Raw genomic sequence first — 57101 nt, 5'->3', positions numbered from 1 at the left:
GCGTTGGCGCTGTGGTGGATCGCGATGTCCCGGACCGATGTGGCAGAGGTGGGTGGTTTCGGGCTGCTCGGCACCGTCAGTCCGATCTTCCTGGCCGCGCTGGCGCTCACCGTCGCCGGCTTCGTCGCCGCGCTGGCCGGGCTGCGTCCCACCGCCGACCGAACGGCCGGGCGCGGGCTGGCCGCCGCCGGCTACCTGGTGCTGCTGGTCGTGCTGCTGCACGGCACCACCCCGCTGCTGCTCGACCAACCGCAGTACGCCTGGACGTACAAGCACCTCGGGGTGATCGACCTCATCGCGGCCGGCAACCCGGTCGACGCCGCGACCGACATCTACCAGCAGTGGCCGGCGCTGTTCGCCGGTGCCGCTCAGCTCGGCGCGGCCGGTGGCATCGCCCCGGCGACGCTGGCCGACTGGTCGCCGGTCTTCTTCAACCTGGCCGCCGCCCCGGTGCTGTACGCCATCGCCCGTACCCTCGCCGACGACCGGCGGGTGGCGTACCTGACCGTGTTCGGGTTCTTCGCGGTCAACTGGGTGGAAGAGGACTACCTGTCCCCGCAGGCGTTCGGTTTCCTGCTCAGCCTCGGGGTGCTGCTGATCGTGCTGACCTGGCTGCGCTCGCCGGCCGGTGGCAGCGCATCGGACTGCCGCGATGGACCGGACCGCCGGGTCCGGGGCTGGGCGACAGTGGCGGCGTTGGCGCTGCTGGCCGTGCTCACCGCCGCCCACCAGCTGTCGCCGTACCTGGTGGTGGCGCAGGTGGCCGTGCTGGCCGCGCTGCGGCTGGTCCGGCCCCGCTGGCTGCCGCTGGCGATGGGCGCGGTCGTGCTCGGCTACCTGCTGCCCCGGTTCGGGTTCGTGTCGGAGGCGTTCGGCGTCTTCGACGGGTTCGACATCTTCGCCAATGCCGCCGGCAACGCCGAGAGCTGGGGTTCGACCGGGCAGGCGTTCTCGGCGATCGTGGTCCGTACGCTCGCGCTGACCGTCTGGGCGCTGACCGTGCTGGCGGTGCTGGCGTACCGGCGCCGGCTACGTACCGTGCTGGTGCCGGCGCTGCTGGCCGCCACGCCGTTCGTCCTGCTCGCGGCGCAGAGCTACGGCGGCGAGGCGATCTACCGGGTGTTTCTGTTCTCCGCGCCGTGGTGCGCCTTCCTGATCGCCCGCGCGGTTGTCGACCGGGCCGACCGCCGGCTCGACCGCGCCGACCAGCGTCGGGTTGGCCGGCGTCGGCGGTGGCTGGGGCCGGTCGCGGCGGTGGCGGTCGCGGCGGCACTCGGCGGCTTCGCCCTCGGTACGGTGCAGGGTCGGCACGGGCAGTTGGCCGTGGACCGGCAGACCGCCGACGAGGTGGCCGCCGCCCGCCAGCTGTACGCCGCCGCCGAGCCCGGCGCCACCATCGCGGTCGCCACGTCCAACTTTCCCAGTCGGCTGACGGCGGCGTACCCGCAGTTCAACACCGATGTGCCGGCCGGCGAGCCGGACCTGGTGGTCGGTGCGCAGTTGCGCGGCGCCGCGCTGGACGGCGAGCACCTGCCGGCGATCGAGCAGTTCCTCGGCTCGTTCACCGGCGACCCGGCGTACCTGGTGGTCAGCGACGGGATGCGGCGGCAGTCCGACTACTTCGGCTACTTCGCGCCCGGGTCGTTGGACCGTCTGGAGCGGTTGCTCGACGGCCGGGACGGCTGGTCGGTCTTCCAGCGCAGCGACGACGTCACCGTCTACCGGTACGCCGGGTGACGGTGCCGACGGCGGACGCCCCGCCGGGCGTCAGGCCGGAGCGTAACTGGCGACCCAGTCGATCTGCAGGTTGACCACGTCCGGTGTGGTCTCGTCCGGGCAGGCCTCCCAGGTGTGCCCGCAATACCACGCCTGGCTCTGCAGAGCCAGCGCCATCGGCTCGTCCGGCACCTGGTCGCCGGTGATTGTCGCCCACGGCTCGCCGTCCAGGGTGTAGACCAGCCGGTCCGGTGTCCATTCCAGACCGGCGGTGTGCCAGCGGGTGAAGTCACCGCCGACGTCATGCCCGATCCGGTCGCCGGTCACCGGATGCAGCACCCCGTACATCCGGTCCCGGCCCTTACCGTTGTCCTCGGCGATGTCGATCTCCGGCGGGTAGACGTTGTCGCCCGGCCAGAGCAGCAGCGCGTACGCGATCCCGGTGCCCTGGTCCATCCGGAACCGGATGTCGTACCGGCCGTAGCTGCGGGTCACCGCCCGCCGGTTGGACACCCCGCCGGTGACGTAGATGTTGCCCCGGCTGGCTTCCCGCCAGCCGCCGATGGTGAGCATGCCGGCTCCGACCGACACGTGGCCGGGGTCGAACCAGCCGCCCGGATCACCGTCCGGCTGTCCGGAGTAGGCGAACCAGTCGTCGCTCAGCTCGGTGCCGTCGAAGTCGTCGACGAAGATCTGCCGCCAGCCGGGCAGATCACCGGTGGGCAGGGCGATCCCGGACGGATTCATGGTCCGGTCGCCGCCGGCCGTGGTGGGCGGCGGCCCGGCCGGCGGCGGTCCATCAGCGGAGTCCGGCTGGCCGGTCCCGTCAGGCTGGCCGGGCTGACTGGTCTGGTCGGGCTGGTCCGGCTGGTAGGCGCGGTGCTGCAGCAGCGGGACCAGCACACCGAGGGTCAGTACCAGCGCGGCGAGGCCGGCGGCGACCGCGAGGGGGCCGCCGCGCCGCCGCCAGGGGCGGGCCGTCACGTGAGCTGCCGGCCGGCCCGCCGGGCCACCCGCCGGGTCAGTCGCCAGGCGGGCTGGGCCAGTCGCTTGGCCTGCGGCACCATCCGGGGCCCGCCGGTGCGGACCAGGTCGAGCAGTGCGGCACCGTCGTGGTCACCGGTGGGCAGCAGCCGGGGTACGGCGAGCCGCCGGTCGCCCGGCCGGTACCGCCGTCGGCCCACCTCGCACGCGTTGTCGTGCCCGGCCCGGCGGACCGCCGCCCGGACCCGCCAGTCGTGGTAGCCGTGCGGGTAGCAGAACGACCGGACCGGGGTGCCGAACCGCTGTTCTAGACGGTCCCGGGCGACGACGATCTCTTCCGCCGCCCGCTGCGGCGGCAGGACATCGAGCGGATGGTGCAGCAGACCGTGTGAGCCGATCTCGACCCGGCCCGATCCGGCCACCTCGTCCAACTGGGTCCAGTCCAGCAGCGGGCCGAACTCGTCGGCCCACTGGCCCAGCCAGTCGGCGTACTGCCCGAGGTGCCCGACCGACGGGTAGAGGGTGGCCCGGGCGTTCGCGGCATCCAGCAGCGGCAGCGCCCGGGTGAGGAAGTCGGCGTACCCGTCGTCGAAGGTGAGCGCGACCATCGACGGAGCCGGCCGGTTGCGGTCGATCGCCGCGTCGTCGAGCAGGTCGAGCGCCTCGCTGAGGCCGACCATCCGGTAGCCGGCGTCGGCGAGCGCGGCGAGTTGCTCGGCGAACCGGGTCGGTCCGACGGCGAGTGACCGCAGCGGCCCTCGGGCCGCAGTAGAGATCGAGTGGTACATCAGCACGGGCAGCACCGGTCGCACGGCGCTCGGGCGTGCCGTGGAGCTGTACGCCAGAGGCTCGGACCCGGTCATCCGGGCTGTCTACCCGGCCTACGCGGGGCAAACCTGCTTCTCGCCCCTTGCTCCTTGTCGCCGCCCCTGCTCCTTGTCGCCGGCCGTGCTCGGCTGCGACCGCCGAACCGGCCGTGGCTGAACTGACTGGGGTCGGAGTTCGCCAGGGCAGCCACGGCCGGTGGTCGTTGGTCCGGCACTGGGGAGCATTGGACCAGCTGGAACAGCCGTGAAACTTCCGGGATCTGTCCGGTATTTTCGGCTGTTCTGTCGGTCAGGCTACGGCCGGACGGTACAGCGGTCAATCAATGCCGAGGGTTACCAGGGTGCTGTCCAGTGGACGGTCCCGGGGCGGTCATCGGCGTGTTGGCACCGCGAGGCCGAGAGTCGCCCGGACCGCGTCGTATGCCGGCTTCGGCTGGTACTCCTCGTCCAGGATGTTCGCCGCACCTTCGCCGTCGAACCAGTCCGGTACCCAGGAGTACTTGTCGGTGAAGCCCCAGAAGGTGAACGAGTTGCACCGGTCCGCCAACAGGCAACCCTGCAGCAGGGTGTTGTAGCCCTGTGCCTGCGACTGCAGCTTGATCACGTCGGTCGGCATCGGCATCCGGACGTCCGCCTCGGTCACTGCGGTCTCCAACCCCAGCGCCTCGAACCGGCGCAGGTTCTCGGCGACGGCGGTTGCCGACCAGAAGCCGTACTGGATCCCGAGATGGCCCTGGATCCCCATGCCGTGCACCGGAACCCGTTGCCGGCGCAGCTCCCGCACCAGGTCGTAGTAGGCGGTGCTCTTCGCGCTGATGCCCTCCACGTTGTAGTCGTTGAGGAACAGCTTCGCGGTGGGGTCGGCCCGGTGCGCCCAGCGGAACGCGTCGGCGATGTAGGACGGACCGAGCTCCCGCAGCCAGATCGAGTCCCGCAGCTCGGCGTTGTCATCGAAGATCTCATTGGCCACGTCCCACTGGTGGATCCGGCCCTTGAAGTGGCGGACCGTCTCGGTGACGTGCTCGCGCAGGATCTGCCGCAGCTCGGCGGCGTCGATCTCACCGGACTCGACGCCCTCGGTCAGCCAGGCCGGGTTCTGGTTGTGCCAGACCAGGACGTGCCCACGGACGACCTGCTTGTTGCGGCGGGCGAAGTCGACCAGTTCGTCGGCGGGCCCGTAGTCGCGCTCGCCCCGCACCGGCTCGAGCGTCTCCCACTTCATCACGTTCTCGGCGGTGACGCTGGAGAACTCGGTGGCGATCCGGTCGCGGTAGGTCTCGTCCTCGGCCAACGCAGTCATGTTGACCGCGGTGCCGACCTGCAGCTTGTTCCACTTGGCCAGGCCGCGCAGGGACTGGTCGGTGACGGGTGGGCCGCCGGCGGGCGGACGGCCGGAGTGGGAGGTCGCGGAAGCGCTGGCACCAACCGTAGCCATCATGGCTACGGAGAGTACGCCAGCGGCGAGTATGCGGGTCGCCTTCATGGCATCCTTCCGGGACGGTGCGGCGGAAGCACCCGGGACGACGAGGCCGAAAAGCCCCCGAAACCAGGACGGTGGTTTCCGGAATACTTCCGTAAGTTGATTGGAACCTATGGCCGCCGGAGGCCATAGTCAACCCTGGATGCGAAGGTGGCAGGCCGGGCAGGCCGGAGGGTGGCAGGCCGGGCAGGCCGGAGGACGCCGTCAGGCGGCGGAGTGCGACCAGATGGTCAGTCGACCCAGCCACACTTGCGGGAGAACCGCAGCAGGTGGCCACGCAACTCGACGATCTGCGCACCGGTGAGGTAGGGCGCGTCGGACAGCAGCAGCTCAGTGATCCGCTGCAGGTACTCCGGCTCGGAGAAGATCTCGCAGAGCTCGTCGTCGCCGCCCTCGCCGGAGGTGCCCGCCGCCCGGCTGACCACGCCCCCGGTGGGAGCGGTGGCATCATCGATGATCTCGACGTCGTACGCCTTGGGACCGCGACCGCCGTCGATCACCTTGAACGACACCCGGGTGCCGGTCGCCACCCGGATGCCACGTTGCGTGAGCTCACCGGCGTGCACGAAGACGTCGTCGCCACCGTCGTCCGGGGCGATGAAACCGTAGCCACGCCCCTCGTCGAACCTGACCACCCGGCCGGCACCCATACCGCAGCCTCCTCACCGACCCCGTTCGCGACCGCTACGGCACCCAACCAATGGGCACCCCAGACCACGGCACCCCGGACCACCACTACCACGACCGCAACCGACACGTACCCGGCACCATACCAAGCGCAGGCATGGATGCCGGGTACGTATCGTCACACGGGTGCCGGCCCGGTCAGCTCGCCGTGCAACTCACCGCAGGTGTGCCGTTGGTGCCGTTCCACGAGCCCAGGAAGCCGAAGCTGGTGCTCGCCCCAGGGCCGAGCGCCCCGTTGTAGGCCACGTTCCGGGCGGTGACTGAGGCCCCCTGGCTGGTGACGGTGGCGTTCCACGCCTGGCTGACCGTCTGACCGTCGGTGAAGGTCCAGCTCACCGTCCAGTTGCTGATCGGTGCGGACCCGGCGGTCACCCGCACCTCACCCTGGAAACCGCCCGGCCACTGGCTGGTCACCGAGTACGTCGCCGTACAGGCCGATCCGGGGGGCGCCGTGGTCGGCGGCGGCGCGGTCGTGGGCGGCGGTGGGGTGGTTGGGGGCGGCGTCGTCGGGGGCGGAGTGGTCGGGGGCGGCGTCGTCGGCGGCGGGGTGGTCGGGGGTGCGGTCGTCGGCGGCGGTGTGGTGGTCGGTCCGCCCCAGCCGGCCGTGGAGTCCAACCAGGCCGCCCGCTGCAGCATCCAGTCCCGCATGTAGTCGACCTGGCCGCGCCAGGTCGGCGCGGTCGGGGTGAAGAAGAACCCGATCATCGGTGAGGTCAGGTTCGGCCACCGCTGGAAGTTGCGCTGCGCACCGTTGGTCAGCGGTGCGGCCAGGGCGTCGATCCGGGCCCGCAGCGACGCGTCGGAGAGCAGGCCGCGCCGCAACGACTGCCAGCGCAGCCGGACCTCGTTGACGAACGCCGGGTCGCGCATCAACTGGTTGAACCAGTCGTTCGCCACCGGCTGGCGGGTTTGCTGGTACTGCCAGCCGGCGGTCTGGTCGTTCTGGAAGAAGCCACCGACGCCGAAGGTCAGGTCGTAGTCCCACAGCGGCCCGGCGAAGATCTTCGTGTCGCGGTCCTTGTAGAAGTAGGCGCTGCGGATGTACGCGTCCATCTCCCGGCTGAGCTCGTTGAGGATCATCTGGTCGATGAACGTGCCGACCTCGATGTACGCCCGGTAGCCGGTGTCCGGGTCGGCGAAGTTGGGTGCCCGCAGCACATCGTGGAATTCCTGCAGATAGCCGCGCAACCAGTCGGCCTGCTCGGGCTGCAACGGGTCAGGGTCGGCTACCTCCAGGTAGTTCCAGCAGGTGGCGGCCGGCCCGGTGCAGGGCAGCGTCGGCTCCTCGGCGGCCATCCACTCGAACTTCCAGATGTAGCCACCGGTGATCTTCGGCAGCGTCAGGTCGTCCTCGTCGAGTTGCTTGAGGTCGAGCCGCTCCTTCGAGTTCTTGATCGTCTCGACGATCATGTAGACGCCCATGTAGTCGTCGTCACCGACCGGCGTGGCGTCGGTGTTCCGGTAGAACTCCACGAAGCGGTAGCGCGGGGCGTACAGACCCATCTCCCGGCCCAGGTCGTAGACGAGCGCCTCGCGGATCAGCGACTTGTCCGGGAAGGGGCCGCGCAGCACCCAGTCCGACTGGGCGGGCATGCCGAGCACCGGGTAGTCGGCGTCATCGTCGTCGTTGTCCCAGAACTCGATCCGGTACGGGGTCTTCTCGAACGTCGACGACGACTGGCCACGCAGCCGGAAACCGGCCCGGGTGGCGACCGCCGGGGCGCCGTCCAGCGCCGTCGTACCACTGCCCGGGTCGAAGATCATCAGGGACGAGTCGAAGTACTCTCGGGCGGGGAGGCCGGCACCGTACGTGTCGACGACGACCACCGGCAGGTCGTGATTGGTGGTGACGGCGCGGGCGACGTACATCGCGGTGCCGGGTTCACCGGAAGCCACGCCGCCGACGAACGCCTGAGCCCGCAGCTGGGTGGTGCCGGTGAAGCGCAGCGCGTTCCCGGAGTAGAGCGTGGACTGTGCGGTCGGCAGCTGGCCGTTGGTGGTGTAACGGATCTGCGCGCCGCTGACCGTGGTGCTCAACGACACCGCGACCTCGCCTTGGAAGGTGCCGCTGGGCACCGAGAACTGGATGTCGCCGACCAGGTCCTCGGCCGCGTCGGCTGCCGCGATCTGGTCGACCACGGCGAGCGGTCCGCGGCCGGTCCTGTCGCTGGCTGCACCCGGGTCGCTGCCGGTGCCCCGGTCGCTGCCGGCGACGGGTTCGGCGCCGGCCGGCGGTGAGTGGGAGACGAGCAGCCCGGCGACCAGAGTGGCCGCGACCGCGACTCCCACGGCGCGGACGGCCGCCGTCGCGGCCCGGGTGCTATGGACGGTCAGACGCACGATGCCTCCTGTTCGATGTGGCGTACGACGGTCGGCGTCAGGTGCGTCGCCGAGCCCGGCGGCCGGCCTGACGACGCAGAGATGCCGCAGAAGTGCCGACGCAGGGTGCGCCGCCACGGGCCGTCCGGCAGGTCCGGCCGTAGCGCGGCCAGGCCGGTGGCGTACTTGGAGATGCGCATCGGTCGGATGCCGCCGCGCCACAGCAGCCGGTCGGCGGCCGCAGCCGCCGCGCTCGACTTCGTCTCGACGACGGCGACCTGCGGCAGCGTCAGGCTCGCCGACCCGCACTGCCAGCACAGCTCGGTGTCGATGGTGACCCGGCTGAAGCGCTGGCTGGTGGTGGCCGGCAGCAGCAGCGTGCTGCGCCGGTAGCTGGTGACCAGGGTCGGGGCGAAGTCGCCGTCCGCCGGGATGGCCTCCCGGGAGAGCACCTCGTCGACGAACTCACGGCCGGGACCGACCGTGCCGCGGTCCTGCGACAGGTACGGCAGTCGATGCTTGGTGATGCTGTCCCGGGCACCGTTGATCTTGACTTCGAGCCAGCAGTCGCCGGAGTCGAGGTAGGTACGGGTGCGCACCTTGAACCGCCGACGACGGCGGTAGGCGGCGCAGTGGTAGCTGGCCAGCCAGGGCGTGTCGAAGTAGACCGACTCGTAGCGGAACGACCGCTCCGCGTCGATGTCCAGCACCCGGGTGCCGGCGGGCAGCTGGCTCAGCAACGACGGCAGTGCGGTCAGCGGCACGACGTACTTGCGGTCCACCCGGGTCTGCAACGCGGCACACTCGATCAGCTCGGCCAGGTCGACCGGAGGCATCTCGCCGAGCGCGGCGGCGATCGCGAGCGTCGTCATCGGCCCGCTCCCGCCGCAGCCGGAGCACCCGCCGTGGCCGGAGCGGCCCGCCGCCCGGCCAGCGAGTACCGTACGTCCACGATGGTCGTCTCGTTGACCAGGTCGAGCCGTTGGATGGTGGCGCCGTGCACCCGGGCGCCGAGCAGTTGCTCCAGCTGCGCGATCAGGGCGACCTGGTCGGTGACCGCCGAGTCGAGCACCATGATCTGGTGGCGGTAGTGCCGCAGCAGCCGTGGGTGGTCGCCGAGGAACATCACCGCCAGGATGAGGGCCATCAGTCCGGCGCTGAGCCAGACCGAGGTGGTGCTCAACGCGCCGAGGATGCCCAGCGCCAGGGCGGAGAAGTAGTAGGCGACCTCGTGCTGGTCCAGCTCCGTCGAGCGCAGGCGGATGATCGACAGTACGCCGAACAGCGCGAGCCCGAGGCCGAGCCCGGCGCCGACGTTGCTGGCGCTCAACGCACTCGCCACCGCCAGGACGCCGACGTTGACCCCGAGGTAGGCCACGACGAGGTCCCGACGACGATGGCGCGGGAAGTAGAGCCCGAAGACGAGCAGCGCCACGGCGCCGATGTCGATCGCGAACAGGACGAGCTGCGTCATCTCGTTCGTTCCTCCTGGGGTCGCCGTCGAGGGGGCGGCGGCGGATCGGCGCATGCGGCAGCGCATTGCGCGTACGGCAGCCGAACACCCTCAAAACTTCCGGTAAACTTTCGGGAACTCTTCCGAAACGGTAGCCATGACATTGATGTACGTCAATGCCGTAGGTCAGGTGTGACCCGATCCGCGCCCGTTCGGCCCAGTGGCCCCGCCGCGCTGAGCTGGTCAGGAACCGCTGGTGTGCAGATACGGCGCCCAGCGCAGCGGATCAGCCGGGTAGCCCACCCGTAGCGCCTCGACCGCCCGGTGCAGCGCGACCCCGACCGGCAGCTGCGCCAGCCAGGCCGAGTAGAACGCCCCGGCGACCCACGCCGCTGACCCGTCCTGGACCGTCCACCCGGTCGCCACCACGTCCCGGTACCCAACCAGCGAGACGACACCGGCCAGGCGCAGCGCCTCGTCGGCGAGCAGGTGGTCGCCGCTCGCCGTCTCGCAGGCCGACAGGTGCAACGCCGCTCCGGGCCGGATCCGTGCGGTCCCGAACGGCGTGACAGGCCAAGTGCAGGACCGGGTAGCGGGCCAGCGCGGGCAGCAGGCGCGCACGGGTCACCTGGTCACCGGTCCACCAGTCCGACGCGGGTGGCGGCAGCAACCGGGCCAGATCCGCCAGATCCGTGCGTACCGCCGGCAGGTCGGCCTGCCCCGGAGTGCGGGCCAGCTCGACCTGCCGGCGGCCGCGCCTGAACCGGTCAGCGACGCAGATCGCGCGGCGTCCGCGCAGCTCGCCCGCAATTCACTACCGGCGGTACGGGCCAGCGCCCAGTCCTGGCGCAAGGCCCGCTGACGTTGGCCGACATCCACAACCGGCACGCCTCGGTCGAGGCGTACCAGGTGGCGCTGGCCAACCGGGCAGGCGGCCGGCTGCACCGGGCCAGGATCGCCCTCGGGGTGTCGTTGGCGCTGCTGATCGCCGGCGCCCTGGTCCACCTGGTGGGCCCCGGCCGCCCCGGCGTCGCCGGTGACGCCCGGCCCCCGCCGCCGCAGGACGCGTAGCTGCGTTCTCCACAGCTCAATGTCGGTCCGTACATCGCCCGATCACGTATGGGAAGCTAGGTCCGTGCGCACAGAGCTGGACGTGACGCTGAGCGGCCCTACCGGGGGCATGGACGCTCGGCAAGCTCTGGTACGCCTGGAAGAGGTACTTGACCTGCTCGCGGACCTGGAAGACGCAGACCGGAGACGTCCCGTCGGTCAGCGGCGGGTGCCGAGAAGCACCTGGACCTTTGCCCGGCTGGGGCTGGGAAGCGTACGAGCAGCGCTGGCTCCCCTGGAGCCAGGACCGGGCGCAACCTACGACGAGCTGGACACGCTGAACGTTCGCGCTGTCGATGGCTTCGAGCAGGTCGAAGGTGCGGAGCTGCTGCCCGATGGATGGGGGGTCAATGCGGCGCGCACGGCGCGCCGGCTTGCCGGCCGCCTCGGGGCTACGCCCGACACGGGGATGAAGCTCTCCCTCATCGTTGACGGGCAGGTCAGCAAGACCGTTGCAGTGACCAGGCGCGCTTCGGTCAACCTCGACCGGGCGCTGAGGGTACGCCGCGAGTCAATCGGCTCGGTGTCTGGCTCGATCGACTCGATGAGCGTGCGCACAAAACCATTCCTTGGTCTCTGGTCGCCCCGTGGAGAAGGCCGGATCAAAGTTGACCTACCACCGCAGCTCGTCGAACCCGCGAAGCAGGCACTCGGGCACAACGCTGCGGTCCGTGGTCGGATCAAGCGCAACGCGGCAGGCCAGATCCTGGGGATGATGGCCACTAGCATCGAAATCCTGCCGGCGGTGGCGGATGCTCCCCCCTTACTAGGACTCGTCGGCGCAGACCCAGACCTGACCGGTGGGCTAAGTCCTCTCGCCTACCTGGAGGAAGTGCGTGAGCAGGCCCGATAAGCCAGATAGCGTCTACCTTGATTCCTGCGGCTTGATCTATGTCCTGACTCGGTATCCGGGATACGAGCCGATCGAACGCCTCCTGGCGTTGTCAGACGCTGGCCAGTTGACGATCATGATCTCGCCGCTGAGTCTGGTGGAAGTGCGCGGCCAGGGAAGGGCGTCGTTCGACGCGGCCAAGGACAAGCAGGCACGCTCCCTCGTCGACAACCCCCGCTTCCTCATGATCGAGTTCGATCGCGAGGTCGCTTTGAAGGCGAGAGATATGGTATGGCGCTTCAAGCTGAAACCCGCCGATGCGATCCATCTGGCCTCCGCAGTTGTCGGACAGGCGGAGACTTTGATGACCTATGACAAGGGGTTTCCCCAGGGCCAGAGCGTCGACGGGGTCTGGGTCGACGAGCCGTACACTTACGGCGGACCGGATCTCTTCACAGATCGATGACGCGCGGGCAGCCGACCGATCGGACGCCGGAGCCAGTGGCTGTTGCGATGACCTACCTGCTGACGCGGGTGCGGTCGGCGGCGTACAGCTCGGTCGAGCCGTCGGCACGGCTGATCACGAGGATCGGCACGCCTTCCGACAGGTCCAGGTCACGACGCTCGGTTGGGCTGGGCATGCGGGCAAAGGCGGTGTCGCCCTTACGGAGCGTCACAGTGCCGGTGAACTCTGCCTCTCGGACGAACGTGCCGCGTGGCCGCTGCACGCTGACCAGACCTTCGGACCGCAGGATCGAAACAGCCTGCCGGACACTCGTACGGCTCAACCCATACTCCTGAGCCATCCGAAGCTCACTGGGCAACGACGCACCGGGCCGCAGCTCGCCGGACAGTATCCGGTTTCGTAGCAGGTCCGCGAGCTGGCGAAACACCGCCCGGTCGGCGCTGGGGTCGATCACAACGCCACGCTACGTAGTAGATGAGGCTACGTCTCATTGTATCTACGTACCGACATTGGTACCTTGACTACGAGCGAGCTTCGGCTCGACGCAAGGCACATGACGGTTGACCCACAAGGAGAAGTCGTGGAGCAGCGGAGCAGACGGGGGCGGGTGGCGCCTCGGCAGGGCGTACTCGTCGAGCCGTGGCAGGTCAGGGCGATGCAGTTCGACAGCCGGTGGCGTGGGCTGGACCCGGCGGCGGTGTACGCGTACCTGCGGCAGGTCGCCGACGAGCTGGACCGGCTCACCCGGCAGGCCGCCGTCGACCGGGCCGAGGCCGACCGGCTGCGCGAAGGGCTGCGGCAGTGGCGGCAACGCCACGTCGGCTGCCGGTTCAACGACCCGCCCGCTGGCGTCTACCGCTCGGAGCACCAGCGCCAGACTGGCGGCAACGGAGGTCACTGGTGAGCGACGAACCGCGCTGGACCATCCACCTGCCGACCCGGCTCACCAGCATCGAAGCCGCTGCCCGGTTCGCCGCCGCGCTGCGGGACTCGCTGGCCCACCTCGACGTCGTCGACTTCGCCGACACCACGCTGTCGGCCACCGACCGCCCGTCGTTGCGTACCCGGGTATGGGGTGACCTCGACCCCGACCCGGCCGGCGGCGACCCGGTCAGCGACCGCACCGCGCCGGCCGATGACTGACCCCGTCCCCCGCCAGGTCGAGATCGACCACCTGACGGAGCTGGTCGACCGGCACCCACCGCGCGCCAGCGACTGCGCCTGCGGCGACCCGCTCACCCCCACCGGCCGCTGCTGGCGCACCGAGGTCGCACTCACCCGACTCCGCGACCTCGGCGTCCACGTCGTCGCAGCCGACCCACCGGAGGACGCCGGATGAGCATGCACGTCCCCGTGCGCCCCAGCTGGGCCTGCGCCGGCTGCGGCCACGCCTGGCCGTGCCCGGACAGCCGGCAACAGCTCAAGATAGAGTACGCCGACGCCCGCGTCTCGCTGTCGGTCTACCTCGCCAGCAACATGGTCGAAGCCATGACCGACCTGCCGGCCGGGCAAGGCGGCGACCTCCGCTGGCGTTTCCTCGGCTGGCTGTGATGTCGATGTCGATCCTGCGCCCCGGCGACGAACCGATGCACTACGACGACGGCTCCCACCGCTGGATCCCGCCTGACCCAGATCATGACCAGGCGACCTGGGAAAACCAGGTACGCGAACACCAACGCGAGCATCGCGAGCGCCCCGATCCGCCCCCGCCCCGCTACCGTCTCATCCGGAGAGCCGCCGCCAGGTGAGGCGGCCCGGCCGCACACCAGCGGAAAGAAGGTGGTCGACGTGGCCCAGGCTGCGATCGTGCGACGAGTGTCCGCCGCCCGCGCCGCGAGCTTCGCTGGAACGTGGCCGGCGGCAGCGGCCGCTGTCGGCACCCTGGCCGCTGTGCTGGTGCTGGCCCGCCAGGCCCGTCCCGTCGTCGAGGCCGCCGCCTGGTCGTGGCGCTTCGCCGAGCAGGCCCCGACCACCATCATCGGCCCGATCGGCACCGCCCGGCTGGCCGGCTGGGCGCTGCTGGTCGCGGTACTGGTCGCCGGCTGGCGTACGTCCGCCGCTCTCGGGGCGGGCGCCGCCGTACTGGCCGAGCTGGCGCTGCTGGCCACCGGGGTACGCGACCATGCGGCACCCGGTTGGCACCTCCTGCTCGCCGTGGTCGTCGCCGTCCCGCTGTGCGGGTCGCTGCTGCTTGCCGCCCGTGATGGCCGCGAGCAACGACCGCTTCCGGGTCGGTTCTGGACCGCAGCGGCCGCGATGGGGCTGTGTGCATCGCTCAGCGCCGCTGGCGCGCCGCTGGTGGCGGATCGGTTCGGCGACACCGTGGCGATCAGCACCATTCCAGTGACGCGCATCGGGTTCGGCGCTCTGGCCCTGGTGGTGCTGTTCAGTCTCGTCGCGGTGTCGGCGTTGCCGGTTGCCGTACGCCGCCGGGCGGTGGTGCTGCTGGCGGCCGTGGCGGCGTTGCTGGCGACGACGCAAATCGGCTATGACGAGGCGTTCATGTCAATGCTCGACTACCCGGTTCTGCGTGACCAGCCAGCCATGGCGTTGGTGCTGGCTGCCGTGGCAGCGACCGTGGTGCTGACGCTCGGCACACTCGCGGTGCGTTCACGGGAAGGAGCGAGCAGGTGACACCGAAACCCCTTGGCGATGCTCGGCGGGATCTCGCGGAGATGCCGCCCTGGGCGAAGTACCTGCCGGACTCCGATGTCGAGCAACTGCTTGGGGAGTTGGGCGCCCTGGCTCGGGACGGAGGAACGCTGGCAACGCTCGACTCAACGGCCACTCTGCTCACGCAGTGGCGGCATACGGCGGAGATATACCGCGACCCGGCACTGCTGGAGATCATCAGCAGCGAGCCGGAGGGCGACTTCGGGACGGTCGAGCGCCCGGAGAGCGCCCCAGATCATCATCCATCAACTGTAGTTTCGTGCGACGGGGTCGCGTGAAACTACAGTCTTTCTGTAGTTCCACGCGAGGGTCACCGCTCTCCTCGGCGCCAAACCGCCTGGGCGGGGATCGTCTGGCGCTGTGGCAGCGGCTACGCCAGCTGGCCATCGAGCAGCGTGAGGGGTTCCCATCACGATGTGAGGCTGAGATACGTTATTCCTGCTGGATAAGGTATCTCAGCCTCACATCGTGGCGTGCAGTCGGATCGGTGACGAAACCCGTCGCCGGGACAGCAAAGCGCGAACGCTGATAGCACAGTAGTCCGATGCCCCGTGTCGCCCGGATTCCTCGCGAGTTGCGCCTGCGGCCGTTCTCTGGCAGCGACGCGGTAGCCGCCGGGCTGCTCACCAAACGCAGTCTGACCGGCCCCGCCTGGCGTCGGCTCTTTGCCGACGTGTACGTCCAAGCAGCAGCGTTCGACGATGGCGACCACCGGATGTGGTGCGAGGCGGCGGCGGTGAAGATGCCTGCGGGCGGCGCGGTCAGCGGCCTGAGCGCCGCGTACCTCTGGGGTGTCGACCTGCTGCCGCGCCGCAGCCCGGTGCACGTCACCTTGCCCCGCTCGGCGCGGCCCGGCCCCCACCCGCGGTTGGCCGTCGTCCACCGGTCGCTCGGCCGCGAGGACGTGACACGGCTGTTCGGCGGGATACCGCTGACCACCGAGGTCCGTACGGCGTTCGACCTGGCCAGATCGCTGCCGCGCGCCGACGCGCTGGCCGCCGTAGACGCGCTACTGCACAGCCGGGTGCTGCGCCGCGAAGCACTGGCACGCTACGTCGACTTCCACGCCGGCCTGCCCGGCGTGCGGCGGGTACGGGAACTCCTGCCCCTCGTCGAGGCGCTGAGCGAGTCGCCGATGGAGTCACGGCTGCGCCTGCTGCTGCACGATGCCGGCCTGCCCCGCCCGACGCCGCAGTACGAGATCCGACTCCCCGCCTCTGATCTGACGCCGGACGCCAGAACTGGCGCAGCGGCAACTGACGCGAGGCGGCGCGGGCGTCTCCTGGCCCGGGTCGATCTGGCCTATCCGCAGTGGCGGATCGCCATCGAGTACGAAGGTGATCACCATCGGGAGCGGGCGACGTTCCGCCGCGACGTGGGTCGCTTGAACGCGCTGCGGGCAGCCGGCTGGCTGGTGCTGCGGTTCACGGCAGACGACGTACTCCGACAAAAGGACCAACTAGTCCGAACTGTCCGGCAGGCCATTGCCGAACGAAGCTGACCGCCGCTGCCCTCCCCCCACGGTGTGAGGCTGGGATACCTAACCCGAGCCGGGTTAGGTATCCCAGCCTCACATCGTGACACCGACTCGACCGCCTCCGGTGGCCCGAACGTCAGCGGTCCGCGACGTGGCGGATCACCCTGGCCTGTAGCTGGGCACGGATGCTCAGCTCCGCCGCCTTGAACGCGTGAGCCTGGGTCATGGCGTTCTCGGTCCGGTGCAGGCAGTCGAGGATCAGCTGGCCGAAGTACGGATAGCCGACCTGACCGGCGGCGACCAGGTGATGCTCGCCCGTGCCGTCGACGAGGAAGACGTGACCGGGGCCGGAGTCGGAGTCGGTCGCCACGTTGACGTACTTGCGCAGCTCAATATAGCCGTCGGTGCCGAGGATGAAGGTCCGCCCGTCACCCCAGGTGCGCAGCCCGTCGGGGGTGAACCAGTCGACCCGGCAGTAGCCGGTCGCGGTGCTGTTCAGCACCAGGCTCAGCTCGCCGAAGTCGTCGAGCTCCGGGTACTGCGGGTGGTTGAAGTTGCCGACGGTGGAGTGGCTGATCTCGGCGTCGGTCGAGCCGGTGAAGTACAGCATCTGTTCGACGTTGTGGCTGCCGATGTCGCAGAGGATGCCGCCGTACTTCTCCTTGACGAAGAACCAGTCCGGGCGGCTGGCGGCGGACAGGCGGTGCGGCCCCAGGCCCATGACCTGCACCACCCGGCCGATGGCACCCCGGCGGACGAGCTGACCCGCCAGCACCGCCGCCTCCACGTGGATCCGCTCCGAGTAGTAGACCGCGTACTTGCGTCCGGTGCGCGCGGTCGCCTCGCGCGCGTCGGCCAGCTGTTCCAGGGTGGTGAGCGGGGCCTTGTCGGTGAAGTAGTCCTTGCCGGCCGCGATGACCCGCAGGCCGAGGGCGCACCGTTGCGAGGTGACGGCGGCACCGGCCACCAGGTGGACCGTGTCGTCGTCGAGGATCTCCGCCTCGTCACGCGCCACCCGCGCCTGCGGAAACCGCTGGCGGTACGCGTCGACCTTGGCCGGGTCGGGGTCGTACACCCATTTGAGGGTGGCGCCGGCACCGAGCAGGCCGGTACTCATGCCGTAGATGTGCCCGTGGTTGAGGCCGACCGCGGCGAAGACGAACTCCCCCGGTGCCACCACCGGGGTCGGCACGGGATCCGGAGCGTACGTCGCCCCACTGACCGTCGTCACGTGTCGGTCTCCTTTAGTTGTCGTGGGCGGCAGTGCCGCCGACGGTGATGGCACCGGGCAGGTCCCGCACCGTGGCGGTCTTTTCGAAGAACCGCGGCGCACGCCGTACCAGGGTGCCGCGCTGATAGTAGGGATCGTCCGGAGACAGCGGGAGGGTCACCGGCCGGCGTTCGATCCCCGACTCGTAGATCGCGGTGACCAGCTCGACCGCGTTGCGTCCGTCGGTGCCGCTCACCGCAGGTGCCACCCCGTCGCGGACCGCACGCAGGACGTCGCCGATCTGGCCAGTATGCCCGACATGTGCCAGCGGCCGGTGCGCCTGCGCGAGAGCATCGAGGTCGGCGAGCAGGTCCGGGTTGCCACCCGGGGTGGGGAATCCGTTCGCGGCACTGGTCTCGGCCACCGCCCGCCACGGCTGGGAAACCCGGGCGTACGCGCCCTGAACGACGATTTCCTGTTCTTCGCCGTGGTGCACCACCGAGCTGGTGAGCTGGGCCAGCGCCCGGTCGTACTGCAGGATCGCGACGGACAGGTCCTCGACCTCGGCGTTGTCGTGCTGCGAGTTGACCAGCATCGCGGTGACCGCCGACGGGCGGCCCATCATCCACATGGTCAGGTCGATGTGGTGGATGGCGTGGTTGAGGGTGCAGCCACCGCCCTCGGACGTCCAGGTCCCCCGCCACCACAGGTCGTAGTACGGCCGGCCCCGCCACCAGGACGAGTTGACTTGCACGTGTGACACGGGCCCGATCAGACCAGAGTCCAGCACCGCCTTCAAGGTGGCCATGTCGTCGCGGAACCGATTCTGCGCGACGACCGACAGCAGCTTGCCCGACTCCGCCGCGGCCGAGATCATCGCGTCGCACTCCTGCAACGACGGAGCCATCGGCTTCTCCACCAGGACGTTGACGCCCGCACGTAGGGCCGCGATCGTGAGGTCGGCGTGCGTCGACGGCGGTGTCGCGATGCTGACCAGGTCCAACTCCTCGGCGGTGAGCAGGGCCCCGGCATCGTCGTAGACGCGGGCGTCGGTGAGATCGAAGGTCGTTCTGCGGTCCTGCGCCTTCGCCGGGGTCACGTCGCAGACGGCGGTGATCCGGCAGTCCTCCCCGAACTCCTGGTACCCGGCGATGTGCGTACCGGCGATGCCGCCCGCACCGATGATTCCCACCTTGAGCATGCCGTCCTCCATCGCGTACGGGTGGTGGGGCGTCCGCCCGGTCGGACGCCCCACCACCGTGGCGCACGTCAGGCGACGGCGCAGGGGGTGCCGTTCAGGGTGAACGAGCTGGGCCTACCACTGTTGCCGGAGTGGGTGGCCTGGAAGCCGATGCTCTGTGAGCCGTTCGGCGGGATGGTGGCGTTGTAGGACATGTTGCGGGCGGTCACCGCGCCGCTGGTCGGCGAGTACGTCGCGTTCCAGCCGGAGATGATGGTCTGCCCGGACGGCAGGGTGAACGCCAGGGACCAGCCGTTGATCGCACTGCTGCCGGTGTTGGCGATGGTCACCGAGGCGACCAGCCCGTTGTTCCACGCGTTCACCCCGTAGGTGACCCGGCAGGCCCCGGACGGCGGCGGGGTGGTCGGCGGCGCGGTGGTGGGTGGCGCGGTCGTCGGCGGGGCCGTGGTCGGTGGCGCGGTGGTGGGCGGTGCCGTGGTGGGCGGTGCCGTGGTCGGTGGCGCGGTCGTCGGCGGGGCCGTCGTCGGCGGAGCGGTGCCGTCGAGACCGAAGAAGCGGATCACCTGGGCGGCGTCGACCGGCAGGTTGTGCCCGACACCCTGCATGCTGATCGCCTCGACCGGGGCCATCGGGCCGGAGCTACCGTACCGGGTGCGGGTGTAGTTGCCCTGCGGGCTGTCGGTGTACGTCGGGGTCTGGCTCAGCCCGTGCACGTTGGTCCACTGCTTGATCTGCTCGGCGAAGTTCGGGTAGCGCAGCGTGTCGTCGTTGGTGCCGTGCCAGATCTGCATCCGGGGCCACGGGCCGGAGTAGCCGGGCAGGCTGTTGCGGACCGCGTCGCCCCACTGCTGGGGGGTACGGACGATCTGCCCACCGGAGCACTGGCTGTTCCACTCGGAACCGCCGGTGGTGGCGAAGCAGGTGAACGGCACCCCGGCGAAGGACGCGCCGGCGGCGAAGACGTCCGGGTAGACGCCGAGCATCACGTTGGTCATCATCGCGCCGGAGGACGTACCGGTGGCGAAGATCCGGTCCGGGTCGGCGTTGTAGCGCTGCTCCACGTAGCTGATCATCGACCGGATGCCGACCGGGTCACTCCCGCCGCCGCGAGTCAACGCCTGCGGAGAGTAGACGTCGAAGCACTGGCTGCTGCGGGTGACCGACGGGTAGATGACGATGTAGCCGTACCGGTCGGCCAGGGACGCGTACTGGGTGCCGGAGTAGAACGCCGGGCCGGTGCCGGTGCAGTAGTGCATCGCGACCAGGATCGCCGGACGGGGCGCCACCCGGTCCGGCACGTACAGGTACATGCGCAGGTTGCTGGGGTTGGTGCCGAAGTTGGTGACCTCGGTCAGGGTGGCCGCCGAAGCGGGTGCCGCGAAGGTCAGTGCGGCCGCCGCGGCGGTGACGGTTGCGGCGGTGGCGGCCAGCATCTTGGCCATGAGTCTCATGTGGTTCCTCCGGAACGCACGCAGAATTGGGGTCTGACGCGGGGCTGCCCAAGCTCCCGCTTTACTCCGGCTCGAAACAGTTACTAGTATCGATAGAAACGGTTCGAGATTCAAGGTCGGCGTCGAACCAACATCGAGACATGTGCATAGAAACGCTTCGACACTCCGTAGCATGAGCCGGGCGATGCCCCAGATCAAGCGGAAGGTTGGCGAATCGGTCGTGGACCACGCCCCCACCCACCCGGACCACCCACCGGCGACCGGCAGGCCGCCGGAAGGTCAGCGACGTGGACGCCGCCGTGGCGATCTCTCCGTCGCGACGATCGCCGAGCTGGCCGGCGTCTCGAAACCCACCGTCTCGAAGGTGCTCAACGGACGGTCCGGAGTGGCCCTGGAGACCCGCCGCCGAATCGAGGCACTGGTCCGCGAGCACGGCTACCAGCGGCCCGGCTCGGCCTCCCCGACCGCCGGCATCGAGGTCGTCTTCTATCAACTCGAGAGCCACCTGGCGATCGAGATCCTGCGTGGGGTGGAGCTGGTCGCCCGGACCAACGAGCTCGCCGTCGGGTTCACCGAGGTGCAGGGCCGCACCGAACCGGGCCGGTCCTGGGCCGAGCAGTTGCTGGCCCGCCGACCGGTCGGGGTGATCGCCGTCTACTCCGCGTTCACTCCGGAGCAGCACGCCCAACTGGCCGCCAGCGCCATCCCCCTGGTCGCCCTGGACCCGGTCGGCGAACCGGCCCACCCGACCCCGTCGGTCGGCGCCACCAACTGGAACGGCGGCATCACCGCGACCCGCCATCTGCTCGACCTCGGGCACCGCCGGATCGCCGTGATCAGCGGCCCGCTCAACATGCTCGGCGCCCGCGCCCGGCTGGAGGGCTGCCGGGCGGCGATGGACTCCGTCGGCGTGCGGCTGGACGACCACCTGGTCCGCAGCGGCCGGTTCTTCTACGAGGACGGCGAGACGCACGGCCGGGACCTGCTCGACCGGCCCGACCGGCCGACGGCGGTGATCTGCGGAAACGACCTGCAGGCCCTCGGCGTCTACAGTGCTGCCTGGCGGCTCGGCCTACGCATCCCGCAGGACCTGAGCGTGGTCGGCTTCGACGACATCGACAACGCCCGCTGGTGCTGCCCGCCGCTGACCACCGTGCGCCAGCCGCTGACCGAGATGGCGTCTACCGCCGCCGGAATGGTGCTCGCGCTGGCCAGCGGTGGTGTGTTGCCGCAACACCGGGTGGAGATCGGCACTACTCTCGTCGTCCGGGGCAGCACCGCCGCGCCATCGACCGGAAGGTGACACGTGAACTGGACACTCGAGGTGGTCGTGGTCCCGGTCGCGGACCTCGACCGGGCCAAGGACTTCTACGCCGGACAGCTCGGCTTCGCCGTCGACCACGACACGAAGATCAACGACGAGGTACGGGTCATCCAACTGACTCCGCCCGGGTCGGGCTGCTCCGTGGTGATCGGCAAGGGCGCCGTACCGGACATGCCGCCTGGTTCGCTCCGTGGTCTGCAGCTCGTCGTCGCCGACCTCAAGGCCGCGCACGCCGAGCTCAGCGGACGCGGTGTCGCGGTCAGTGACATCCAGGTCCTCGGCGAGAATCCGCATCCGGTCCCCGACCCGCTGGACAACGTCGGCTTCTTCTACTTCACCGACCCGGACGGCAACGGCTGGGCCGTGCAGCAGATCTCCAGCCGAGGATGACCCCCGCCGGGGCTGACTCCCGCCGGCGAGCTACCGCTGCGACTCGTCCGGCACCCGGATCGAGCCGCGATGCCACATGGCCGCCCAGAAGACCGGATCGGTGAAATCGGTTCCGGCCATGGTCGCGGCGTGCCCCGCCGCCCCGGCCACCGGGCCACGCCGGTCGGGGTCGAGCATCCACCGCCGTACCGCAGTGACCGCCTCGGCCGCCGGCAGCCGCTCGTCGATTAGCTTGCTGTGCAGGACGACGAGCATCAGCGCCGCCACCGGCCGCGGCACCGGCCACGACCAGCCGATCACCCCGGTCAGCCCGGCGGCCAGCAACGTGTCCGCCAACCGGATCGCCGCACCGGGGTCAGCGGCGGCCGGCAGGACCGCCACACCGCCGGGCGAGCCCACCGGCCGGCGTCGCCCATGCTGCCGGATGCTTTCGGCGGTGAGCTCGGCCGGCTCCTCGGCTGTCCCGAGCTCCAACGCGGGGGCGCTGCCGACGCCCGCCGGGACGTCAACCAGGCCGCAGTCGAGCTGCAGCAACCCCGCCCCGGGACCGTCCGGGCCGGGCAGCCAGGCGAGAAGCTCGGCCGGTGTACCCACCCCGTCCGACTGCTCGACGACCCGGCCCAACCCGACGGACCGTGGGTGGAACATCCGGCGCAGCTCCATCGCCTCGACACTCGCCCATTCCCGGTCGCCCCGGGGGTTGGCGACAAAGACCGGGGTGCGGGTGGCCGGCAACTGCCGCCGCCCGGCCAACTCGATCACCTGTCGGCCGGATGCGACGTACGACATCGTGAGGTCCGCGACGAGGTGCCGGCCTCGTCGCGCACCGCCGACCACGCGTGCCGGGCCAGCTCGTCGGGGACCACCAGCAGCACCCGTCCCGGTGCGGTCCGCTCGCCGAGGGCCGCCCGCAGGCAGGCACCGAACTCGCCGCCCGGCAGGCCGTCAGGTCGGCCGGGAAGTGGCACCGGACCGACCAGGTCGACCCGGGCCGGCTGCGGATGCAGCAGGAGCAGCCCCACCCGGGGTACGCCGGGCCGGGCCCCAGCCGGCAGCAGGCAGAGCTGCACCAGCAGGTCGGCTCCGAGATCGCGGGCCGCTGCGGCGACGGCACCGACCGATGGCGGCTCCGCAGCCCGGACCGCGTCGACGGCGGGCATCAGGTCAGCGGACCCGAGCACGCCGGGCAGCAAGCCACGCCGATCGAGAAGCACGCCCAACGCCTGCGGGACAAGCGCGGCGAGCGGGTGTCCGGACGACAGGCCGGCCGTGGCCGCCAGCAGATGTCCGGCCGCCCCCCGCAGGTCGGTGCCAGCATGGACGTCGCCGGAGCGGAGGGTCTCGCCCCAACCACCGCCGTCGTCGTCGCGGTCCCGCAGAAGCAGCGTGGTGGCCAGTAGCAGACGGTCGACTGCGGCGACCGCCGGTTCGGGCTCCCCTTCGCCGACCAGGGTGGTCGCCAACGCCACCGCCCGGTCGATCACGGTTGTCGCCGGCAGCGGACCGTCCGCGTGCCACAGTGACGCCAGCAGCTCCGCCACGCCGTCGTCCTGCGTCGTTCCGGCCTCGTCCGGCAACAGCCCGGCCTCGTCCTGCACCGGCCCGGCGGCCGCCGGCTCCGACTCCCCCGCAGGGTCGGCCGATGCGCCGGCCAGCGTCGCCAGCAGCTCCCGCCGCAGTGCGGCGAGGTCGACGACCGCGACGGGCATCGGCTGCACGGGCGGTGCCGTAAGCGGCTTGTCGTCGACCTCGCCCCGTACCACCAGCGTCGGGAAGTCCCGCGGCGAGACCTGGGACAGCAGGTCCGCCACCGACGGCCACGGGTCGGCCAGATGGCCGCCGGCGGTATGAGCCGGCCCCCTGCCGGTCGACCCGGCGGGCAATCCACCCGGCCCCGACAGGACGTCGTTGTTCAACTGCTGCACTGCGGCCATCGCCCGCGCCATCCGGGGAAAGTCGATGCCGCCGAAGCCGGAACCCAGGGACTCCAGCAGGTCCCACCACGCCTGCGCCGTCGTCAGCAACGGCGTGACAGCGGAGGCGAGTTGCTCGTTCGCTCCGCCCAGTTCCTCCTCGGCGAGACGCAGCAGTTCGACGGTACGCCGGGCCACGGCCCTGGACTCAGGCGAAGCCCCGGTCCGGAAGGCCGACCCGCCCCGTTGCGCGGCGTCGAACTGGTTCATCGTCTCGATCAGGTAGTACTGCGCCAGGCTGAACCGGTACATCGCCAGCGCGGTCGGCGACTGCTGCGGGTAGCTGAGCGCCTCCTCCAGGAACCCGATCGCCTGTTTTCGATCGACCGAGGAACGGGTGTGCGCCCGGTCACGAACCGTGAGGTACAGCCCGAGCACCCCGGCGTACGGATGGCGTTGCGGATCGTCGGACTCCAGACTCGTGTAGATCTCCCGCCAGGCGTCGATGGCGGCGGTCAGATCGGGCAGCCCCGCCGGGTTTCCCGGGCTGAGCCGGTACCGACCGATGTGGGCGGCGGCCAGCTCACGCAACACGTTTCTCCGCTCCGGCCCGGACCGGGCTGCCAGCTTCGCCTGCAGTCCGGCGATGACCTCGTCGTACGTCGACACCGTGGTCCTCACTCTCCGCCAGTGCCCGCCCGCCGGTCAGCGCCGATGGGGCGGTTCCCTTTTCTCAGTGGCCCCAGTGGGTGAAGCCGGCCCAGGCGACGACCGCCGCCGGATCCGACGCCCGCAGCTGCCGGCGCAGTACGGCCGGCATGGCAGCGGGCGGCCGCCGGTCCGGGTCGAGCATCCAGAGCTGCGCCTGGCGAAGTGCGTCCCGGACCGTCCGCCGCTCGACCATCAGGAAGTGGTGGAACATGAACATCAGCACCGAGGTGGCGCCGTCCGGGATGCTCCACTGGGTGGACAGCACAGCACGGGCACCGACGGCCAGGAAGGTGGTGCCGAGGCTGTACGCCTCGTCGTAGCCACGGCCGGAGACACCGGTACGGCAGGCGGCCAGCACGACCAGCCCGATCTGCCGGTCCGGACGTAGCGCCAGACTCGCGATGATCTCCTCGGCGCTGAGCCGTTCCCCGTCGGCCAGCAGCAGATAGGAGCTGGCCGCCCCGGGCTCGACCTGGGTGACGCCGTGGCAGGCCAGGTGCAGCGTCACGCCGTCCGCCGGGGCAGTGGACAACAGCCAGTCGCGGACCTCGGCCTTGCGGCCCTGGCCCGACCGGCTCACCGAGCCGTGCGGGCGGCGACCGACGTACCGGCCGCCACGGTAGAAGGACTGCTGGACGGCGTACGCCTCGGCCCGCGCGTACGGCAGGTCGGCCGCCCGGTCGGCGGTGTCCGGGTCTCCGACGATCAGGCCAACCGGCCGCGCTGGTACCGGTGGACGCGCCGCGACCTCGCACAGCATCCGGGCGGAGACCGCCTGGGAGAACTCGGCCAGTTCGAGGGCGTACACCCCGTCCGGGCGGCGGGCCGCCTGCCACGGGACGCGGGTCAGCTCCCCCACTGGGATGAGGGCCAGCCGCGGCGGGCGGGCCGGCGACGCGGACGCCGCCGCCCGCCCCGGCGGGCAGTTCGCCAGCACCGGGCCGATCACCGCGTACCACGCCCAGTCGCAGAGACCGGCCAGGCTGTCGCCGAGCCGGGCGTCCGCCTCCTGCACCTGCAGCTCCCGGTGCGGCTCGGCGAGAACGACGTCCCGGTCGGTCACCGCACGCAGGTAGCGCTCGACGTCCGGCGGCCGCTGCGTCACCAGATTGGGCAACAGGACCGCCAGTGGTGGCCCGTCCACGGCCACGATGACCGCCGCACCGAACGCGGGAGCAGGCGCCGGCACCAGGTAGACCAGTGCGTCCAGCTCCAGGGCGGCCAGGGCCGAGCGGATCTCGGCCAGCCCGGGCGGGCGCAGCAGCGCGTCGCTGGCCCGGTCTCCCGGGCTGTCGGTGAGCGCCGTCAGCACCTCCCGACGTAGCTCCGCCGGCGCGCCGTCCAGCCCTGCCGCGTCGGTGGCGGCCAGCCAGCGTCGGGCCAGATCGGCACGGCCCACTCCGATCAACCGGTCGCTGGCCGAGCGCAGCTCGGTGGCGGAGTGCAGGATCAGTCCACGCCCCGATTCGAGGGCCTGGACCGCCTCGGCGACGGCGTGCTGAGAAACATTGCGATGGGCCAGCTCGATCGCCTTTCCCGCCGCGTACCGGGCGAGTTCGGCCGCGGCGGTGACGTCGGGCTGCAGGAGCACCTGCCAGGCGTACCGGTCCAACCCGGCCAGCTCGGTCTGCCGGGCGTCCGTCCACTGCCCCCGATGTCGTTCGGTCACGCCGAGCAGCTCGCCGATGACCGGCCACAGCGGATGCTGCGGTCCGCCGGCCAGCCGCCGGGCGGCGTCCAGCGTCTCGCGGGCCGCGTACCAGGCCTCCTGAGTGCCGGCCAACTCGGCCCGTCGGAACAGGCCGACTCCGGCGAAAGCGGCGAAGATCGCCGCGTGGAACGGAGATCGAGCCGACGTGGCAGCCGCCGCGGCGTGGAACTCACCGACCGCCTCGTCGAGCCGGCCAGGATCCGTCGCGCTGGTCATCAGCAGGGCGAGACCGTGAAGCAGACGGTCCGGTTGCAGCGGATCGCGCTCGTGCGAGGTCCGGGCCCGGGCCCGTAACGGTGCCAGCTGCTCGTCGGTGAGCCCGGCGGCCGCGTCCCACTGCCACTGGTCACCGGTCATACCGTTTAGCAGGGCGGCGACCAGCTTCGCGTCCGACGCCATGGCCCGCTGCTCGGCGCGGACGCCCGGCTGGTCGAGCAGGTCGTGCAGTTGGTCCAGCGATCGCAGGAACTCGTCATCCCGGCCCGGCCCACTGCTCGCCGCCAGGGCCAGCATGATCTGCTGCGCGCGCAGCTGCCGTTCGATGCCCGGCAGATCGCGGGCCAGGCGGGCGTCGACCTCGTTCAGGCCCCGCCCGTACCGTTCCGCCGTCGACCGCAACTGCCGGGCGAACCGGTCGGCGGCGATCAACGCCGCGTCCACGTCCGCCGCTCCGGTCGCGGCTGAGGAGTCGCCGTCCTGCACGGTGCGCGCCGTGGCCAGTACCGCCCGCACCGTGTGATAGAGCATCAGAACGCCAGGAAACTCGGCTGCCGGTGCGCCGAGCGCGTCCAGTTCCCGGAGCAGATCGCCCGGATGCCGCCCCTTGGCCGCCGAATACCGATCGGCGACGGCCCGGATCTGTTCCGCCAGCTGGCGTTGCCGGACAAGGGACCGGACAGCCGGCCAGCGTGGGTCGCCCGGCGGGAGCCGCTGCAGCTCGGCCAGTGCGGCGTCCAACTCACCGGCACCGTACGGTCGCTCTGCCATCGCGGTCATCACCCCTCCCGCGGTCAACGCGCCGTTCCACCCGACTACTGACGGACCGGCTACTGACGGGCCGGACGGTCCAGCGGCCGTCAGGGCCGCCGGCGGCTCACCCGGGCAGCGGCAGCTGTCCGCCCAGCCCGTTGTAGAGCATCAGCACCGCGATCACCCCGCAGGCGAAGGCCACGAAGGAGGTCTTCCTGCGCCCACCACGCCGGGTCCGGTAGCCGAGGTAGAACGTCGCCGCGATCGCGACGCCAGCGAGCAGCCACCATGGCGCGGACACCGGGCCGAGCGGCACCGGTTCAGGGCGCGCCAGCCAGCAGGCGAGCGCACCGCAGACCACCGCGAGCGGACCACTGCGGACGTCCAGCGTCTGTCGCCGGCTGAGCGTCCGCTGCCGGTCCTCCTCAGCCTGCCGGATCTCGCGGTCCGCCCGCTCCCGGGCCGTCCGGTCGGCAGCCAGCGGTGCCAGGTGCAGCAACATGACGTGGTGGGCGGGGCGGGACTCCGCCGGGATGTCCTGGTCGGCCAGCGCGGCGAACCACGCCTGCGCCCGGGCGTCCGGTTCGGCCGCTGCGGCCTCGGCCTGCCTGGCGTACATCTGGTCCTGGCCGGGGAAGGCGGCCAGCAGCAGCATCGCCAGGTACATCGCGCGCTGCGACTTCGTCAACGACGGATCCAGTTCCCGGGCCCGGAAGGTGAAACCTTCGCCGAGCCGCCGCCACCGGGAGTCGATCAGTGCGTAGCCGGCACAGCCGGGCCGCCCGTCGAGCACCGTCAGGATGCCGTCCTCGTGCAGCCCGACGATGATGTCCCGGGCCGCGCCGGGGCCTTCGATCGCCTGCTGGGCCAGCTGGACCAGGTTGTCCCGGTCCATCGGGCGCTGGCAGTAGACGGCCACCCCTTCCGGGTCCAGGGCGTGGATCAGCCGGGTGACCGCCCGGTCCGGCCGGCTCGGCTCGTCCAGGGCGCGCACCGCTGCGGTCAGCTGACAGGTGGCGGCCCAGTCCCGTAACGCCAGGAACTGCGGGGTCCGGTACGCCTGCCCGGCGAGGAGCCGCCGGGCGTCGGTCCACCGGCGACGGAACGCGTCGGCCAACTCCTGCGGCGAGCTGTAGGCGGTGTCGGCGAAGACGAAGACCGGCCCGCTCGGCCCGCTCGGCACCGGGCCACTCGGTCCGGCGACGGTGGGTGCCCCGCCGGCGCACCACCGGCGCACCTGCGCGGCACCCCAGCGCTGCTCCGGGGCGCGGGTCAACAGCCCCCGGCACAGCAGCAGCCACCGCTCGTCACGGATCAGACTCAGGTCGATCTCCCGGACGGCCATCTCCCGGGCGATCATCCGGTCGTCCATCCAGCTGCCGTCCAGCCGCTGGAACGGGTGCCGCCCGGTAAGCAGTTCCACCAGGAGAATTCCGAGCGCCCACCAGTCCAACCCGGCCCAGGTGTCGCCGGCGGCCGCCTCGGGAGCGGCGTAGGCCAACGTACGGGAGGTGGTCTGACGCATCTCGTGGGTCGCCGCCACCATGGTCGTCAGACCGAAGTCGGCGAGTACCAGATCGAACGGTTCGACCGAGCGGACCAGGACGTTGTCCGGCTTGAGATCCCGATGCACCAGCTGCAACGAGTGCACGTACTCCAGAGCCGGCAGGAGTTGGTCGAGCACCTCGCGGACCTGCCCGTCGGTCCACGGCCCGGGGCGCTCGCGACGCAGGTCCGCCAGCGACCCGCCGGCCGCGTACTCCAGGACCTCCCAGAGCACGCCGTCGCTCCGGCCCCAGTCCAGCAGACTGATCAGGTGCTGACGGTCCGCCCGCCGCAGGATGTCCAGGGTGGCGCTGTCGACGGCGTCACCGCGACGGTAGATCCGGATGACCGCCGGTGTGCCGCTGATCCGGTCCCTGACCAGCATCAGGTCCGCCTCGCCGCCCGCGGCGAGGTCCCGGTCTGGAAAGTACCGGTCGAGCAGGGCCGGTGGCAGGTTCACCCGCCGGTACCGTCCGGTCGGCTCGTCGGGGGTGGTCGCGGGCTGGTCGACCGTCGTCACCGGAGGATCGTCCCGGCTGGTCACGGGCTGGTCCACTGTCGTCATCGGAAGATCGTCCCGGCTGGTCGGCGGGCTCAGCGGCCCGGCGGCGCGCTCGTTGCCCGCTTCACTGTGCATGTCGTCCACGGCTACTCCAGAATCGTGACGAGCAGAGCGGAAACGTTGTCGCCACCGCCCGCGTCGAGGGTGCGGCGCAGCAGGTCCCGGACGACGTCGTCCGGTCGACCTCCGCCGGTCAGGCAGTTCTCCACGTCGTCCACCGGCAGGTAGTCGGTGAGCCCGTCGCTGCACAACAGGAAACGGTCGCCAGCGATGGTGGAAAGCCGCTGTACGTGCGGGTGGATCGGGGCTGGGGTCAGGCGACCGCCGAGTGTCTGAGTCACCCGGCCGGTAGGCACCGCCGGGCCCGGCCGGGACGGTGGCGGCGAGTCGTCCCGGGACAGCTGTACGAGGAGACCGTCACGCAGCAGGTAGCAGCGGCTGTCCCCGACGTTGACGCAGGTGGCGTCCGCACCGGACACGGTGAGCACAACCACGGTGGTGCCCATCGCGCCCCGTGGCAGAGGGTGCCCGGACTCGGCGTACAGATTGGCGTCGGCGCGGTGCACGGCGGCCACGATCGCTGCGGAGTCCGCGAAGGTCGGGCTCGCGTCGACGATCACCTGGGCGGCCAGGCGGGACGCCCGGGCGCCATCCGCGTGCCCACCCAGCCCGTCCGCGACCAGGCAGGTCACCGGGCGGGTGGACGAGACGGTCAGGCACACCGGCTCACCTTCCGGCACCGCCGACAGGAAACCGGCGACGGCAATGGTGTCCTCGTTGGCGGGACGCACCCGACCCCGGTGGGTCACGCCGACCACCTCGACCCGGTTCACCGTTCGGTCCGCTCTACCCGCACCACGAGCCTGGCGGCGAACCGGACCCGGTCCCCGGGTCGCACCGGGACCGGCTCCCCGGGGGTGATCCGCTGGTCGTTGACGAAGGTGCCGTTCACCGACTGCAGATCGGTCACGGTCAGGCCGGTGCCGGTGGCGCTGATCTCCGCGTGCCGGCGGGAGACGTTGTCGTAACTTGTGAGCTCCGCGGCGAACGGCGAGCTCTCCCTGCCGACGGCGAGGGTACGTCCGGCCGCCAACTCGACCGTTCCCCAGGGGAAGAACAGCACTGCCGCCGCCCGGTCGACCGCCGTGGCAGGTCTGGGCGTCGGCGCGTCGCCGACAGCCGGCGCGGCAGCCACCGGTTCGGCCGGCTCCCGCGCCGGGTCGGCCGGCTCCCGCGCCGGGTCGTCGGGCGGCAGTGGCTCCAGCGTCAACAGGCAGGTGGGACAGTACGGCGGCCCGTCGGTGACGACGCGGGAGCACCCCGGGCAGACAAGCTTCGGTGTCATCAGAGTCCTCCGTGTCAATCCGGTCCGGTCTGGTGGATCACGCCAGTCCGATCTGATAGGTGTCGTCGCGGCGCTGCAGCGAGGTGACCACCACCCGCTCCCCGCGCGGGTGGTCGCGGCTGAACAGCTCCCGGGCCAACGGGTTCACCAGCGCGCTTTCCAGGTACGACCCGATGCCCCGACCGCCGAAGGTGAGGTTGGCGGTGGCTCCGTCGAGCAGTTGGCGCCGTACCGGTTCGGCGAGCTCGAGGTGAAGCTGATGCTCCTTGCGCAGCCGCTGGGCGATGTGGTCGAGCAGAACGGAGAAGATCTCCTCGGCGGCGGTACGGGTGATGAAGTTGAACACGACGATGTTGTCGCCCAGCCGGTTGAGCAGCTCCGGCCGGTTGAGTTCGCTGACGAAGTGCCGGTTCACCGCGGCGCGGACCCGCTGTTCCAGCTCCTGGCGGGGAAACGCCCGGCCGCCGGCTTCGGCGGCGGCGTGCAGCGCGTACTCCTGCTCCGAGACGCCCAGGTTCGAGGTGAAGACCAGCACGGTGTCGGAGAAGTACACGGTGGAGCCGCTGGCGTCGGTGAGCCGGCCGTCGTCGAGAATCTGCAGGAACTTGTCCAGGATCCTGGGGTGGGCCTTCTCCACCTCGTCGAACAGCAGCAGGCTGAACGGCCGTTCCCGGACCGCTTTGGTCAGCTCGCCGCCCGCGTCGAAGCCGACGTACCCCGGCGGGGCACCGATCAGCCGGTCCGCTGCCTGCTCGGCGGAGAACTCGCTCATGTCGAACCGGGTGTACGCCCGCTCGTCGCCGAAGATCTGCTGGGTGAGCTCCTTCGCCAGCTGGGTCTTGCCCACCCCGGTCGGCCCGGCGAAGAACAGCACTCCGCGCGGACGCGACGAGTTGCCGGCGTGCGCTCCGGAGAGCCCCAGCACCGCCCGGATCACGATGTCCACCGAGTGCTGGATGGCTTCCCGCTGGCCGCGCACCCGGGCGCCGATGCTGCCGGTGGCGTCGCGCAACCGGTCCCGCAGATGCGCCTGCCGCCACGGGTTGTCGTACACGCCGACCCGGTAGCAGCGGACCGCCTCGTCGATGTCGTCCAGTCTGGTGCCCATCCGCATGGCCAGTCGGGCGATGGCCATCATGCTGCGCAGTGGCATGTCCTGGGTCAGCTCGGCCAGCCGCTTCTCCACCTCCCGACGGTCGTCCGGCCCGGCCTCGGGGTATCCGGGCAGGACGCCGGCCAGCAGGGTCGCCGCGGCCTGGCGGACACCCAGGTCGGGCAGTGGTACGGCGATCTTGCGGATGTCCTCGTTGCCGGCGGTCAGCCACAGCGGCAGGTCCCGCTCGTTCTCGACGACCCAGATCACCGGGTTGTAGAGCGGTCGCGGGTCCGGCGGGGCCGGCCTGGGGTAGACCGAGCGGGCCAGCCGTAGACACCGGGCGAAGAAATGGTGCTCACCCGGCTCCAGCCGGTTTGCGTCCAGCACCAGATGGGAGGCGTAGTCAACCAGGACCGCTTGCCGCTGTTGCGCCTCGGCCGTCTGAGTGAGCAGGTCCGCGACGCGGTCGAGGTCCGGTCCGGCACCACGCCACGGGCCGATCTTGATCGCCGGTGGGCGAGGAGCCGGGCCGGCCGCCGGGCCCGCCGTACCGTCCCGGCCGTCGGTGGTGGCGGCAGCGTCCGGTTCGGCCACTACGCCCACGCCATGGATCGCGTCGGCCACCGCAAGCGTCGGGTAGCCCTCGGCACGCAGCATCCGATGCACCGCCCGGCGCAGGTCGCACAGCTCCGGTCCGGACCGTCCCGGCAGCAGAAACTGGTCCCGCACGTTGCCGTAGAGCAGCACCTGCGAGTTGATCGACAGTGCGGTGCTCACCTCCCGCAACCAGACCGGGTACGTCCGGTCGTCCCAGCCGGTCATGACCGCCGCTGCCGGAGTCGGGGCTCGCGCCGCCGGTCGCGGCGCAACCGGTCGGTGCGGTCGAAGGGGTACGCCTGCGCGTCGACCGGGTGTACGTGCGGTCCGCCGTCGGCGCCGCGGTCGTCGACCCGTACGTCGAAACCGCGCTCCCGCAACGCGGGCGTCAGCGCGGCGACGGAGCCCTGCCACTGGTCGCGTACCGCCGCGCCGAAGTCCGGCTCGCTGTCCCGGGGCGCGACCAGGTCGAGGTGGAGGTCCTGTCGCTGGGGGGTGTGCGGGTCGCCGGGGCGTCGGACGATCCGGACGGCGAGGTCCTGCCAGTCGGGTCGGGTGAGGTGGGCCGTCCCGTCCCCGGCGAGCCGGTCGTCGAAGCCCTGCTCCGCCGTGTAGCCGAGCTGCTGCAGCGACTCCCGCACCGCCCAGGCGGTGTAGCTGCGGGTGGTCGCCGCCTGCACGCGGTCGGCGGCGTCGCGGGCGTCCGCCAGGACGGCGTCGATCGCTGCGGTCAGGCCCGGCCAGTCGGGTCTGGGGTCGTCGGCCGCAGCGGCCAGCCGGGCGTGCATCTCGGTGACGGCCGGGCCGGCCCGTTCCCGCAGCGGGGCGGCGAGCGTGGCCAACCGGGCGCGACGGGCCGCCACCTCCTGGTTCGCCTTCTCCACCGAGTACCGCAGGTCGTCCAGCAACCGCCGGGCGGTGGCCGGGGACGGTGCCCGCAGCGCCTGCTCGGCCCACTGCTCCAGCTGCCCTACGACGGCGTCGGGCGCGGCGGCGTCGAGTCGGGACAGCACCCGGCGCAGGGAAGCACCGAGCTCGGCCAGCTCGGCCAGCCGCTGTCGGCCGGGCCCGGGTGACCCGAGTGCCGGGTCAGGGCCTGGTTCGGTGCGGGAAGTGACCGTACCGTCGGCGATCGCCTGCCGCACCCGGGCGACGATCCGGCGGGCACGGGCCGCGCCCAACTGCGCGTGCAGGGTCTGCTCCGCCGCTGCGGTCCGGGTCAGCAGGTCGTCTGCCAGCGCGGCGGCCCGGGCCAGGTCGGCACCGGCGGACCGGCGTGGCAGCTCCGACGGCAGATCGATCTCGGCCCCGAACTCGGTACGGGCGCGCTCCGCCCGGTGCCGCACCGCCTCGTACCGGTCCGCTACCCGTTCGACGTGGAAACTCGCCGCCAATGCGCGCTGTTGCCGTTCGATCAGCGAGTCGGCGGCCCGCCCCACCGCCCAGGTCATCCCGACGGCCAGCCCGGCCACCGCGACAGGGCCCGCCGCCGAGGCGGCGACCAGCCCCACCTTCGGGACGACGAGCCCCAACTCAAACCCGCACGGCACGTTCCGTTCTCCTGATCAGCACGCTTCTGCCCGAGTTCATCCGACGTCGGCCGGAATACCACCCCGGCCCGGGCCGGGACAGGCGCAATCCGGATGTGTCCGATCGCGAATGCCAAGACTGGCACGCGGTACTACCAGGGCACAATCGTCCGGCCGGCGCCCAGGGGTGCGCACAAGTACGTAGCGGGTGTCCTCAGGACGGTCCATACCCATACCGCCGCATGATCATTATGGCCGGCGCTTCACACAGAGACCCTTGCCGATTAGCTGTGACCTGCGAAACCCGGGCCGAATGGACGCCACACACCGCCGACCGAGCTCTTTCCGTACGTACTATTACCCTTCATTCCGCTGAACGGCCACTTCCGGCGGAACGCGATTCGTCGAGATACTGCGAAGGTGACTCAGGACCCTTATCGCCCCGACCAGGACCGATACCTCGTCGAGCGCCCCGACCGAGCCGACCCCTACGGACCGATGCCCGCCACCGGAAACGACGGCAGCGGCCCCCCACCACCTCGCCCGGATCTCCCCGCACCGGTGCCGGACCCTTATCAGCCCCGCCCTCTCGAGATGACTCGTCCGCCGAGCAGCCCGCCGCCGGCTCAGATCTACGTCGTCGCTGGGCCGCAGCAGCCGAACTACGCGGCGATGTTGACCATGAAATCGAGCGGTACCGCCGTCGTGCTGGAAATCGTGCTCGGCCTGCTCGGAATCTTCGGAGTCGGCAACATGTACGCGGGCCGCACCGCACTCGGCCTGATCATGATGATCTCCTACTGGGTGTTCCAGGGCATCAACATCCTGCTCACGTTCATCCTTATCGGCTGGGTGACCGGTTTCCTGACCTGGCTCACCTACACCATCGTCGGTCCGCTACTGGCGACGCAGGGCGTGGAACAGCACAATCAGCGGGTGCTCGCCGCGCAGACGCCGCGCCCCACGGCACCCGGCGGCCCGACGCCCGGCAGCCCGGCACCGGGTGGCGCCGGATGGCAGTGATTGGTCGACCGTGACGCGACGGTCCCGACGGATCCCTCCGGCACCCAGGCAGAGTCCCGCCTCGGGTGCCGGCCGCGTCGGTGACCAGGTGATTCAGCCGACAGTCGAACATCTTCTTTACCAATAGAAGCGGATCAATTACGCTCGGTGTGGCACGCGACCCGATCGGGGTGGTTGTGAACACACCACACGTACCTGCCTTCGCTGCGCACCAGCCGACCAGGGCCGTCGAGTTGCACGACGACGGTGACCTTACCCAGGTCCTGGCCTGGAACATCGAGACAAATCGACGTCAGGTCCGCACTGCCGCACCGAACGGGGTGTCCGCCTGCGACATCGAGCCCGACGGCCGGCACTTCTGGTGGTTCGACGCGGACCGGACCGACGTCGGTGTCTGGCGCCGCCAGCCGGTCGACCCCGGTCAGACGGAGACCGGCCGGCACGCGGCTGGTCGGGTCACGGCCGGCCCGCCGCCGCTGGCACTGACCGGGCTGCCGCCCGGCCGGCAGCACGGCATCGCCTTCGACGCCACCGGCCGCCGCGCCGCCGTCTGCGTCGGCACCGGCCGGCAGACCCGCTGCTACGTTGGAGAACCGGGCGGACCAGGTCACCTGGTGGCGGTCAGCGCCGGCTACACCGCCCTGGTCGACCTGGCCGCCGACGGGAACACCGTCGCGCTCGCCGCCCGGGCCGACGCCGCGACGGCGGTCAGCGTCGTACGGCTCACCGACGGGCGGACCGACACCGTCGCCGGCAGCGACCAGCAGCGAATCTGGGCACTGGAGTTCCGCCCCGGTAACCGGCCCGATCCGGAACTGCTGATCGTCGTCGAGACACCGGACCGGTACCAGGTCGGCACCTGGCGGCGCGACCGCGGCATCGAACTGTCCCGCGAACTGTCCTACGACTCGGAGATCACCGCACACTGGTACGGCGACGACGGACGGATCCTCGTCCAGCACGACCGGGCCGGACGCAGCCGGTTGCTGCTGGCCGACCCCGAAACCGGTGAACAGACCACCGTCGCCACCCCACCCGGCACCATCCTCGACCTGACCGCCGCCCCGGACGGCGCGATCCACTACATCTGGACCAGCGACTCGGTGCCACCCCGCCGGCTGGTCGCCCACCCCGGTACGGCCACCGCGCAGCCGGCCCGCCGGCCCCGACCCGCCGACCACCCCGCCACCCCCACCGGGCGCACCGAACTGTGGACCGACCAGCCGTACGGGCGGATCCACAGTTTCCTGGCGACCCCGCCCGGCACCGGACCGTGGCCGACCCTGTTCCTGGTCCACGGCGGGCCGTACCTGCACGACCGGGATGCCTACGACCCGAGGGTGGAGCTGCTGGTACGCGCCGGCTACGCGGTGGCGCGCACCAACTACCGGGGATCGACCGGGTACGGGCCACGGTGGCAACGGGACTTCGGCCACCGAGTCGGGCTGGCGCAGCTGGAGGACCTGGCCGCCGTACGCCGCAAGCTGCTCGACCTCGGTGTGGCCGAACCGGGCCGGACCGGGCTGTGCGGCTACTCGTGGGGCGGCTATCTGGTGCTGCTCGCGATGGGCGTCGCGCCGGCCGACTGGACGGTCGGTCTCGCCGTCTGCCCGATCGCCGACTACCCGGCGGCGCACCGGGGTGCCACCGCTGCGCTGCGCGAGGTCGACGACGAACTGTTCGGCGGCGGGCCCGACGACGTACCGCAGCGGTACCACGCCGCAGACCCGACGACCTACCTGGACCGGGTCCGCGGGCCGCTGTTCATCGCCGCCGCCACCGATGACGACCGCTGCCCGCCGGACCAGATCCGCCGCTACGTCGCCGCGTTGCGGCACCGGCGCGTACCGCACCGACTGCACTGGATGCCCGGCGGCCACCACGGCGACGCGGCCGGCCAGACCCGGACCTTCGACGAACTGCTCCGGTACGCCGACGCGGTGTTGCGACCGGACCGAAGCCGGACGACCGCAGTGGACGGTCGCCCGTACCTGACAGCCAGCCAGGAAGGGAGGTGAATGGTATGAAGCGACGCAGCGTACGTCACGACCCGATCACCACCAGCGAGCGGGAGCGCGGGGCGGTCATCGTCAAGATGCTCCTCGACATGGACCGGGCAGTCCCGGCCAGGCGGCACGACGTGACCGAGTCGGCGGCCGACAAGGCACCCGCCAGCGAGTGACAGGTCCGTGCTGAGCGCACGATCGACGGCGTCGTTCCGGAGCGAGAGCGCCTGCCGCTCCGGGACGACGCCCACCACCGTCGGAGAGGGGCCGGAAGTGAAAGTCGTCCTGCTGCACATGCCGTGGGGGTCGATCGACGTGCCGTCACTGGCGTTGGGCATCCTGCGCGCGGCGGCCGGTCGGGCCGGTCACCACGTGCAGGTCCGCTACGCCAACATCGACTTTGTCGACTGGGTGACCGGGGTCACCGACTTCACGCTGGCCGACTACCGCTACTTCTCCGAGTCCTCCTACTTCCTCGGCGCCGGGGACTGGGTCTTCTCGGGGCTGCTCGACGACGAGGAGCGCCCGTTCGACCCGTACGCCCGGCTGCTCACCGAAGGCGGCTCGACCGACACCGAGATCGCACTGACCCGGGCGATGCACCGGCTGGTGCCCGGCTTCATCCGCGAACTCGCCGCCGAACTGGCCGACGCCGCGCCGGACGTCGTCGGATTCACCACCACGTTCCAGCAGAACGCCGCCAGCCTCGCCGTCGCCCGTCTGGTCAAGCAGGCACGGCCCGGCACCCGGATCGTGTTCGGCGGGGCCAACTGCGACGGTCCGCAGGGAGCAGCGCTGCACCGCAACTTCCGCTACGTCGACTACGTGGTACGCGGCGAAGGCGAGGTCGCCTTCCCGCAACTGCTCGCCGCCCTCAACTCGGCCGACGGGTCCGGCCGGATCGGCTCATCGGGGCTCGCCGACATCTCCGGGCTGTGCTGGCGCGACGCCGACGGCGTCGCCCGGGCCAACCCGATGTCGTCGCGACCGCTGCCGCCCGGCGACATCGTCGCCCCCGACTACACCGGCTACCTGGACCGGCTGGACACGTCGGCGGCAGCCGACTGGGTAGCGCCCCGGCTGGTCGTCGAAGGCTCCCGAGGTTGCTGGTGGGGCGAGAAACACCACTGCACGTTCTGCGGGCTCAACGGGTCGTTCATGCAGTTCCGCAGCAAGAGCCCGGCCCGCTTCCTCGACGAGGTCCTCGACCTCGCCCGACGCCATCAACTGCTCGACTTCATCGTGGTCGACAACATCCTCGACATGGCCTACTTCGACTCGGTGCTGCAACGCCTGGCCGAATCGGAGTACGACGTCCGCCTGCACTTCGAGGTCAAGGCCAATCTGCGCCGACGACATTTCCAGCAGCTCAACGACTCCGGCGCGGTGCAGGTCCAGCCGGGCGTGGAGAATCTCAGCAGCCACGTGCTGCGGCTGATGGACAAGGGCGTGACCGGCTGCCAGAACGTGCGGGCGCTGCGCGACGCGCAGAGCGCCGGTGTGACGGCCAGCTGGAACTACCTGTACGGGTTCCCCGGCGAGACGGCGCGGGACTACACCAGCATCGTCGACCAGCTGCCGGCACTGCACCACCTGGAGCCGCCGATGGGGGCCGCCCGGATCGCCATCGAACGGTTCAGCCCCTACTTCGACCGCCCGGAGCTGGGATTCGCCACCCTGCGACCGGCACCGCAGTACGCCGAGATCTACCGGCTGCCCGAAGCGGAACTCGCCGACCTGGCGTACATCTTCACGTCGGTGCCGCACGGCATCGACCGGACCCAGGCCGCCGAGCTCGACGCGGCCCTGGCCACCTGGCAGGCGCAGTACCCGGTCAGCCGACTCACCTGTCAGGAACTGCCGGACCGGATCGTGCTGGTGAGCCAACGCGCCGCCTACGACTGGACCGTGCTGGAGCTGACCACGGCACCGGAGATCGCCCTGTTCCGGCTGCTCGATCAGCCGCGTACCGCCGCCACCCTCGCCGCCAAGGTGCCCGGCGGAGCGGCGGTCGTCGAACCGCTGCTGGACCGCTGGTCGGCGCTGGGCATCCTGTTCCACGACGACGGCTACCAGGTGCATCTCGCGGTCGAGTCCGACAACCAGATGCTGGCCCGGACGGACCACCGCCGGAGGGCCGCCGCAGGCACCGCGGGGGACGCAGCCGGCGACAGCGGCGGGCAACCGGGCACCGGCACGGCCGGGCAGAGCGAGGAGGAGCCGCATGCCGTCGTCGTCGGCTGACGTCACCACCCAGACCAGCCCGAGCAGCCTGCCCGGGTCAACCGGCCCGGCCGACTGGACCGGGTGTGCGATCGAGATCGCGCTGTCCCGCGACTATCTGCCTGACGCGGCCCAGGTAACCGGGATGTCGTTCGGCACCCGGCGGGTCGCCGGTGCGTGGCGGCCGCTGGTGGCGGACCTGCACCGGGCCGGCGTACGGCATGCCCGGCTGCCCGCCCCGGTCGACCTGTGCCGGGACGCCGGGGTCGCCTCCGCCCGCGCCCTGGTGCTGATCCGGGAGCTCACCGCCCGCGCCATCGCGGTCGACTGGGTGGCCCGCTGCCACGACGGCTGCGCCGGACAGGGCATGTTCGACCATCTGTTCCCACCGGAGCGGGTGGACGGCGGCGCCAGCGACCAGGCGGTACGCGGTTGGCGGGACTCGTTCTTCCTCGGCAAGTGCGTGTTCCGGCGCGGGCCCGGGTTCGTCGAGGTCCGCGACCGCCGCGCTGGCGCGCTGGAGCTGTTCACCATCGACGAACCGGAGCATCTGGTCGCCATCGGGCAGCTGACCGAAGGAGTACCGGCCGGGCAGGTGCCCGCACCGGTTCGGCGGGACCTGGCCGACGCCCGGCTGATCGCGGCCCAGGCCGGGCAGCTGTGGTGGCTGCCGACCCCGGCGTACCGCTGGCCGTTCCCGGCGCTGGCGGTATGAGTACCACCCAGGTTTCCCTTCACCCACCGTCTCCGCGAGGAGGGACATGGACACCGTGACCGGTACGGCGACGCAGCCCGAGGTGCCGTACATCGCCGACCCGTACCCGACGTTGGCCCGCATCCGGTCCAACGGCCCGGTGTCGATCCTGCACAGCGACGAAGGGCTGCCGATGTGGGTGATCGCCCGGTACCGCGACGTGCGGGCGGCGCTCGCCGATCCGCGGTTCGGGCAGGACGCCCGGCGCGCCCAGGCGCTCGCCGACGACCGGGTGGCCGGGGTCACCCTCGGCGGTGACGTCGTCCACATGCTCAACAGCGACCCGCCGGACCACACCCGGCTGCGGCGACTCATCCACGCGGCGTTCACCGCCCGGCGGGTGGCCGCGATGCGGCCGATGGTGGACCGGATCACCACGTCGCTGCTCGACGGCATCGCCGGACGCCGGACGGTGGATCTGGTGAAGGACTTCGCCTTCCCGCTGCCGATGCTGATCATCTGTGAGCTGCTCGGCTTCCCGGCCGAGGACCGCGCCGCGTACCGCGCCTGGTCGACGGCGATCCTCACGCACAGCGACGACCCGGCGGACTTCGCCACCGCCCTCGGTGAGATGACCGACTACATCGGCGGGCAGCTGCGGCACCGACGGGCCCATCCCGGCGACGACATCCTGACCGGCCTGCTGGCCGCCCGGGACGCCGGTGAGCTGACCGACGACGAGATCGTCGGCATGGTCTTCCTGCTGCTGATCGGCGGCCACGAGACCACCGTCAACCTGCTCGGCACCGCCACGCTCGCCCTGCTGCGCCACCCCGACCAGCTACGGTGGCTGCTGGCGAACCGACCTGCGCTGCCGGCCGCGATCGACGAGTTCCTGCGCTACGAATCGCCGGTCAGCATGGCGACGCTGCGGTTCACCACCGAGCAGGTCGACATCGACGGGGTACGGATTCCCGCCGGTGAGCTCGTGCTCGTCTCGCTCGGCGGCGCCAACCGGGATCCGGACCGGTTCCCCGACCCCGACCGGCTGATCCTGGACCGGGGCGACCCCGGACACCTGGCGTTCGGCCACGGTCTGCACCGTTGCCTCGGCGCGTTCCTCGGCAAGCTCGAAGGCGAGCTGGCGCTCGGCGCCCTGCTGGACCGGCATCCCGGGCTGACACTCGCCGCCGACGAACACGAACTGCCGTGGCGGAACACGATCATGCTCCGAGGGCTGGAATCGCTGCCGGTGGCCCTCGGTGACTGACTCCGTGACTGAGTCCGTGACCGACTCGGCGCCTGAGTCGACGACTGAGACTGCGGCGGCCGGGACAGCGGCCCGGCGGTTCCGACCGCGACTCAGCTTCGCGCCGCTGCGCTCGCGCGGCTACCGCCTGCTGTTCGCCGCCGAACTGGTGTCCGTGTTCGGCGACGCCTTCCACGCCGTCGCTCTGCCGTTCCTCGTCTACCAGCTCGGCGGTGGCGGGCGCGAGCTGGGCCTGCTGGTCGCCGGGTACGGGGTGTGCCGGCTGGCGACGACACCGCTGGGCGGGATCCTGTCCGACCGGATCGGACCGTGGCGGGTGATGCTGATCTCCGACCTGAGCCGGGTCGTCTTCACCGCCGGCATCGTCGCGGCCGCCGTCGCCGACAACCCGTCCGTACCGGTGATCGCGGTGCTGGTCGCCGGCACCGGCCTGGGCGCGGGCCTGTTCCAGCCGGCTGCCTACGCGATCACCCCACGGCTGCTGCCGGCCGATCAGTTGCAGGCCGGCAACGGGCTGCACAGCACCGCGAGTTTCACGGCCGGGATGATCGGCCCCGGGGTGGCCGGGCTCGTCGTGGCGGCGCTCTCCCCGGCGGTGGCGTTCGGCGTGGACGCGGCGACGTTCGCCGTCTCGGCGGTCTGCCTGGCGATGATCGGCGGCGTCGCGCGGGGCACGGTGCCACCTCCACCGCCGCCGGTCGACGACGGCCCGCAACCGGGCAGGGCGGGACCGGACGGTGGCGCACCGCCGTCTGACGCACCGCCGGTCGGGTTCTGGCGGCTGCTACGCGAGTCGGCGCTGCTGCGCACCGTGCTGCTGGTGACCGCCGCCGCCAACCTGACCGTCGGCGGCATGGTCCGGATCGGGTTGCCGTCGCTCAGCAACGGCGAACTGGCCGCCGGCGCGGGCGGACTGGGTGGGCTGCTGGCCGCGTTCACCGCCGGCTCGCTGGTCGGTGGGCTGTTCTCCGCCGGCCTGGCCGGGCTGCCCCGACGCGGCGCGACGGCGATGCTCGCCGGCATGACGCTCGGCCTGGCGATCGCCGCCGTGCCGTTCGCCGGCTACCTCGGCGCGGTGGTGGCCCTGGTGGTGGCCGGTCTGGCCAGCACCGTCACAAATGTGCTGGTGATCACCACTATGCAGCAGAGCACCGCGCCGCACCTGCTGGGGCGGGTGATGAGCGCGATCGTCTTCGCCGCGCTGAGCCTGTTCCCGCTGTCCACGGTGGCCGCCGGCCTGGTGGTCGACAGGTACGGCAGCACGGCGGTCTTCCTGGCCTCCGGGGCGACCCTGCTGGCCGCGTTCGCCTTCGGCCTGTCCCGCCGCGAGCTGCGGCAGCGGTGACGGCGGGACGCCTCCGTCACCCGGTCCGTGAACCGGTCACCAGTTCACCCGCCGGATCAGTGCCCAGTCGTGGTCGTCGTTTCCTCTACAGCCAGTCACTTCGATGTTCTCGTCCAGTCCACCGGTCCCGGTGCCGCGCACGTCGAGGCAGAGGTTCGAGGCGGTGTTGATCAGCCGGTAGAACTGGGTGTCGCCGGAGCTCACCGTCGGCTGCAGTCGCCAGTACTGGTTCTCGTCGTCGAAGCAGCCGGTCTCGTACACCCTGGTTCCCGCCGGAACCGAGCCGAGGCCGGGCAGGTCCAGACAGTACTGGGAGGTGATGCTACGGATCCAGTACAACTGGTTGCCGGCGGAGTCGACCCGGCGCGGGACGAAGGCATACTCCTGGTTGTCCTGGGTGTGCACGTAGCAGAGGTTCTGCAGGACCGGTCCGTCGCGTGGCCCGGCGCCGATCCCCGGAATGTCCATGCACATCTCGGTGGCCAGGTTGTAGACGAAGAACGGGCCGTACGCACGGTTGGTCCCGTCGGCGTCCGTGGCCTTGACCGGTGGCTGGTCGGAGGCGCTCGGCTCCGGGGCGCTCGGCTTCGGCGTCTGCGCCGTCGGCGCTGGCTGCGCGGGCGCTGCCGGCGGGGTGGTCGGGGCGCCGGTGGTTGCCCCGGCCTTGGGCTTGGGCGTGGTGGTCGGGCTCGCCGACGGGGAGGCAGCGGCCGGCGGGGCCAACCTCGGGTCCTTGGCGTACTCGGCCTCGAAGCGGCTCACCTGCTCGGCGAGGGCCAGGATCCCGTCGCCGCCCGGCACCTCGGCCAGCGTACGGATCGTCGGGTCGCCGCGGAGGAACGCCGCCAGTGCCAGCGGATAGTCGTCTGGTCCGGTTCCGGGTACGGCCTCCAGGAGGGCGCACATGGCCTGGCCGAGAGCCGGAACAGCCGAGGCCGGGGTCCACGGCGACGCCGTCGCCGACGGCTGTGCGTAGGTCACCCACATCTGGGGGAGGAACTGCGCGATGCCCTGCTCGCCCAACGGGCCGAGCCGCTGCGGGTCGAACGCGGAGGTCGCCATGAGCTGCGCGGCGACCCGAGCCGGAGGCAGTTGCGGGCAGACCGCACCAGCAGCCTGGATCAGTTCGAGATGCGCATCCGGCACCGGCGACGGCGCGGCGTCGGTGGCGGCCCGCGCGACGGCCGGTACGAACGTCTCGGGCGCCGCGTCACCACTGCCACCGAACTCCGGCTGCAACGCATACCAGATGGCGTACCGCTCCACGGTGTCGATGTACTCCTGGGCGCCGGCCGGGACGTCACCAGCATCGACGACCGGCTCCATGCCGACCCAGTGCGCCGCCAACGCCAGCTGCCACCGGTCGCCGTCGATCTGCAGCACCCGGAGCTGGCCGACCAGCTGGCACATGTGGCGGGCGAGGGCGGTGACGCTGGCTTCCCGGTCAGCCGGCCGCGCCTCCTCCCAGGGGGCCCACTTCTCCCACACGGTCGGCACCAGACCGGCGACGCCCTGCCCGCCGACCGAGCGCACCGCCTCGACCGGCATCCCCGAGAACCGGGACGCGACCATCACCTGACCGGCGAGCCGCGCCGGGGTCAAGGTGGGACACGACGTGGCGGCCTCGGTCAGCAGGCGAAGATCCGCGTCGGACACCCTGGTGCCGGGCAGCGGCTCACCGGCGTCGGCCGGGCTGGGTGCCACCGAGGCGGTCAGGGCAACCATCGTGACCAGGCCCATGACCGCCCCGGTGAGGATCCGGAACTGACTCCTCATCGAGATACTCATCGCATCGCCTCGTTCGGCACCGATCTCACACCTTTCAGCCAGCACCAGATGCCAGCCAGCACCAGATAGAGGCACCGTCCGAGCCCGACGCAAGGGCACAGAGTGCTCATGGTGGATCGTTCGCATGATATGTGCGGCCGAGCGCGGGCAGGGATGATCGAGGTGAATCCCTAGTGATCAGCTGGCCAGCACCGTCACGAACCTACTGGTGATCACCGCCCGCGCCGGGCCGGCCGACGGGTGGCGGTCCGGGTGCGGACCGCAGGGCCTGCCGCAGGTAGGTCAGACCGTCGAACGCGAGCCGGTCGGGCGACGCGGCGAGGGGCCGCCAGATCGACGCGGCGGTCGCGATCGTCTCGTTCTCCGGGGTGAACGACTCGATGCAGATCGCGCCCCGGTACCCGGTCGTGACCAGGGCGGTGAGAAACCGGGGCCAGTCCAGGTGGTCCGCGCCGGGAGCCCCCCGGTCGGTGCCGCTGACCTGGACGTGCTTGATGTACGGCCCAGCGGCGGCGACCGCCGCGTACGGATCGGCCTCCTCGATGTTCATGTGGTACGTGTCGATCATGAGCCCGACGTTCGGCGGTAGACCGTCGATCAGCTCCACCGCCTGATCGATCGTGTTGACCACGCTCGTCTCGTACCGGTTCAAGGCTTCGACGCCGATCGACACACCGTGGGCGGCCGCATGGTCGGCGACCGGCGCCAGGGCCCGACGGAAATCCGCGTAGCAGGCGGCGCGGGCGGCCGGGGTCATCCGCCAGGTCCGACCCACCGAGGCGTAGACCGGCCCGCCGACGGTCGGCGCGCCGACGGCCACCGCGCTGTCGACGCAGCCTTTCAGGTAGGCCACTGTCGCCTCGACCACCGCCGGTGGGGCGTCGACGAGGTCCCGGCCGGGTGGGGTGACCGCGCAGACGCCCGCCGCGGTCAGTCCGAGTTCCGCGAGCAGATCCCGGGTACGGCGCGGATCCCAGTCGCCGGACTGCTCGATCGGCAGTTCGACGGCGTCGAAGCCGAATCCGGCGATCCGGGGCAGCAACTCGGCCAGGGCCGCGTCGTCCACCGGCGAGGTCCACACCCAGGGGTTCACCCCGATCTGGTACACCGGGCCTACTTCCAGCGCTGCGGGTAGCCCGGCAGGCCGGTGCAGCCGCACATCGCGTAGTGCAGCGGCGGCATGTCCGGGTCGAGGTAGCTGTCCAGATTCTCCTCCGTGATCGTCGGCTGCGGCAGCTTCCACGGATTGGACACCTGCTGGCCGTCGAGGATCCGCAGGGCGGCGATGATCGGCGTACGCCACTGGTAGGTCGGGTAGGTCGGGGCGATCGCGGTGAGGCCGTTGTCCTTCCACATCCGCAGGAAGTCGAGCTGGTCCTCGCCGTTGATGGGTGGCACCGGCTTGCCGGCGTCCTGGAACGCCTCGACCGCGGCGACCGCGACCGCGCCGGCGTCCATCCAGACACCGTCGATCGTGCCGTACCGCTGGATGTAGTCGTCGACGATCTTCTTGGTCTTCGCCGGGTCGCCGTCGGTGAACTCGACTCCGACGACGTCGACCTGCGCCCGGTCGAAGACGACCTTCGCGGCGGACCAGCGAGTCTCCAGCACGTCGACGCCGGGCAGGATGCGCAGGGCGAGCAGCTTGCCGCCGGGGGTCATCCGCTGGCTGACGAACTCGGCGCCGACGTGGCCGAAGCCGTACCCGCCGATGGGGTTGATGAACGTGACCGGACAGTCGGTGTCCACTCCCGGCTCCGTCGGTCGCAGCCAGTGGAGCCGAGGCCGCCGGCCGTCAGACGACAGGCACCGCCACATCACGGTGCACGCCGGGCAAACCAGATTCGTGGCGCACCTCGACCCCGTCACAGCCCCAGACGGCTGGCAGCTCGACCGCAACCAGCACCGCATCACCGCACACCGAGGCGATCGCCTCCTGCACGACGTCGTCATCGACGATTCGCCCCTGCACACCGCAGTCCGCGACGCGGTGTCCCAGCTTCTCAGCGACAGCCCTCTTCCGCCGCCAGACTTGTCACCGCTACGGCGAATCGCCGCTCTCGCTCAGCTCCTCCGCACCCAGCAGCCCGACCTCGCGCTGACCGCGAGCTAGCCTGGGTGGGTTCACCGCCCACGACGCCTCGATCCAGGTCGGATCGGTGATCCGGCTACTCAACTGGTTGATGGATCGCGTCGCCTCGACCGCAGAAGCGTGCTTTGCCAAGCGTGCGATAGTCGTCGGCGTGACGTTCCCGCTCGAGGCGCTGTCCGACGCGGTGCTGGCGCGGACCGAGACCTGGTCGAGTCTGACCATGTCGTGGCACACGCGGCCGATCGAGCCGAACCACGGCAAGCCGATCGTGATCAGCGAGCTCGAGTCCGCCTCGTGGCTCGCCGAGATCGCGATCTGGAGCACCGGCGAAGCCGAGGTGGCGACGGTCCGTCTGGCTGACGACAGGATCGTCAGCAAGCACTACGACCTGCACGGCCTCGGCGACCTCGAACACCTGCTCGACGAGGTCGTCGCCCTACTCACCGAAGACCGCATCCCCGACGCCGCGATCGTCGCCCACCAGCCGACGACACCAAGGTGAGACCACCCCGAGGGCTACGCCGGTGGCGTCCACCGGGGCGGTCCCGGTCCCGTCGAACGGCGACCGGTCCAACGGCTCCCGAGCGCCCGGCGAGCACCGGGCCGGGCGTACGGCGTAAGGCCCCGACCGGGCGGAAACCGCTGGTCGGGGCCTTGGTGTCTGGTACGCCGCGTAGGACTCGAACCTACAACCCGCGGATTAAGAGTCCGCTGCTCTGCCAGTTGAGCTAGCGGCGCTCGCTGACAACGCGGGCAACCCTAGCATGTCCGGCCGTCCAGCTTCCAACCAGTTGCCGGCAACGAGCCGTCTGTCCGGCGGACCTGCCCATGTGCGCGGATCTGGCACCCTTCCGGATCAGGCACGAAGGGCATGGCGGGTGATGCACGATGTCGGCAGGGACGGAACAAGGAACGGGGACTGGCATGCACAAGGTCAGGAGGGGTTGGTCGGTCGCGGTGACACTGGCAGTCATCGCACCGGCGGCACTGGCAGGGTGTGGATCGGACAAAACGCCACGATTCGTCAACGGCCAGGTGGCCACGGCGAGTCCGACACCCCCGCCGGAGCCGTTCGAGTTCGCCATCGCGCCGAAGACGGACGCGAAGAACCTGCCGATCAGCACGGAGATCGGCACCACGGTCAGCGGTGGGGAGGTCACCTCGGTGACCCTCGTCGAGGACGGTGGCGGCGAGGTCAGCGGCAGTATGCGGGAGGACGGCACCGCCTGGGTGCCGGACAAACCACTCAAGAATCAGAAGAAGTACACGGCGACTGTCGTCGCGACCAGCAGCACCGGGGAGGAGGAGACCAAGACCACGTCATTCACCACGATGGGCAGATCCGGGTCGCAGACCGGCACCGGCCTCTACCTGTTCGACGGACGGACGTACGGGGTGGCGATGCCGGTGGTGGTCGAGTTCTTCCCCGGCATCCCGGAGCAGGAGCGGGCCAGCGTACAGAAGCGGATGTTCGTCAAGACCGACCCGCCGCAGCCGGGCACCTGGCACTGGGTGTCCAACGGTACCCAGGCGTTCTACCGTGCTCCGGACTTCTGGCAGGCCGGCACGACGTTGACCACCCGGATCGCGCTGGACGGTCACCCGACCGGTGACGGCCGGTACGGAGACATGGACCGGGGCGCCACCGCGAAGATCGGCGAGAAGGTGACCGTGGAGGTCGACAACGCCACCAAGCAGCTGTCGATGTTCAAGAATGACAAGCTGGTCAAGCAGATGCCGGTCAGTCTCGGCAAGCCGAGTACGCCGTCGTCGAGCGGCACCATGGTGGTGATGGACAAGCAGGAACAGACCGTTTTCGACACTTTCGCCGAGTTGGGCCCGGAAGAGGGCTACCGGACGGACATCTCGTTCGCCCAGCGGCTGACCTGGGGTGGCGAGTTCATCCACGCCGCCCCGTGGTCGGTCGGCGACCAGGGGGTACGCAACGTGTCACACGGCTGCATCAACATGTCGATGGACAACGCCAAGTGGCTGTTCAACCAGACCAGGGTCGGTGACCCGGTCACGGTCAAGGGCACCGAGGTCCAGCTCGCCAACGGCAACGGCTGGACCGCCTGGAACCTCACCTGGGACGAGTTCGTCAAAGGTAGTGCGTTGCCGGTTCCGGCCGATCTGCAGCCGGCAGGGGCTGGTTCACCGGCACCAACGGCACCGACTCCGGTACCGACAGCAACGTCCGGGTGACGGTCGATACAGTTCCGGTCGGCATCAGATCGGCACAGTATGACATCTGAATAACTGCCAAACACGGATGAATAAGACACGGCTGACCGATCGGACCGGATGATCCGGGAAATATCGGTCAGCCGTGTCGATGTTGCATACGTTGAGGCACGAACCCGGGAGTTGCCCCACTGCGTCTTTGCTGGACGATGGGATCCGGGGACCGAACTTCGTGAGGGGATCATGCGAGTCAGCCGCTTCCAGGTAAAGCCGCGCACCGGACGGGCACGACCGCCCGTACCGCGGGTTGTCACGGCCGTCGCGCTCGCCGCGGCGCTCGCCCTCACCGGTGCCTGCACCGGCGCCGGCGACGCCCCCACCTGGCAGGGCGGTACGGAGGCCGACCCGAGCCCGCAGGCCCAGGCGACGATCACCGAGCCGGCCGCCGACGCCACCGACGTGCCCGCGTCGACGGCGATCACGTTCACCACCACCGAGGCGGCGCAGACCACGGTGGAGTTGACCGACGCCGACGGCAACCCGGTGCCGGGCGAGGTCGATGCCGACGGCACCGTCTTCCTGCCGAACGGGCAGTTGGAGTACGACGCCGCGTACACCGCGACGGTGACGGTGACCGGCGACGACGGCGAGACCACCGTGACCAGCCACAACTTCCGGACCATGGCCCAGCCGGGCAACCAGGTGCGGGTGTCCAGCTTCCTGGGCGACGGCAACGTGGTCGGCGTCGCGATGCCACTGATTCTGCGGTTCAGCCGGGACATCCCGCAGGACTACCGCGACGACGTGCAGCGACGGTTGAGCGTCGAGACCGAGCCCGCCCAGGAGGGCATCTGGTACTGGGTGAGCCCCACCGAGGTCCAGTTCCGGCCACGCGAGTTCTGGCAGGCCGGCACCCAGCTGTTCTACAAGGCGCAGACCGGTGGCCTGCCGATGGGCGACGGCTGGTACGGCCGCAACGACCTGACCGTGGACGCCGAGGTCGGTGCGGCGCTGGTGATGACGGTGGACAACGCCAGCAAGACGATGGTGGTCACCAAGGACGGCGAGACGATCAAGGAGATCCCGGTCAGTCTCGGCAAGCCGAAGACGCCTTCCTCCAGCGGCACCATGATCGTGATGGAAAAGCTGAAGGAGACCGTCTTCGACACGTACGAGGAGCTGGGCCCGGAGGAGGGCTACCGGACGGACATCGAGTACGCCCAGCGGCTGACCTGGGGCGGCGAGTTCATCCACGCCGCCCCGTGGTCGGTGGCCGACCAGGGGGTACGCAACGTGTCACACGGCTGCGTCAACATGTCGATGGACAACGCCAAGTGGCTGTTCAACCAGACCAGGGTCGGTGACCCGGTCACGGTCAAGGGCACCGAGGTCCAGCTCGCCAACGGCAACGGTTGGACGGTGTGGAACCTCAGCTGGGACGAGCTCGTCGAAGGCAGCGCCCTGCCGTACGAGCCGGAGTCGACCGAGTCGACCGAGTCGGCAACGACGGAGTCGACGCCGGGCGGTGCCGCCGGCGGGTCCGGGACCAGCTCGGACCCGCAGGCCTGACCCGTCCCCGCCCGGGACGGGCACCGAGCGAAAAGCGCCCGGCCAGGATCTGATCCTGGCCGGGCGCTTCGGTATGGGGTGACTGAAGGGACTTGAACCCTCGACACCCGGGACCACAACCCGGTGCTCTACCTGCTGAGCTACAGCCACCAAGAACCACACCCGGCAGACTGCCGCGTGGGGTGCCGACCAATGATAGCCCTACCGGCGGGCATCACGTCGAGCGGGTTCCGCCGGGCCTGCCCAGCCGCCACCCAGCGGCCGGTCATTCGGCGGCGGTCAGAGGCCGACGGCGGTCAGAGGCCGGCGGCGATCGCCTTGGCCGCGTCGACGTCCGGGCCGGGCAACGGCACGAAGATCGACCGCCGGTAGTACTCCAGCTCCCGGATGCTCTCCCGGATGTCCGCCAGCGCCCGGTGCGACAGCCCCTTGGCCGGCTGCCCGAAATAGACCCGGGGGTACCACCGGCGGCACAACTCCTTGATCGACGAGACGTCGATCATGCGGTAATGCAGGTAGGAGTCGAGTCGCGGCATGTCGCGGGCGATGAACCCGCGGTCGGTGGCGATCGAGTTGCCGCACAGCGGCGCGGTCTTCGGCTCCTGCACGAAGCTGGTCACGTACTCCAGCACCCGGTCCTGCGCCTCGGCGAGGGTGACCGCCGAACGCCGCACCTCCTCGGTCAGCCCGGACTTGGCGTGCATCTCCCGCACCACGTCCGGCATCCCGGCCAGTGCCTCCTCGTCGGCGTGGATTACCAGGTCGACGCCGTCACCGAGCACGTTGAGGTCGGAGTCGGTGACCAACGCGGCCACCTCTATCAACGCGTCCCTGCCGAGGTCGAGCCCGGTCATCTCACAGTCGATCCAGACAAGAAGATCCGCCACGCGGACAGCCTACGCGGCGCCGTCCAGCAGCCTGCCAGGTCACCGGCGGCGGCCCCCGCTAGGCTCGCGGGCGTGCCCGCCGACACCCTCCCGGACGGCCCCGCGCCGCGTCCCGTCGACGACAGATCCCGCACGCCGCGCCGGGTCGCGGTCGTCGTCGCGCTCAGCGCCGCCGTGGTCGCTGCCCTGATCTGGTACGGCAACCGGCACGACTTCTACGACCTGAAGATCTACCTGAGCGCGATGCGCTGGTGGGCCGACGGCAACCCGCTGTACGACTACGTTCAGCCCGACATCGTGCAGGGCCAGCTCTACTTCACCTATCCCCCGTTCACCGCGCTGTTGCTGCGCCCGTTCGCGGCCGTGGGCGCCGGGACCGCCGCCGCCGTGTTCACCGTCGGCACGCTGCTGGCGGTGGTGGTCACCACGGTCTGGCTGGTCACCCCGATCGCCCGCCGGCGTGGTCTGCCGCGCTGGTGGCTGGCCGGTCTGGCGGTACCGCTGGTGGTGCTGATCGAGCCGACCCGGGAGACGATCTTCCTCGGGCAGATCAACATGCTGCTGGTCGTGCTGATCCTGGCCGACCTGCTGTTCGCCGTACCGAAGCGGTCCCGCTGGGCCGGCGTCGGCATCGGCCTGGCGACGGCGATCAAGCTGTTCCCGGGGATCTTCATCGTCTACCTGCTGGTCACCCGCCGGTGGCGGGCGGCGCTGGTGTCCTGCCTGGCGGCGGCGGCCGCCACCGCGCTCGCCGCAGCGGTCGCCCCGGCCGAGTCGTGGCGGTTCTGGTTCACCGAGCTGTGGAGCACCGAGCGGGTGGGGCGCGGCGACTACACCGGCAACCAGTCGCTGCAAGGGCTACTCGCCCGGCTGGCCGCTCCGGCCGAGCCGGACCGGCTGGTCTGGCTGGTGCTGGTGACCGTCGCCGCCGGCTACGGGCTGTGGCGCGCGGCCCGTGCGGTACGGGCCGGCGACGAGCTTGCCGGGCTGACCCTGACCGGTCTGGTGGCCGCGCTGATCGCACCGATCACCTGGCCTCACCACGTCTACTGGTTCGTCCCGGCGCTGATCGTGCTCCTCGACGCGGCGCTGCCGGACCGCCCGCTGGTCGCCGCCGGGCCGCAGCCGGCGGCGGCCCGGCGCGGAGTCCGGGCCGCCGGACCGGCGGCGTCGGTGGCGTTGGCGGCGGTCATCTTCGCGGCGCTGGTCGTCGGTGTCGTGTCACTGATCGACTGGGGGCACGCGAAGGTGCCGACCGACGATCCGGCCACCTTCGTGTTGCGCAACCTGTACGTGCTGGCGGCCGCGCTGCTGCTGGTCAGTCTGCCGATCCGCCGCCACCCGACGTCGACTCCGGGCGGGTAGCGGCCGCTGGGGCAGTTGCCGGAGCAGGCGTCGGGCGGCGGGTCCGGGCGAACGCCAGCCCGCCGAGTGCCAACCCGCCGAGGCCGGCGAGCAGCCCGACGATCCCCACCCCGAGCGCCGCACCGTTGCCGCCGGTGTCGCTTTCGCCGGCGTCGCTGCCGGTCGCGGTGTCGTCGGCCGGCGCCTCGTCGTCGACCTGTTCCTGACCGCCGCCGACGGCGGGGCTGTCCTCCTCCGCCGAGGTCAACGTGAGCACGCTGGCCGGGGTGGCCGGCTCCTCCTCACCGGGCACCGGAACCTCGATCCACCGCACCACGGTGCCGTCGGAGTAGGTCTGCAGCGACTTGAAGACCAGCTGCTCGGCCTCGGGCAGCGGGCCGAGGGAGACCGGGAACTCCACGAACTCACCCGGCTGCACCCCGGCCTGCGGGTTGTCTGCGGTCCACACGATCCGGGACACCGCCTCGGTGACCTGGGCACCGTGCACCTCCAGTGGCGGATCCACTGGCGCCACCTGCACATCGGCGGTCCAGCCCGGCACCCGGGCCAGTGTCACCGAGGCGACCGGTGCGTCCTCCGGCATCACCACCTCCACCTCGACGGTGCTGTGTTCGTCGCTCTCGTTCGGCACCCGGAACGCCAGCCGGGCGTAGTCGCCGACGGTGGCCTGCGATGGGTTGACCGAAATGTGCGCGGCCGCCGGGGCGGCCAGGCCGAGGACGCCGACGAGGACGGCCGCACCGGCGAGCGCCGCGGCGCGGACCGGTGTGCGTCGGTGACGGAGCATGAAGTAGCCCTTTCTAGTTGATTTCCACCGTCGTGGAGACGGTCGCCTGATCGATGTCGGAGATCCGGACGGTGATCCGCAGCTCCCAGTCTCCCGCCGCCGGCAGGCTGATCTCACCGGTGGCGTGGTTGTCGGTCAGCGGCAGCAGCGGTATCTCGATCGGCTCGACCCCGCTGGCCGGCAACGCCGCCGTGGCCTGCCACTCGATCACCGGCTGCGGCCGGTTGTCCTCGGTGTAGGCGTACAGGTGGACGGAGTTGTTGCCCCGCCGGGCCGGGTCCACCTCGACCTGCAGCGAGTAGATGTCACTGTTCAGCGTGGTAGAGAAGTAGCCGCTGTCGGCCCGCAGGTCCTCGCCGATGGCGGTCCGGGCCGGGGTGGTCTGCACCAGCACCGCGGTGACCGCCAGCACCACGGCGGTGACGGCCAGTTCGGCAACGATCGCCTGCCGCATCCGGCCGGGACGGCCGGCGGCGCTGCGGTTGCGCACCAGCTGCCGCGAGTACGCCGCCACCGCGAGGACCAGCCCGAACAGGCCGATCTTGGCCAGCAGCAACCGGCCGTAAGTGGTGCCGAACAGCGCCTCGAGGGTGCCCACCTCGATCAGCGCCTGCACCGTACCGGCCAGCAGCAGGGCACAGACCGCCAACGCCGCCCAGCGCGACCAGATCGGCAGGATCGCGGCGAGTTCCCGCTCCTCGGCCTGCCGGAGCAGGAACACCGCGAGCATCGCCAGACCGCCGAGCCAGACCGCCATCGAGCTGAGGTGTACGGCGTCGATGACGACGGAGACGGCCGGCACCGGCGAAGCGCTCGGGTGTCCGGCCAGTGGCCAGGTGAACACCCCGATGACGGCCAGGACGCCGAGCAGGATCTGGTCACTGCGGCCCTCCGAGCCGGCCAGGAACGGCCGCAGCAGCACCGCCGTGGCGGCCAGCACCCCGAGCCGGACCAGCAGCGCGGCGCCGATCCCGCTGCCGAGGACGTCGCGCAGCGCCGCGCCGTCGGCGTCGCCGATCCCGCCGCCGGTGACGTACGGGGCCTGCAGCCAGATGGTCGCCAGGGTGGACGCCGCGACGAGTCCCAGCCCGGTCCAGACCAGGCGGCCCGGCCCGCCGCGGGCCAGCCGGCGCGGCCAGAGCATGCTCAGCACCAGCACCGGGCCGACGATCAGCAGCAGTCCGGCGTACCCGACGAACTTGGCCGCCTGCAGCAGCCCGCTGACCAGCGGATCGGTGTCGGCGCCGCCGTCGTCGGTGGGCACCGCCGACGGCGCGCCGACCGAGTAGGTGAAGCCGCCGCTGACCGGGTGTCCGTCGGCGGAGATCACCCGGTAGCTGACCAGGTAGGTGCCGCGCGACGTCTGCTGCTCGACGCCGACGGTGACCACCGCTCCGTCGAAGACCGGCTCGCCCTGGTCGACGCGCTGCCCGTCCGGGGCGATCACCCGTACCCGGTCGGGGACCTGCCGCACCGATTCGGAGAAGGTCAGCACCACTTCGGCCGGCGCGTTCGGCAGCACCGAGTCGGTCACCGGGCTGGTGCTGACCAGGACGGCGTGTGCGCTGGCCGGCGCGGCGGCGGGTAGCAGCACCACGGGCAGCGCCGCCAGCAGCAGGCCGGCGACGGCCACGAGGCGCGACGTCCATCTATTCGTTGCGGCAGTCATGGGCAATATGCTCGCCGGTCCACCTGGGCCCGCGCGACCCGGCTCCCCTCATTTGTGGTTGGTCGGCTGATCGGGGGCCGAAGTTCCGGTGATGCCCGATGTGACGTACGACATCGGATTTTTCGGTTTGTTGGCACGTCGCCGTGGAACTCGGCACCGGGTGCGCAGCGACTAACAGACATGAGGGTACGACCCTGGATCGGTGCCGCCGTCCGCCTCGGGCTGGCCGCCGTGTGGTTGTTCGCTGGCGGGTCGAAGGTCACCGACCTGGCCGGGTCCGGCCGGGCGGTCAACGCCTACCAGGTCTTCCCGTACGACCTGGCGATGGTGATCGGCGCCGCGCTGCCCTTCGTCGAACTGGCGCTCGGCGTGCTGCTGCTGATCGGGCTGGCCACCCGGCTCTGCGCGGCCGTCTCAGCCGGCCTGCTGGTCGTCTTCATCGCCGGCATCACCTCCGCGTGGATGCGCGGGCTGCGGATCGACTGCGGCTGCTTCGGCGTCGGCGGTGAACTGGCCGCCGGGCAGACCCCCGCCTACGGCCCGGAGATCGCCCGCGACCTTGCGTTCCTCGCGCTCGCCGGGTTCCTGGTGTGGTGGCCGCGCACGGCACTGTCGACGGATTCGTGGGTAAACAACAGCAGATAGTCGGATTTCAGGTAGATCGGCGGGTGACGGTGATGAGCCGGCGAGTGGAGCAGAAGAAGGCAGCCCGGGTGGTCCGCGAACAGCTGGCCCGGGAGCGGCGGCGCCAGCGCGCCCTCTGGACGTCGGTGGCGGCCGTGGTGGCGCTGGTCCTCGCCGGCATGATCGGCTGGGCCGTCTACCAGACCCAGCGCGGCGGCGAGTACACCGCGCCGCCCGGTGCGGTCGCCGACGACTCCGGCATCCCGATCGGCGACGGCCCGGTCACCGTCGACCTCTACGCCGACTTCCTCTGCCCCGCCTGCCGGCAGTTCGAACAGCAGGTCGGCCCGACCCTGGACCAGCTCGTCGAGGATGGCAGGATCACGCTCGTGTTCCACCCCGTCGCGATCCTCGACCGGCTCAGCGACGACGCGTACTCGACGCGGGCGTCGGCGGCGTCCGGCTGCGCGGCGGCCGGCGGCAAGTTCGAGGAGTACGCCGCCGCGCTCTACGAGCAGCAGCCGGCCGAGGGCGGCCCCGGGCTCAGCGAGGAGCAGCTGATCGCCATCGGCGGTGAGGTCGGGCTGGACACCGGCAGCTTCGGCCAGTGCGTCCGGGACGACACCTACGCCGGCTGGCCGGCCCACGTCACCGAGCAGGCCGGCCGGGCCGGGGTCAGCGGCACCCCGACCGTCATGGTCGACGGCGAGACCGTCGCATCGAGCGCCCAGGCCATCACCGCCGCCGTCGACGCGGCCGGCTGACGTGCTGTTCACCCGACGGCCGGCGCAGGCGCGGGCCACCCGGCGGCTGGCGGTGTTCGTCGGCGTGGCGGCGGTGCTGCTCACCGGTGCCGCGACGCCGGCCGCCGCGCACGGCGCGGACGCCCCCGCGGCCACCGACTACCGGGTGGCGGTGACCGGCACCGTGCCGGCCGTCGACGGGCTCACCGTGCGGGTCGTCGAGGCCGGCGCCCGACTCGAGCTGACCAACCACAGCGGCCGGCCGATCGAGGTACTCGGCTACACCGGGGAGCCGTACCTGGAGATCCGACCGGACGGGGTCTACCAGAACCGGCGCTCCCCCACCGCGTACCAGAACGAGACCCTGTCCGGCGACACCCCGGTGCCCGCCGACGCCGACCCGGCCGCACCGCCGGACTGGCGACGGATCGCCGACCGCCCGGTGGTCCGCTGGCACGACCAGCGGACCTACTGGCTGGACGCCGCACCGCCGGACGTGGTGCGGGCCGCACCCGACCAGGTGCACCGGGTACGCGACTGGGTGGTGCCGCTGCGCGACGGCGTCACCCCGGTCGAGCTGCGCGGCACGCTGGACTGGATCCCGCCGCCCGACCCGCTGCGCTGGTGGGGCGGCACGCTGCTCGGCAGCGTACTGCTGGCGGTCGCTCTGGTGGCCACCGCTCGGCGCGGCCGGTGGACCGCACAGCTGGTCTCCGCCGGCGGGCTCGCCGTCGGCGGCGCGGCCGCCGTCGGCTATGCGATGGCCCGCGCCGTCGAATCCGGCACCGGTGGGCCGTCCGGCCTGCTCAGCGTGCTGCTCGACGGGCCGGTCTGGGCGTTGCTGACCGGGCTGGCCGCGCTGGCTGCCGCCGGGTACGCGGCACGCCGCCGGCCCGGTGCCGAGCTGGCCCTCGCCCTGACCGGCGCCTGCCTGGCGATCTTCGCCGGGGCGGCCAACGCCGCCGTGTTCACCCGGGCGATCGCCCCGGTGCCCGGACCGGCCTGGTGGCCGCGGATCGTGGTCGCCGCCGTCCTGGTCAGCGGGGCCGCCGTGACGCTCGGCGCGGTGCTACGCCTGCGCGCGGAGCCCGTCACCGGTCCGGGCGGCGTCGGTCGGGCCGCCGGCGACGGCCCGGACAGCGTCGGTCGGGCCGCCGGCGACGGCCCGGATGGTGTCGGCCCGGACGGTCGCGAGCTGGCGCGCGGCGAGCAGCGGGTCGAAGCCCAACGGTAGCTCCAGCCGGTGCCGGGCCA

Annotated in this window: 54 protein-coding genes, 2 tRNA genes and 2 pseudogenes (2 of these 58 cut by a window edge); 28 read left to right on the top strand and 30 right to left on the bottom strand. The window is 71.2% G+C overall.

All coding sequences use genetic code 11. The features are described from left to right. Positions 1-1737, top strand: the 3' portion of a protein-coding gene (locus ACN27J_RS29980) for a hypothetical protein (protein WP_421371377.1). It extends 597 nt beyond the left edge of the window; only the last 1737 of its 2334 coding nucleotides appear in the window; its start codon lies beyond the left edge, outside the window; its stop codon occupies positions 1735-1737. Positions 1738-1767: 30 nt separating this feature from the next. Here ACN27J_RS29980 and ACN27J_RS29975 read toward each other — a convergent pair whose 3' ends face one another. From ACN27J_RS29975 to ACN27J_RS29940, 8 genes and pseudogenes are all read right to left on the bottom strand, one after another. Then, positions 1768-2700, bottom strand: coding sequence for a glycoside hydrolase family 16 protein (locus ACN27J_RS29975; protein ID WP_421371374.1), 933 nt, complete (start codon positions 2698-2700; stop codon positions 1768-1770). Next, positions 2697-3563 (bottom strand): polysaccharide deacetylase family protein, encoded by an 867-nt coding sequence (locus ACN27J_RS29970; protein ID WP_421371372.1) that lies wholly within the window; start codon positions 3561-3563, stop codon positions 2697-2699. The genes ACN27J_RS29975 and ACN27J_RS29970 overlap by 4 nt, the downstream gene beginning before the upstream one ends. Before the next feature lie 334 nt (positions 3564-3897). Continuing rightward, positions 3898-4965, bottom strand: coding sequence for an endo-1,4-beta-xylanase (locus ACN27J_RS29965; protein WP_421371370.1), 1068 nt, complete (start codon positions 4963-4965; stop codon positions 3898-3900). A gap of 272 nt (positions 4966-5237) precedes the next feature. Continuing rightward, positions 5238-5657 carry a cold-shock protein gene (locus ACN27J_RS29960; protein ID WP_278167532.1) on the bottom strand — a complete coding sequence of 140 codons (420 nt, stop codon included), beginning with the start codon at positions 5655-5657 and terminating at the stop codon, positions 5238-5240. A 175-nt stretch (positions 5658-5832) separates the two neighbouring features. Then, on the bottom strand, positions 5833-8034 hold the full coding sequence (locus ACN27J_RS29955) for a CotH kinase family protein (protein ID WP_421371368.1): 2202 nt from the start codon (positions 8032-8034) through the stop codon (positions 5833-5835). Further along, positions 8025-8885: a polyphosphate polymerase domain-containing protein gene (locus ACN27J_RS29950; protein WP_421371366.1), complete on the bottom strand. Its 861-nt coding sequence runs from the start codon at positions 8883-8885 to the stop codon at positions 8025-8027. The genes ACN27J_RS29955 and ACN27J_RS29950 overlap by 10 nt, the downstream gene beginning before the upstream one ends. Further along, on the bottom strand, positions 8882-9487 hold the full coding sequence (locus ACN27J_RS29945) for a DUF4956 domain-containing protein (protein ID WP_416597632.1): 606 nt from the start codon (positions 9485-9487) through the stop codon (positions 8882-8884). The genes ACN27J_RS29950 and ACN27J_RS29945 overlap by 4 nt, the downstream gene beginning before the upstream one ends. Before the next feature lie 222 nt (positions 9488-9709). Further along, a pseudogene (locus ACN27J_RS29940) lies at positions 9710-10136 on the bottom strand (CHAT domain-containing protein). Here ACN27J_RS29940 and ACN27J_RS29935 point away from each other — a divergent pair. The 4 genes from ACN27J_RS29935 to ACN27J_RS29920 all read left to right on the top strand — a co-directional run bounded on the left by ACN27J_RS29935 (position 10032) and on the right by ACN27J_RS29920 (position 11874). Beyond that, positions 10032-10328, top strand: a complete 297-nt coding sequence (locus tag ACN27J_RS29935) for a hypothetical protein (RefSeq protein ID WP_421372691.1) — start codon at positions 10032-10034, stop codon at positions 10326-10328. The pseudogene ACN27J_RS29940 and the gene ACN27J_RS29935 sit on opposite strands and share 105 nt — an antisense overlap. Positions 10329-10330: 2 nt before the next feature. Further along, entirely contained in the window at positions 10331-10537 is a 207-nt protein-coding gene (locus ACN27J_RS29930; RefSeq protein ID WP_421371364.1) for a hypothetical protein, read from the top strand. A gap of 64 nt (positions 10538-10601) precedes the next feature. After that, a complete protein-coding gene (locus ACN27J_RS29925; RefSeq protein WP_421371361.1) occupies positions 10602-11429 on the top strand; it encodes a hypothetical protein in 828 nt (275 codons plus the stop codon). Further along, complete coding sequence (locus tag ACN27J_RS29920) at positions 11413-11874, top strand: type II toxin-antitoxin system VapC family toxin (RefSeq protein ID WP_421371359.1); 462 nt, start codon at positions 11413-11415, stop codon at positions 11872-11874. Before ACN27J_RS29925 ends, ACN27J_RS29920 begins: the two co-directional genes overlap by 17 nt. A gap of 52 nt (positions 11875-11926) precedes the next feature. Here ACN27J_RS29920 and ACN27J_RS29915 read toward each other — a convergent pair whose 3' ends face one another. Continuing rightward, entirely contained in the window at positions 11927-12328 is a 402-nt protein-coding gene (locus ACN27J_RS29915) for a GntR family transcriptional regulator (protein WP_421371356.1), read from the bottom strand. A 126-nt stretch (positions 12329-12454) separates the two neighbouring features. On the opposite strand from ACN27J_RS29915, the gene ACN27J_RS29910 reads away from it, so the two are divergent. From ACN27J_RS29910 to ACN27J_RS29880, 7 genes are all read left to right on the top strand, one after another. Continuing rightward, the gene (locus ACN27J_RS29910; RefSeq protein ID WP_421371355.1) at positions 12455-12778 is read left to right on the top strand and encodes a DivIVA domain-containing protein; all 324 of its coding nucleotides are present in this window, start codon (positions 12455-12457) and stop codon (positions 12776-12778) included. Continuing rightward, positions 12775-13017 (top strand): hypothetical protein, encoded by a 243-nt coding sequence (locus ACN27J_RS29905; RefSeq protein WP_421371353.1) that lies wholly within the window; start codon positions 12775-12777, stop codon positions 13015-13017. The genes ACN27J_RS29910 and ACN27J_RS29905 overlap by 4 nt, the downstream gene beginning before the upstream one ends. Beyond that, the gene (locus tag ACN27J_RS29900) at positions 13010-13213 is read left to right on the top strand and encodes a hypothetical protein (protein ID WP_421371351.1); all 204 of its coding nucleotides are present in this window, start codon (positions 13010-13012) and stop codon (positions 13211-13213) included. Before ACN27J_RS29905 ends, ACN27J_RS29900 begins: the two co-directional genes overlap by 8 nt. Then, positions 13210-13425: a flavin reductase gene (locus tag ACN27J_RS29895; RefSeq protein ID WP_421371349.1), complete on the top strand. Its 216-nt coding sequence runs from the start codon at positions 13210-13212 to the stop codon at positions 13423-13425. Before ACN27J_RS29900 ends, ACN27J_RS29895 begins: the two co-directional genes overlap by 4 nt. A gap of 255 nt (positions 13426-13680) precedes the next feature. Continuing rightward, positions 13681-14508, top strand: a complete 828-nt coding sequence (locus ACN27J_RS29890) for a hypothetical protein (RefSeq protein ID WP_421371346.1) — start codon at positions 13681-13683, stop codon at positions 14506-14508. Beyond that, positions 14505-14825, top strand: coding sequence for a hypothetical protein (locus ACN27J_RS29885; protein WP_421371344.1), 321 nt, complete (start codon positions 14505-14507; stop codon positions 14823-14825). Before ACN27J_RS29890 ends, ACN27J_RS29885 begins: the two co-directional genes overlap by 4 nt. Before the next feature lie 266 nt (positions 14826-15091). Continuing rightward, a complete protein-coding gene (locus ACN27J_RS29880) occupies positions 15092-16048 on the top strand; it encodes a DUF559 domain-containing protein (protein ID WP_421371342.1) in 957 nt (318 codons plus the stop codon). Positions 16049-16160: 112 nt separating this feature from the next. On the opposite strand, the gene ACN27J_RS29875 is transcribed toward ACN27J_RS29880, so the two are convergent. The 3 genes from ACN27J_RS29875 to ACN27J_RS29865 form a co-directional block, all read right to left on the bottom strand. Continuing rightward, positions 16161-17255, bottom strand: a complete 1095-nt coding sequence (locus ACN27J_RS29875; protein ID WP_421371340.1) for a Gfo/Idh/MocA family protein — start codon at positions 17253-17255, stop codon at positions 16161-16163. Between the two features lie 13 nt (positions 17256-17268). Continuing rightward, positions 17269-18435: a Gfo/Idh/MocA family protein gene (locus tag ACN27J_RS29870; protein ID WP_421371338.1), complete on the bottom strand. Its 1167-nt coding sequence runs from the start codon at positions 18433-18435 to the stop codon at positions 17269-17271. Between the two features lie 68 nt (positions 18436-18503). Next, on the bottom strand, positions 18504-19886 hold the full coding sequence (locus ACN27J_RS29865; protein WP_421371336.1) for a PHB depolymerase family esterase: 1383 nt from the start codon (positions 19884-19886) through the stop codon (positions 18504-18506). 172 nt (positions 19887-20058) lie between these two features. Here ACN27J_RS29865 and ACN27J_RS29860 point away from each other — a divergent pair, with 172 nt between their 5' ends. Both ACN27J_RS29860 and ACN27J_RS29855 read left to right on the top strand, forming a co-directional pair. Then, positions 20059-21189: a LacI family DNA-binding transcriptional regulator gene (locus ACN27J_RS29860; RefSeq protein ID WP_421371335.1), complete on the top strand. Its 1131-nt coding sequence runs from the start codon at positions 20059-20061 to the stop codon at positions 21187-21189. 3 nt (positions 21190-21192) lie between these two features. Continuing rightward, on the top strand, positions 21193-21600 hold the full coding sequence (locus tag ACN27J_RS29855; RefSeq protein WP_421371333.1) for a VOC family protein: 408 nt from the start codon (positions 21193-21195) through the stop codon (positions 21598-21600). 30 nt (positions 21601-21630) lie between these two features. Here the strand turns inward: ACN27J_RS29855 and ACN27J_RS29850 are convergent, their stop codons facing one another. The 8 genes from ACN27J_RS29850 to ACN27J_RS29815 form a co-directional block, all read right to left on the bottom strand. After that, positions 21631-22389 (bottom strand): CHAT domain-containing protein, encoded by a 759-nt coding sequence (locus tag ACN27J_RS29850; RefSeq protein ID WP_421371331.1) that lies wholly within the window; start codon positions 22387-22389, stop codon positions 21631-21633. Further along, positions 22359-24182 (bottom strand): hypothetical protein, encoded by a 1824-nt coding sequence (locus tag ACN27J_RS29845; protein ID WP_421371329.1) that lies wholly within the window; start codon positions 24180-24182, stop codon positions 22359-22361. The genes ACN27J_RS29850 and ACN27J_RS29845 overlap by 31 nt, the downstream gene beginning before the upstream one ends. Positions 24183-24246: 64 nt before the next feature. Next, a complete protein-coding gene (locus ACN27J_RS29840) occupies positions 24247-26931 on the bottom strand; it encodes a CHAT domain-containing protein (protein ID WP_421371327.1) in 2685 nt (894 codons plus the stop codon). A gap of 97 nt (positions 26932-27028) precedes the next feature. Beyond that, positions 27029-29086 (bottom strand): protein kinase domain-containing protein, encoded by a 2058-nt coding sequence (locus tag ACN27J_RS29835; protein WP_421372601.1) that lies wholly within the window; start codon positions 29084-29086, stop codon positions 27029-27031. Between the two features lie 11 nt (positions 29087-29097). Next, on the bottom strand, positions 29098-29844 hold the full coding sequence (locus ACN27J_RS29830) for a PP2C family protein-serine/threonine phosphatase (protein ID WP_421371325.1): 747 nt from the start codon (positions 29842-29844) through the stop codon (positions 29098-29100). Next, positions 29841-30356, bottom strand: a complete 516-nt coding sequence (locus tag ACN27J_RS29825) for an FHA domain-containing protein (protein WP_421371324.1) — start codon at positions 30354-30356, stop codon at positions 29841-29843. Before ACN27J_RS29825 ends, ACN27J_RS29830 begins: the two co-directional genes overlap by 4 nt. Positions 30357-30393: 37 nt before the next feature. Beyond that, positions 30394-32274, bottom strand: a complete 1881-nt coding sequence (locus tag ACN27J_RS29820) for an AAA family ATPase (protein ID WP_421371322.1) — start codon at positions 32272-32274, stop codon at positions 30394-30396. After that, a complete protein-coding gene (locus tag ACN27J_RS29815; RefSeq protein ID WP_421371320.1) occupies positions 32271-33599 on the bottom strand; it encodes a hypothetical protein in 1329 nt (442 codons plus the stop codon). Before ACN27J_RS29815 ends, ACN27J_RS29820 begins: the two co-directional genes overlap by 4 nt. Positions 33600-34172: 573 nt before the next feature. On the opposite strand from ACN27J_RS29815, the gene ACN27J_RS29810 reads away from it, so the two are divergent. The 7 genes from ACN27J_RS29810 to ACN27J_RS29780 all read left to right on the top strand — a co-directional run bounded on the left by ACN27J_RS29810 (position 34173) and on the right by ACN27J_RS29780 (position 42139). Further along, positions 34173-34601, top strand: coding sequence for a hypothetical protein (locus ACN27J_RS29810; RefSeq protein WP_421371317.1), 429 nt, complete (start codon positions 34173-34175; stop codon positions 34599-34601). A 170-nt stretch (positions 34602-34771) separates the two neighbouring features. After that, entirely contained in the window at positions 34772-36619 is a 1848-nt protein-coding gene (locus ACN27J_RS29805) for an alpha/beta hydrolase family protein (RefSeq protein WP_421372599.1), read from the top strand. Positions 36620-36624: 5 nt separating this feature from the next. Continuing rightward, a complete protein-coding gene (locus tag ACN27J_RS29800; RefSeq protein WP_278167501.1) occupies positions 36625-36783 on the top strand; it encodes a hypothetical protein in 159 nt (52 codons plus the stop codon). A gap of 97 nt (positions 36784-36880) precedes the next feature. After that, a complete protein-coding gene (locus ACN27J_RS29795) occupies positions 36881-38851 on the top strand; it encodes a RiPP maturation radical SAM C-methyltransferase (protein WP_421371315.1) in 1971 nt (656 codons plus the stop codon). Beyond that, positions 38832-39545 (top strand): DUF5825 family protein, encoded by a 714-nt coding sequence (locus tag ACN27J_RS29790; RefSeq protein WP_421371313.1) that lies wholly within the window; start codon positions 38832-38834, stop codon positions 39543-39545. The genes ACN27J_RS29795 and ACN27J_RS29790 overlap by 20 nt, the downstream gene beginning before the upstream one ends. A 46-nt stretch (positions 39546-39591) precedes the next feature. Then, positions 39592-40794, top strand: a complete 1203-nt coding sequence (locus ACN27J_RS29785) for a cytochrome P450 family protein (RefSeq protein WP_421371311.1) — start codon at positions 39592-39594, stop codon at positions 40792-40794. A gap of 16 nt (positions 40795-40810) precedes the next feature. Then, the gene (locus ACN27J_RS29780) at positions 40811-42139 is read left to right on the top strand and encodes an MFS transporter (protein ID WP_421372596.1); all 1329 of its coding nucleotides are present in this window, start codon (positions 40811-40813) and stop codon (positions 42137-42139) included. Between the two features lie 36 nt (positions 42140-42175). On the opposite strand, the gene ACN27J_RS29775 is transcribed toward ACN27J_RS29780, so the two are convergent. The 4 genes from ACN27J_RS29775 to ACN27J_RS29760 form a co-directional block, all read right to left on the bottom strand. Beyond that, positions 42176-43927, bottom strand: coding sequence for an RICIN domain-containing protein (locus ACN27J_RS29775; RefSeq protein ID WP_421371308.1), 1752 nt, complete (start codon positions 43925-43927; stop codon positions 42176-42178). A 202-nt stretch (positions 43928-44129) separates the two neighbouring features. Further along, complete coding sequence (locus ACN27J_RS29770; protein ID WP_421371307.1) at positions 44130-45035, bottom strand: sugar phosphate isomerase/epimerase family protein; 906 nt, start codon at positions 45033-45035, stop codon at positions 44130-44132. 5 nt (positions 45036-45040) lie between these two features. Next, on the bottom strand, positions 45041-45676 hold the full coding sequence (locus ACN27J_RS29765; RefSeq protein WP_421371305.1) for a substrate-binding domain-containing protein: 636 nt from the start codon (positions 45674-45676) through the stop codon (positions 45041-45043). A 46-nt stretch (positions 45677-45722) separates the two neighbouring features. Continuing rightward, the gene (locus tag ACN27J_RS29760; RefSeq protein WP_421371304.1) at positions 45723-45899 is read right to left on the bottom strand and encodes a hypothetical protein; all 177 of its coding nucleotides are present in this window, start codon (positions 45897-45899) and stop codon (positions 45723-45725) included. Positions 45900-46086: 187 nt separating this feature from the next. Here ACN27J_RS29760 and ACN27J_RS29755 point away from each other — a divergent pair, with 187 nt between their 5' ends. Continuing rightward, positions 46087-46521, top strand: a complete 435-nt coding sequence (locus ACN27J_RS29755; RefSeq protein ID WP_421371302.1) for a hypothetical protein — start codon at positions 46087-46089, stop codon at positions 46519-46521. Between the two features lie 160 nt (positions 46522-46681). Here ACN27J_RS29755 and ACN27J_RS29750 read toward each other — a convergent pair. Next, positions 46682-46757, bottom strand: a tRNA-Lys gene (locus ACN27J_RS29750). 186 nt (positions 46758-46943) lie between these two features. On the opposite strand from ACN27J_RS29750, the gene ACN27J_RS29745 reads away from it, so the two are divergent. Further along, on the top strand, positions 46944-48224 hold the full coding sequence (locus ACN27J_RS29745) for an Ig-like domain-containing protein (RefSeq protein ID WP_421371300.1): 1281 nt from the start codon (positions 46944-46946) through the stop codon (positions 48222-48224). A gap of 222 nt (positions 48225-48446) precedes the next feature. Beyond that, on the top strand, positions 48447-49772 hold the full coding sequence (locus ACN27J_RS29740; RefSeq protein WP_421371298.1) for an Ig-like domain-containing protein: 1326 nt from the start codon (positions 48447-48449) through the stop codon (positions 49770-49772). Positions 49773-49846: 74 nt separating this feature from the next. Here ACN27J_RS29740 and ACN27J_RS29735 read toward each other — a convergent pair. Further along, positions 49847-49922: transfer RNA gene (locus ACN27J_RS29735), tRNA-His, on the bottom strand. 146 nt (positions 49923-50068) lie between these two features. After that, the gene (gene orn / locus ACN27J_RS29730; RefSeq protein ID WP_278167479.1) at positions 50069-50659 is read right to left on the bottom strand and encodes an oligoribonuclease; all 591 of its coding nucleotides are present in this window, start codon (positions 50657-50659) and stop codon (positions 50069-50071) included. Positions 50660-50731: 72 nt separating this feature from the next. Between orn and ACN27J_RS29725 the strand changes: the two genes are divergently transcribed. Then, on the top strand, positions 50732-52024 hold the full coding sequence (locus tag ACN27J_RS29725) for a glycosyltransferase family 87 protein (protein ID WP_421371296.1): 1293 nt from the start codon (positions 50732-50734) through the stop codon (positions 52022-52024). Here the strand turns inward: ACN27J_RS29725 and ACN27J_RS29720 are convergent. Both ACN27J_RS29720 and ACN27J_RS29715 read right to left on the bottom strand, forming a co-directional pair. Beyond that, positions 51978-52811, bottom strand: a complete 834-nt coding sequence (locus ACN27J_RS29720; RefSeq protein ID WP_421371294.1) for a YcnI family protein — start codon at positions 52809-52811, stop codon at positions 51978-51980. The genes ACN27J_RS29725 and ACN27J_RS29720 overlap by 47 nt on opposite strands. Before the next feature lie 13 nt (positions 52812-52824). Further along, positions 52825-54489, bottom strand: coding sequence for a copper resistance CopC/CopD family protein (locus ACN27J_RS29715; RefSeq protein ID WP_421372592.1), 1665 nt, complete (start codon positions 54487-54489; stop codon positions 52825-52827). A gap of 171 nt (positions 54490-54660) precedes the next feature. Here ACN27J_RS29715 and ACN27J_RS29710 point away from each other — a divergent pair, with 171 nt between their 5' ends. Genes ACN27J_RS29710 through ACN27J_RS29700 form a run of 3 tightly spaced genes read left to right on the top strand, consistent with a single transcriptional unit; the run spans position 54661 to position 57081 of the window. Then, complete coding sequence (locus tag ACN27J_RS29710; RefSeq protein ID WP_421371292.1) at positions 54661-55125, top strand: DoxX family protein; 465 nt, start codon at positions 54661-54663, stop codon at positions 55123-55125. A 32-nt stretch (positions 55126-55157) separates the two neighbouring features. Further along, positions 55158-55868 carry a DsbA family protein gene (locus tag ACN27J_RS29705; RefSeq protein ID WP_421371289.1) on the top strand — a complete coding sequence of 237 codons (711 nt, stop codon included), beginning with the start codon at positions 55158-55160 and terminating at the stop codon, positions 55866-55868. A gap of 1 nt (position 55869) precedes the next feature. Further along, complete coding sequence (locus ACN27J_RS29700; protein WP_421371288.1) at positions 55870-57081, top strand: hypothetical protein; 1212 nt, start codon at positions 55870-55872, stop codon at positions 57079-57081. Here the strand turns inward: ACN27J_RS29700 and ACN27J_RS29695 are convergent. Further along, positions 57061-57101, bottom strand: a pseudogene (locus tag ACN27J_RS29695) (energy-coupling factor ABC transporter ATP-binding protein) (its annotated part continues 709 nt past the right edge of the window); the annotation flags it as partial. The gene ACN27J_RS29700 and the pseudogene ACN27J_RS29695 sit on opposite strands and share 21 nt — an antisense overlap.

This window comes from Solwaraspora sp. WMMB762 (genome assembly GCF_049179115.1).
Lineage (GTDB): Bacteria > Actinomycetota > Actinomycetes > Mycobacteriales > Micromonosporaceae > Micromonospora_E.
Note: the sequence above shows the minus strand (reverse complement) of the source record. Positions and strands in the feature narration are given on the sequence as shown.

Excerpts from the sequence above, each read along its gene's own strand:
- ACN27J_RS29775 (WP_421371308.1), bottom strand. The coding sequence starts at position 43,927 with ATGAGTATCTCGATGAGGAGTCAGTTCCGGATCCTCACCGGGGCGGTC.
- ACN27J_RS29945 (WP_416597632.1), bottom strand. The coding sequence starts at position 9,487 with ATGACGCAGCTCGTCCTGTTCGCGATCGACATCGGCGCCGTGGCGCTG.
- ACN27J_RS29860 (WP_421371335.1), top strand. The coding sequence starts at position 20,059 with ATGAGCCGGGCGATGCCCCAGATCAAGCGGAAGGTTGGCGAATCGGTC.
- ACN27J_RS29865 (WP_421371336.1), bottom strand. The coding sequence starts at position 19,886 with ATGAGACTCATGGCCAAGATGCTGGCCGCCACCGCCGCAACCGTCACC.
- ACN27J_RS29835 (WP_421372601.1), bottom strand. The coding sequence starts at position 29,086 with ATGCACAGTGAAGCGGGCAACGAGCGCGCCGCCGGGCCGCTGAGCCCG.
- ACN27J_RS29870 (WP_421371338.1), bottom strand. The coding sequence starts at position 18,435 with ATGCTCAAGGTGGGAATCATCGGTGCGGGCGGCATCGCCGGTACGCAC.
- ACN27J_RS29800 (WP_278167501.1), top strand. The coding sequence starts at position 36,625 with ATGAAGCGACGCAGCGTACGTCACGACCCGATCACCACCAGCGAGCGG.
- ACN27J_RS29880 (WP_421371342.1), top strand. The coding sequence starts at position 15,092 with ATGCCCCGTGTCGCCCGGATTCCTCGCGAGTTGCGCCTGCGGCCGTTC.
- ACN27J_RS29785 (WP_421371311.1), top strand. The coding sequence starts at position 39,592 with ATGGACACCGTGACCGGTACGGCGACGCAGCCCGAGGTGCCGTACATC.
- ACN27J_RS29710 (WP_421371292.1), top strand. The coding sequence starts at position 54,661 with ATGAGGGTACGACCCTGGATCGGTGCCGCCGTCCGCCTCGGGCTGGCC.
- ACN27J_RS29745 (WP_421371300.1), top strand. The coding sequence starts at position 46,944 with ATGCACAAGGTCAGGAGGGGTTGGTCGGTCGCGGTGACACTGGCAGTC.
- ACN27J_RS29960 (WP_278167532.1), bottom strand. The coding sequence starts at position 5,657 with ATGGGTGCCGGCCGGGTGGTCAGGTTCGACGAGGGGCGTGGCTACGGT.
- ACN27J_RS29965 (WP_421371370.1), bottom strand. The coding sequence starts at position 4,965 with ATGATGGCTACGGTTGGTGCCAGCGCTTCCGCGACCTCCCACTCCGGC.
- ACN27J_RS29720 (WP_421371294.1), bottom strand. The coding sequence starts at position 52,811 with ATGCTCCGTCACCGACGCACACCGGTCCGCGCCGCGGCGCTCGCCGGT.
- ACN27J_RS29825 (WP_421371324.1), bottom strand. The coding sequence starts at position 30,356 with ATGACACCGAAGCTTGTCTGCCCGGGGTGCTCCCGCGTCGTCACCGAC.
- ACN27J_RS29840 (WP_421371327.1), bottom strand. The coding sequence starts at position 26,931 with ATGACCGCGATGGCAGAGCGACCGTACGGTGCCGGTGAGTTGGACGCC.
- ACN27J_RS29900 (WP_421371351.1), top strand. The coding sequence starts at position 13,010 with ATGACTGACCCCGTCCCCCGCCAGGTCGAGATCGACCACCTGACGGAG.
- ACN27J_RS29790 (WP_421371313.1), top strand. The coding sequence starts at position 38,832 with ATGCCGTCGTCGTCGGCTGACGTCACCACCCAGACCAGCCCGAGCAGC.
- ACN27J_RS29950 (WP_421371366.1), bottom strand. The coding sequence starts at position 8,885 with ATGACGACGCTCGCGATCGCCGCCGCGCTCGGCGAGATGCCTCCGGTC.
- ACN27J_RS29895 (WP_421371349.1), top strand. The coding sequence starts at position 13,210 with ATGAGCATGCACGTCCCCGTGCGCCCCAGCTGGGCCTGCGCCGGCTGC.
- ACN27J_RS29705 (WP_421371289.1), top strand. The coding sequence starts at position 55,158 with ATGAGCCGGCGAGTGGAGCAGAAGAAGGCAGCCCGGGTGGTCCGCGAA.
- ACN27J_RS29820 (WP_421371322.1), bottom strand. The coding sequence starts at position 32,274 with ATGACCGGCTGGGACGACCGGACGTACCCGGTCTGGTTGCGGGAGGTG.
- ACN27J_RS29970 (WP_421371372.1), bottom strand. The coding sequence starts at position 3,563 with ATGACCGGGTCCGAGCCTCTGGCGTACAGCTCCACGGCACGCCCGAGC.
- ACN27J_RS29810 (WP_421371317.1), top strand. The coding sequence starts at position 34,173 with ATGACTCGTCCGCCGAGCAGCCCGCCGCCGGCTCAGATCTACGTCGTC.
- ACN27J_RS29740 (WP_421371298.1), top strand. The coding sequence starts at position 48,447 with ATGCGAGTCAGCCGCTTCCAGGTAAAGCCGCGCACCGGACGGGCACGA.
- ACN27J_RS29850 (WP_421371331.1), bottom strand. The coding sequence starts at position 22,389 with ATGTCGTACGTCGCATCCGGCCGACAGGTGATCGAGTTGGCCGGGCGG.